Source organism: Pseudomonas sp. LW8 (genome assembly GCF_041956865.1).
Taxonomy (GTDB): domain Bacteria; phylum Pseudomonadota; class Gammaproteobacteria; order Pseudomonadales; family Pseudomonadaceae; genus Aquipseudomonas; species Aquipseudomonas siliginis.
Map to the genome: position 1 here is coordinate 2,051,100 of NZ_CP168138.1, position 56,825 is coordinate 2,107,924.

The 56,825-nt window shown below is 61.4% G+C and carries 52 protein-coding genes (2 of these 52 cut by a window edge); 14 read left to right on the plus strand and 38 right to left on the minus strand.

Annotated elements, in window-relative coordinates:
• Both AB9L16_RS09225 and AB9L16_RS09230 read right to left on the minus strand, forming a co-directional pair.
• Nucleotides 1-173, minus strand: partial view of a type II toxin-antitoxin system mRNA interferase toxin, RelE/StbE family gene (locus AB9L16_RS09225; protein ID WP_082228561.1) — the 5' portion only. It extends 97 nt beyond the left edge of the window; only the first 173 of its 270 coding nucleotides appear in the window; its start codon is at nt 171-173; the stop codon falls past the left edge of the window.
• Entirely contained in the window at nt 163-354 is a 192-nt protein-coding gene (locus tag AB9L16_RS09230; RefSeq protein ID WP_129999094.1) for an antitoxin, read from the minus strand. Before AB9L16_RS09230 ends, AB9L16_RS09225 begins: the two co-directional genes overlap by 11 nt.
• 308 nt (nt 355-662) lie before the next feature.
• Here AB9L16_RS09230 and AB9L16_RS09235 point away from each other — a divergent pair, with 308 nt between their 5' ends.
• A complete protein-coding gene (locus AB9L16_RS09235; protein WP_375123408.1) occupies nt 663-1,460 on the plus strand; it encodes a class I SAM-dependent methyltransferase in 798 nt (265 codons plus the stop codon).
• Between the two features lie 126 nt (nt 1,461-1,586).
• Here the strand turns inward: AB9L16_RS09235 and AB9L16_RS09240 are convergent, their stop codons facing one another.
• The 17 genes from AB9L16_RS09240 to AB9L16_RS09320 form a co-directional block, all read right to left on the minus strand.
• Complete coding sequence (locus tag AB9L16_RS09240) at nt 1,587-2,279, minus strand: GNAT family N-acetyltransferase (RefSeq protein WP_041478587.1); 693 nt, start codon at nt 2,277-2,279, stop codon at nt 1,587-1,589.
• 57 nt (nt 2,280-2,336) lie between these two features.
• Entirely contained in the window at nt 2,337-3,128 is a 792-nt protein-coding gene (locus AB9L16_RS09245; RefSeq protein WP_041478588.1) for a carbohydrate deacetylase, read from the minus strand.
• Nucleotides 3,100-4,287 carry a GNAT family N-acetyltransferase gene (locus tag AB9L16_RS09250; protein ID WP_375123409.1) on the minus strand — a complete coding sequence of 396 codons (1,188 nt, stop codon included), beginning with the start codon at nt 4,285-4,287 and terminating at the stop codon, nt 3,100-3,102. The genes AB9L16_RS09245 and AB9L16_RS09250 overlap by 29 nt, the downstream gene beginning before the upstream one ends.
• Before the next feature lie 4 nt (nt 4,288-4,291).
• Nucleotides 4,292-4,981 carry an N-acetyltransferase gene (locus AB9L16_RS09255; protein WP_150635728.1) on the minus strand — a complete coding sequence of 230 codons (690 nt, stop codon included), beginning with the start codon at nt 4,979-4,981 and terminating at the stop codon, nt 4,292-4,294.
• A 68-nt stretch (nt 4,982-5,049) separates the two neighbouring features.
• Nucleotides 5,050-6,969 carry a hypothetical protein gene (locus AB9L16_RS09260; protein ID WP_375123410.1) on the minus strand — a complete coding sequence of 640 codons (1,920 nt, stop codon included), beginning with the start codon at nt 6,967-6,969 and terminating at the stop codon, nt 5,050-5,052.
• The gene (locus AB9L16_RS09265) at nt 6,966-8,270 is read right to left on the minus strand and encodes an oligosaccharide flippase family protein (RefSeq protein ID WP_130899478.1); all 1,305 of its coding nucleotides are present in this window, start codon (nt 8,268-8,270) and stop codon (nt 6,966-6,968) included. Before AB9L16_RS09265 ends, AB9L16_RS09260 begins: the two co-directional genes overlap by 4 nt.
• Nucleotides 8,267-9,268, minus strand: a complete 1,002-nt coding sequence (locus AB9L16_RS09270) for a polysaccharide deacetylase family protein (protein ID WP_041478593.1) — start codon at nt 9,266-9,268, stop codon at nt 8,267-8,269. The genes AB9L16_RS09265 and AB9L16_RS09270 overlap by 4 nt, the downstream gene beginning before the upstream one ends.
• 13 nt (nt 9,269-9,281) lie before the next feature.
• Entirely contained in the window at nt 9,282-10,418 is a 1,137-nt protein-coding gene (locus tag AB9L16_RS09275; RefSeq protein WP_150635726.1) for a glycosyltransferase family 2 protein, read from the minus strand.
• Nucleotides 10,411-11,379, minus strand: a complete 969-nt coding sequence (locus AB9L16_RS09280) for a glycosyltransferase family 2 protein (RefSeq protein WP_095179532.1) — start codon at nt 11,377-11,379, stop codon at nt 10,411-10,413. Before AB9L16_RS09280 ends, AB9L16_RS09275 begins: the two co-directional genes overlap by 8 nt.
• Nucleotides 11,376-12,746, minus strand: a complete 1,371-nt coding sequence (locus tag AB9L16_RS09285; protein WP_095179533.1) for an O-antigen ligase — start codon at nt 12,744-12,746, stop codon at nt 11,376-11,378. The genes AB9L16_RS09280 and AB9L16_RS09285 overlap by 4 nt, the downstream gene beginning before the upstream one ends.
• Nucleotides 12,743-13,834, minus strand: coding sequence for a glycosyltransferase family 4 protein (locus AB9L16_RS09290; RefSeq protein WP_122751100.1), 1,092 nt, complete (start codon nt 13,832-13,834; stop codon nt 12,743-12,745). The genes AB9L16_RS09285 and AB9L16_RS09290 overlap by 4 nt, the downstream gene beginning before the upstream one ends.
• A complete protein-coding gene (locus AB9L16_RS09295) occupies nt 13,831-15,423 on the minus strand; it encodes a Wzz/FepE/Etk N-terminal domain-containing protein (protein WP_095179535.1) in 1,593 nt (530 codons plus the stop codon). Before AB9L16_RS09295 ends, AB9L16_RS09290 begins: the two co-directional genes overlap by 4 nt.
• A 16-nt stretch (nt 15,424-15,439) precedes the next feature.
• On the minus strand, nt 15,440-16,462 hold the full coding sequence (locus AB9L16_RS09300) for a polysaccharide biosynthesis/export family protein (protein ID WP_095179536.1): 1,023 nt from the start codon (nt 16,460-16,462) through the stop codon (nt 15,440-15,442).
• 21 nt (nt 16,463-16,483) lie between these two features.
• The gene (locus AB9L16_RS09305; protein WP_024012451.1) at nt 16,484-17,131 is read right to left on the minus strand and encodes a CpsD/CapB family tyrosine-protein kinase; all 648 of its coding nucleotides are present in this window, start codon (nt 17,129-17,131) and stop codon (nt 16,484-16,486) included.
• Nucleotides 17,131-17,877 carry a sugar transferase gene (locus AB9L16_RS09310; RefSeq protein ID WP_016774101.1) on the minus strand — a complete coding sequence of 249 codons (747 nt, stop codon included), beginning with the start codon at nt 17,875-17,877 and terminating at the stop codon, nt 17,131-17,133. Before AB9L16_RS09310 ends, AB9L16_RS09305 begins: the two co-directional genes overlap by 1 nt.
• 14 nt (nt 17,878-17,891) lie before the next feature.
• Nucleotides 17,892-18,926, minus strand: coding sequence for an NAD-dependent epimerase (locus tag AB9L16_RS09315; protein WP_375123411.1), 1,035 nt, complete (start codon nt 18,924-18,926; stop codon nt 17,892-17,894).
• Entirely contained in the window at nt 18,923-20,275 is a 1,353-nt protein-coding gene (locus tag AB9L16_RS09320) for a UDP-glucose/GDP-mannose dehydrogenase family protein (protein WP_056784540.1), read from the minus strand. Before AB9L16_RS09320 ends, AB9L16_RS09315 begins: the two co-directional genes overlap by 4 nt.
• 389 nt (nt 20,276-20,664) lie before the next feature.
• On the opposite strand from AB9L16_RS09320, the gene AB9L16_RS09325 reads away from it, so the two are divergent.
• Entirely contained in the window at nt 20,665-22,362 is a 1,698-nt protein-coding gene (locus AB9L16_RS09325) for a sulfatase-like hydrolase/transferase (protein ID WP_375123412.1), read from the plus strand.
• Nucleotides 22,363-22,502: 140 nt separating this feature from the next.
• On the opposite strand, the gene AB9L16_RS09330 is transcribed toward AB9L16_RS09325, so the two are convergent.
• Entirely contained in the window at nt 22,503-23,522 is a 1,020-nt protein-coding gene (locus AB9L16_RS09330; protein WP_375123413.1) for a helix-turn-helix domain-containing protein, read from the minus strand.
• A complete protein-coding gene (locus AB9L16_RS09335; RefSeq protein ID WP_375123414.1) occupies nt 23,519-24,463 on the minus strand; it encodes a LysR family transcriptional regulator in 945 nt (314 codons plus the stop codon). Before AB9L16_RS09335 ends, AB9L16_RS09330 begins: the two co-directional genes overlap by 4 nt.
• Before the next feature lie 96 nt (nt 24,464-24,559).
• Between AB9L16_RS09335 and AB9L16_RS09340 the strand changes: the two genes are divergently transcribed.
• Nucleotides 24,560-25,411, plus strand: coding sequence for a helix-turn-helix domain-containing protein (locus AB9L16_RS09340; RefSeq protein WP_375123415.1), 852 nt, complete (start codon nt 24,560-24,562; stop codon nt 25,409-25,411).
• 219 nt (nt 25,412-25,630) lie between these two features.
• On the opposite strand, the gene AB9L16_RS09345 is transcribed toward AB9L16_RS09340, so the two are convergent.
• Nucleotides 25,631-27,604 (minus strand): alkyl/aryl-sulfatase, encoded by a 1,974-nt coding sequence (locus AB9L16_RS09345; protein WP_375123416.1) that lies wholly within the window; start codon nt 27,602-27,604, stop codon nt 25,631-25,633.
• 139 nt (nt 27,605-27,743) lie between these two features.
• On the opposite strand from AB9L16_RS09345, the gene AB9L16_RS09350 reads away from it, so the two are divergent.
• From AB9L16_RS09350 to AB9L16_RS09375, 6 genes are all read left to right on the plus strand, one after another.
• Nucleotides 27,744-28,397 carry an ABC transporter ATP-binding protein gene (locus tag AB9L16_RS09350; RefSeq protein ID WP_016774109.1) on the plus strand — a complete coding sequence of 218 codons (654 nt, stop codon included), beginning with the start codon at nt 27,744-27,746 and terminating at the stop codon, nt 28,395-28,397.
• Nucleotides 28,397-30,865 carry an FtsX-like permease family protein gene (locus AB9L16_RS09355; protein ID WP_375123417.1) on the plus strand — a complete coding sequence of 823 codons (2,469 nt, stop codon included), beginning with the start codon at nt 28,397-28,399 and terminating at the stop codon, nt 30,863-30,865. The genes AB9L16_RS09350 and AB9L16_RS09355 overlap by 1 nt, the downstream gene beginning before the upstream one ends.
• Nucleotides 30,855-31,922, plus strand: coding sequence for a lipocalin-like domain-containing protein (locus tag AB9L16_RS09360; RefSeq protein ID WP_375123418.1), 1,068 nt, complete (start codon nt 30,855-30,857; stop codon nt 31,920-31,922). Before AB9L16_RS09355 ends, AB9L16_RS09360 begins: the two co-directional genes overlap by 11 nt.
• Before the next feature lie 137 nt (nt 31,923-32,059).
• Nucleotides 32,060-32,302, plus strand: a complete 243-nt coding sequence (locus AB9L16_RS09365; RefSeq protein ID WP_305382640.1) for a hypothetical protein — start codon at nt 32,060-32,062, stop codon at nt 32,300-32,302.
• Nucleotides 32,303-32,313: 11 nt separating this feature from the next.
• Nucleotides 32,314-32,514, plus strand: a complete 201-nt coding sequence (locus tag AB9L16_RS09370) for a hypothetical protein (RefSeq protein WP_056784567.1) — start codon at nt 32,314-32,316, stop codon at nt 32,512-32,514.
• Between the two features lie 86 nt (nt 32,515-32,600).
• The gene (locus AB9L16_RS09375; RefSeq protein ID WP_041478611.1) at nt 32,601-33,185 is read left to right on the plus strand and encodes a hypothetical protein; all 585 of its coding nucleotides are present in this window, start codon (nt 32,601-32,603) and stop codon (nt 33,183-33,185) included.
• A 323-nt stretch (nt 33,186-33,508) separates the two neighbouring features.
• On the opposite strand, the gene AB9L16_RS09380 is transcribed toward AB9L16_RS09375, so the two are convergent.
• The 7 genes from AB9L16_RS09380 to AB9L16_RS09410 all read right to left on the minus strand — a co-directional run bounded on the left by AB9L16_RS09380 (nt 33,509) and on the right by AB9L16_RS09410 (nt 42,388).
• On the minus strand, nt 33,509-34,336 hold the full coding sequence (locus AB9L16_RS09380) for a glycosyltransferase (protein WP_353187888.1): 828 nt from the start codon (nt 34,334-34,336) through the stop codon (nt 33,509-33,511).
• Between the two features lie 308 nt (nt 34,337-34,644).
• On the minus strand, nt 34,645-36,033 hold the full coding sequence (locus AB9L16_RS09385; protein ID WP_375123419.1) for a VOC family protein: 1,389 nt from the start codon (nt 36,031-36,033) through the stop codon (nt 34,645-34,647).
• Between the two features lie 88 nt (nt 36,034-36,121).
• Nucleotides 36,122-37,342 (minus strand): glycolate oxidase subunit GlcF, encoded by a 1,221-nt coding sequence (gene glcF, locus AB9L16_RS09390; protein WP_375123420.1) that lies wholly within the window; start codon nt 37,340-37,342, stop codon nt 36,122-36,124.
• Between the two features lie 2 nt (nt 37,343-37,344).
• Entirely contained in the window at nt 37,345-38,394 is a 1,050-nt protein-coding gene (gene glcE, locus AB9L16_RS09395; RefSeq protein WP_252869183.1) for a glycolate oxidase subunit GlcE, read from the minus strand.
• Entirely contained in the window at nt 38,394-39,893 is a 1,500-nt protein-coding gene (gene glcD / locus AB9L16_RS09400; RefSeq protein WP_252879848.1) for a glycolate oxidase subunit GlcD, read from the minus strand. Before glcD ends, glcE begins: the two co-directional genes overlap by 1 nt.
• 92 nt (nt 39,894-39,985) lie before the next feature.
• The gene (locus tag AB9L16_RS09405; RefSeq protein ID WP_016774118.1) at nt 39,986-40,912 is read right to left on the minus strand and encodes an alpha/beta fold hydrolase; all 927 of its coding nucleotides are present in this window, start codon (nt 40,910-40,912) and stop codon (nt 39,986-39,988) included.
• A 21-nt stretch (nt 40,913-40,933) separates the two neighbouring features.
• The gene (locus tag AB9L16_RS09410) at nt 40,934-42,388 is read right to left on the minus strand and encodes a flavin-containing monooxygenase (RefSeq protein ID WP_375123421.1); all 1,455 of its coding nucleotides are present in this window, start codon (nt 42,386-42,388) and stop codon (nt 40,934-40,936) included.
• Between the two features lie 188 nt (nt 42,389-42,576).
• On the opposite strand from AB9L16_RS09410, the gene AB9L16_RS09415 reads away from it, so the two are divergent.
• The 3 genes from AB9L16_RS09415 to AB9L16_RS09425 all read left to right on the plus strand — a co-directional run bounded on the left by AB9L16_RS09415 (nt 42,577) and on the right by AB9L16_RS09425 (nt 45,774).
• Nucleotides 42,577-43,650, plus strand: coding sequence for a diguanylate cyclase (locus AB9L16_RS09415; protein ID WP_150635710.1), 1,074 nt, complete (start codon nt 42,577-42,579; stop codon nt 43,648-43,650).
• A gap of 208 nt (nt 43,651-43,858) precedes the next feature.
• A complete protein-coding gene (locus AB9L16_RS09420; protein WP_056784596.1) occupies nt 43,859-45,094 on the plus strand; it encodes a M20/M25/M40 family metallo-hydrolase in 1,236 nt (411 codons plus the stop codon).
• Nucleotides 45,095-45,495: 401 nt separating this feature from the next.
• Entirely contained in the window at nt 45,496-45,774 is a 279-nt protein-coding gene (locus tag AB9L16_RS09425) for a hypothetical protein (RefSeq protein WP_095179553.1), read from the plus strand.
• Nucleotides 45,775-45,903: 129 nt separating this feature from the next.
• Here AB9L16_RS09425 and AB9L16_RS09430 read toward each other — a convergent pair whose 3' ends face one another.
• The 8 genes from AB9L16_RS09430 to AB9L16_RS09465 all read right to left on the minus strand — a co-directional run bounded on the left by AB9L16_RS09430 (nt 45,904) and on the right by AB9L16_RS09465 (nt 54,116).
• Nucleotides 45,904-46,773, minus strand: a complete 870-nt coding sequence (locus AB9L16_RS09430; protein ID WP_016774123.1) for an oxaloacetate decarboxylase — start codon at nt 46,771-46,773, stop codon at nt 45,904-45,906.
• A gap of 154 nt (nt 46,774-46,927) precedes the next feature.
• Nucleotides 46,928-47,962: an arginine N-succinyltransferase gene (astA, locus tag AB9L16_RS09435; RefSeq protein ID WP_150742760.1), complete on the minus strand. Its 1,035-nt coding sequence runs from the start codon at nt 47,960-47,962 to the stop codon at nt 46,928-46,930.
• 49 nt (nt 47,963-48,011) lie between these two features.
• Nucleotides 48,012-49,028: an arginine N-succinyltransferase gene (locus AB9L16_RS09440; RefSeq protein WP_375123422.1), complete on the minus strand. Its 1,017-nt coding sequence runs from the start codon at nt 49,026-49,028 to the stop codon at nt 48,012-48,014.
• Nucleotides 49,029-49,146: 118 nt separating this feature from the next.
• On the minus strand, nt 49,147-50,496 hold the full coding sequence (locus AB9L16_RS09445; RefSeq protein ID WP_076567476.1) for an APC family permease: 1,350 nt from the start codon (nt 50,494-50,496) through the stop codon (nt 49,147-49,149).
• Nucleotides 50,497-50,550: 54 nt separating this feature from the next.
• Nucleotides 50,551-51,303 carry an N-formylglutamate amidohydrolase gene (locus AB9L16_RS09450; RefSeq protein ID WP_252887676.1) on the minus strand — a complete coding sequence of 251 codons (753 nt, stop codon included), beginning with the start codon at nt 51,301-51,303 and terminating at the stop codon, nt 50,551-50,553.
• The gene (locus tag AB9L16_RS09455; RefSeq protein ID WP_375123423.1) at nt 51,287-52,618 is read right to left on the minus strand and encodes a glutamine synthetase; all 1,332 of its coding nucleotides are present in this window, start codon (nt 52,616-52,618) and stop codon (nt 51,287-51,289) included. Before AB9L16_RS09455 ends, AB9L16_RS09450 begins: the two co-directional genes overlap by 17 nt.
• Nucleotides 52,615-53,259, minus strand: a complete 645-nt coding sequence (locus tag AB9L16_RS09460; protein WP_056784610.1) for an isochorismatase family cysteine hydrolase — start codon at nt 53,257-53,259, stop codon at nt 52,615-52,617. Before AB9L16_RS09460 ends, AB9L16_RS09455 begins: the two co-directional genes overlap by 4 nt.
• Nucleotides 53,260-53,261: 2 nt before the next feature.
• Nucleotides 53,262-54,116, minus strand: coding sequence for a MurR/RpiR family transcriptional regulator (locus tag AB9L16_RS09465; RefSeq protein ID WP_095179557.1), 855 nt, complete (start codon nt 54,114-54,116; stop codon nt 53,262-53,264).
• A gap of 318 nt (nt 54,117-54,434) precedes the next feature.
• Between AB9L16_RS09465 and AB9L16_RS09470 the strand changes: the two genes are divergently transcribed.
• Both AB9L16_RS09470 and cobF read left to right on the plus strand, forming a co-directional pair.
• Entirely contained in the window at nt 54,435-55,004 is a 570-nt protein-coding gene (locus tag AB9L16_RS09470) for a histidine phosphatase family protein (RefSeq protein ID WP_375123761.1), read from the plus strand.
• Nucleotides 55,004-55,759: a precorrin-6A synthase (deacetylating) gene (gene cobF, locus AB9L16_RS09475; protein WP_375123424.1), complete on the plus strand. Its 756-nt coding sequence runs from the start codon at nt 55,004-55,006 to the stop codon at nt 55,757-55,759. The genes AB9L16_RS09470 and cobF overlap by 1 nt, the downstream gene beginning before the upstream one ends.
• 219 nt (nt 55,760-55,978) lie before the next feature.
• Here the strand turns inward: cobF and AB9L16_RS09480 are convergent, their stop codons facing one another.
• A protein-coding gene (locus tag AB9L16_RS09480) for an acetyl-CoA C-acetyltransferase (RefSeq protein ID WP_375123425.1) crosses the window boundary here: on the minus strand, nt 55,979-56,825 show its 3' portion. The gene runs 335 nt beyond the window's last position; only the last 847 of its 1,182 coding nucleotides appear in the window; the start codon falls outside the window, past its right edge — the gene reads right to left on this strand; it ends in the stop codon at nt 55,979-55,981.

The window sequence follows — 56,825 nt, forward strand, 5'->3', positions numbered from 1 at the left end:
CGGGTGCCGGGAGATCGACCTTTACGGTAGAGATGGGGATGAACGGAGAGTGAGGTTGTGGATTCTTCGATGGATTTCGAGAGACTCACTGCGGCTGCAAAGTTTCTCTCGCCAATGTATCTGAGGATGTTCGAAAGATCGGCCTTGGCTTCGGGCCGCCACTCAATCTGCATCGGCCTTTTTTCGCATGGATTCGATCAAGGCATGCATGTCCGCCATCACGTCCTCATGGGGGAGACTCGGATGGGGATCATCTCTGGACGCCTGCACCTTGGCTCGCAACCAGCGATCATGACTGGCAGCCTGCTCGTTGTTTTTAAACCCTGAATCGTCGGGAAAGATTTTGCCGTCCATAGTGCCTCCGGGATCAATGCCTGGCAGTCTATTCGGTACAGGGATTGCTGTCGTCGTTGTCTGGATGAACTGCATCTTGGTCGAGCTCCATGAGTACTTGTAGTTCGACAAATCCTAGACTGAGCGCTTCCGACGGCCAACCGACGGAAGATGTAGGAAAACGGTTGGGGTTTCCCGAGTTCCTTCCTTTTTCTGTAGGACTCGCTGAAGAGGACTGCGCAGTGTGATTACAACATTGGAACAACCGCCACCCCGCGTCTGTTCTACACTCACGCCGCTCAATCACGAGCTTCACCCGGAGTAGCGCCATGGAAGTGCCCAACCCCAAAACCGCCATCGAAAGCAATCGACAGGCGTGGAACGATTCCGCTCGCCATCATCAGGATTCACCGGACTGGCAGGCATTGCTCAGCGATGTCGCGCAGGCGGAGTTTTGCTGCCTCGATGACACCTTGCGCGGCTTGCTGGAAGTCGACGGCAAAGACGTGATTCAACTGGGCTGCAATAACGGTCGGGAGAGCCTGTCGCTGTTTGCGCTGGGTGCGCGCAGTGTCGTCGGCGTCGATCAATCGGCAGCGTTTCTTGAGCAGGCCCGCGAGCTCAACAGCCGCTCGCCGCATACTGCCGAATTCGTCGAGAGCGATATCCACCATCTGCCCGCATCGCTGCATAACCGCTTCGACGTCGCCCTGATCACCATCGGGGTACTCAACTGGATGCCTGACATCGGCGAATTCTTCCGCCATGTCGCGCAGGTGCTGAAGCCGGGCGGCAAACTGGTGATCTACGAAACCCATCCGTTTCTGGAAATGGTTGATCCGCAGGCTGAAGATCCCTACCGCCTCGCCAGCTCGTATTTCCGTGCCGAGCCGTTTGTGCAGCAAGAGCCGATCGTTTACGTAGGTAAAGTCGAGCAGCCGGCGGCAAAGTCGTACTGGTTCGTGCATACGCTGGGCGCGATCTTCAGCGGCGCCATTGGCGCGGGGCTGAGCATTATGGATTTTCAGGAATATGCGCATTCGAACCGGGAAGAGGTGTATGACTGCTACCTGAACCAGCAGGCGCAGCTGCCGATGTGCTTTAGCCTGGTGGCAAGCAAGGCCTGAGATCCTTTATTGCGACGGCTGGCCTCATCGCGAGCAGGCTCGCTCCCACAGGGAAACGCATTCCAGTGTGGGAGCGAGCCTGCTCGCGATGGCGGCCTTGTGACCGCCACATTTCACAAGGCCGGATCAAGCCTGGGCCGCGGCACTTACCACCGGCCGGCCCGGTTTGCGCAGCGGATCCAGGCGTGAGCCTTCATAGCGGGTTTCGCGGAAGAATTTCCAGCGGCCGAACAGGCAGTAAACGTGGGTCACCCGGCCCTGTTCCTGATAACCCATGCGGATATGCAGTTTAAGCGCCGGGATGTTGTGGGTTTCGCAAACGTCGACCACCTTGGTGCAACCCTGCGCCGCCATCGCTTGCCACAGTGCAACCTGCACGTCCACCGACAGGCTGCTGCCGAAGTAGGCGCGGATCATTTCGCCGCCGAATTCGAAGAACTCGCCGGGTTTGACCGGGAAGGTGCAGCCGTAATAGTGGCGGTCGTGGTAGTCGCGAATGCTGCCCCAGATAAAGCCCACGGCGTGGCCATCGGCGTCCAGGTACATGTGCCCGGTGTGGCCCTCGGCAGCCAGTTCGGCCATGGTGCCGACACGGTCGCCGAAGTGTTTGCTGAACGCCACGGCGTTCTCCGGGGTGATGTCGACTTTGCGCAGGCCTTCATACGGGCGCAGTTTGTGTGGCGGCACCGGGCTGACCAGGTCGCGCTCCATCCACAGCAGTTCCCAGTGGAAGAACACGTAGCGTTTCCACAACGTGCCGACGGTGCGGCCCAAGCCTTTCTGTCTGATGCGATCTTGCACTTTGGTGATGATGCTCATGATGCCCCTCCAGGGTCTTGGCCCGGATGTTGTGGTGAGTGTCGTTACAGCGGTGATTCATTCGAGCGCCGTAGCGCCCTGCGTTTCTTCTCGATTGAGGTCGGCATACGAGACTCGCGCGACGCCTCTCAAACCCTGTTCGATTACCTCGCTCAACGACTCGCCGGAGTCGAGATAGGCATCGCCGAAATCGACGCCGAGGCGGGTCGGGTGGGCGACGATTTCCAGCACGCCGTCGCTGGGGACGCTGGCATTGCGCAGGTCCACCGGTGTACAGACGTAATCGGCGGTGACCCGCGCCAGACTCTGCAAACGGCCATTGAGCAAACCCTTGAATAGGCGCTTGGGCAGCGTGAGGTTGTGCCCGAGGTTGCGCGCCAGCCGAATCGGTACGCCTTGCTCGGCGGCAAACTTCGCGACGACTTCGCCGATCGGCCAGATGTTGTGTACGTGCTGGTGGGAGTCGATATGGCTCGGGCGCATGCCGTGATCGACGCAGCGTTGCCACTGCGCCTGTAACTCGGCGCGCACCGCGTCACGGTCTGCGCGACTCAGCCACAGGCTGTGGCGGGGCAGGTTGAGGTCGAACACGCCGTTGCCATCGCAGAAGGTCCGCCGCCCCAAGATCGCTTGGCTCAGCGGGCGTCCATAGGTCAGGTTGAAGTGCAGACCGATCCGACCTTGCAGCGTCGGATGGCGGGCCATGGTGCAGGCGGCTTCAAACGCCGGCATGTTGGCCATGGCCGTGGCCGAGCTGATCAGGCCGGCCTGGAAGGCAGCGAAGATCACTGCGTTTTCGTTGGCGCTGAGACCGAAGTCATCAGCGTTGACTATGACTTGGCGAGGCATGGCCGCCCTCCGGAGTGATTGCGACAGGTTGCACCAGTGCTGCAGATTTTTTGTTGGCGCGCCTGGTACGCCACTGCTGCACGGCGGGCTTGCAGCGATACCAGATGCGCAGCGCCAGACCCAATGCCAGCCCACTTGGGCGCCACGAATAGAAACTCCAGCGCCAGTGTTCCAATTGCCCGGTCATGCGTTCGTACAGTTGATGGCTGGAGTTTTCCAGGCTGACCCGCGAGGCATCAATCCAGCGCCAGTGCTCGTCCAGGCCCCAGCGAATCCATTCCTCCAGCAACACCCGGCCACTGCCGAGATCGGCGTACTGCGGCAGGAAGGCGAGGTTGTAATCGTAGAGCCGGCCCTGTTCGAGCAGGCCGAGGCGATAGCTGATGCAGCGGCCGTTCAGCTCGAGCATCACCACGCGTACCATGCCTTGGCCGGCGAGGGCGGTGAAGGCGCGTTCGATCCATTGGCGACTGCGCGGTGTGGCGAAAATCCCGACGCCTTCATCGCCTTTCCAGCTCACCGCCTCGACTTCGCTGATGGTCTGCAACAAGGCAGCCATGCTCAGCGCATCCGGGGTAATCCGGCGGATCTGCGCACCGCACGCGGCAATCCGTTTGCGTGCCCGGCGCAGTTTGTAGCGCGGGTCGCCGGAGACTTCCTGATGGTCGGCTTCGCTGATCAGATGCACTGGCACCCGGCAGCTCAGGCGTCGCTCGGCCGTAGAACTGCGCGCCATCCATGCGGTGACGGCACTTTCTTCACCCGCAGGCTCCGACAACTCATTGAGTTGCAGCAGCGCATGGGGCAGGCGCTGGCGAATCAACAGCAGCGCCTCGTGCATGTCCGCGCCGCCGAGCAACGACAGCAGGGCCAGACGATCAGCCAGCGGATAACCCAAGTGATGCAAGACCCGAAACGGCACGCCGGCGAAGCGCTCGCGGCTGGCTACCAGCGGCAGGCACAGGCGTAGTTCTGCGGCTTCCCAACCGAGCAGAATGTGCAGGCGCTGATCCTCACCCAGAGCCTGTTCCGCCGCACATAACCAGCCGAGATTGTTGAACGGCGTATGGTCGGTCACGCCCAGGCGCAGCGTTTCATACGCGGTTGCCGGGAAGTCGGCGGCGCACAGGGACGTGCACCATTCGAATCGCATCACCATAGGTTCAGGCCGCCGTTGCGTTGACAGGTGGACGGGAAGTTTTACCCAGCGCCGCCAGGCGCGAACCGCTGTAGCGGGTTTCGCGATAGAAGCGCCAGCGGCCGAACAGCGTGTAGATATTCATGATCCGCCGTTGTTCGGTATAGCTCATGCGCAGATGCAGCTTGAGTGCCGGGATGTTGGTCGACTCACAGACATCGACCACTTTTCGGCAGCCCTGGGCGGCCATGGCTTCCCACAGGCGCAATTGCAGGTCCACCGACAGCTCTGTCCCCCAGTAGGCCCGGGCCAGTTCGCCGCCGAACTCGAAGAACTCGCCGGGCTTCACCGGGAATCGGCAGCCGTAGTAGTGCCGATCGAAATAACTGCGCGGCGTGCCCCAGATAAACGCCACGGCATCGCCTTGCTCGTCGACATGCATGTGCCCGGTGTGGCCCTCTTTGGCCAGCTCGGCCATCGTGCCGACACGGTCGCCAAAGTAACGCGCGAAAGCGCTGGCGTTGTCCGCGGTGATCCTGACCACGCGCAGCGGCGGATAGGGTTTGAGCCTGTGCGGCGGCACCGGGCTGACCAGGTCGCGCTCCATCCACAGCAGTTGCTGATGGGAAAAAATGTACAGTTTGCGGATCTTGCCCAAGGTCGCTCGCAGGCCTTTACGACGAATATGTCCGCTGAGTTTTTGCAAAACATCCATGGTCTCTTCTCCTGATGAAGGTGCCATGCGCGGCATCAAGACCGCGCGGCAGAGCATCGAAGGGCGGCTCATGAAGCGCTCCAGCTCAGGGCAAACAGGGTTTGCCCCGGCAGTTCGAAACGCACGCGCCCGTTGTCGCAGGCAAACGGTGCGTCGCGGCTGCGATTGTCGGCGCCGAAGTAACGCAGGGCGCCATGGTTGAGCGGGCATCGGGCGCCGCTCAGATCGACGCGTTGCAGGCGCGTACCTTTGTTCACTCCGAGCAACGTGCGCTGCTCGTCGCCGGCCATCGCCAGCACATCCACCTCAAAGGCATCGTTGTCCAGTTGCAGCACCTGGTGCAGCCAGTGGCGGGCGATGAATTGCTGGGCCAGGCCGACCGGTTTCAGCTCGAAGCGATCCTCGCCCAATATGCGCAACATGCCCTTTGGGTATTGCGGTTCATCGGCGGCCTGAAACCAGTTGAGCATGCTCAGCAAGCCGTCCTGCGAAGCGTTGATCACCACTGAGGCCCACCACAGCGAGGTGTAGTGGGTTTCCTGATCGTAGGGGCTAAGGCTGGAGCCGCTGGACAGGTTGGTCTGATCGAGCAGCAAGGCCTTGCGCGGCTGACCATTGGCGTCGCGGCCGACCAGTTCGGCGGCACGGCGAACGCTGTCGCGGTAGACGCGGGTGGCGAGCAGATCGCGAATCATCCATTCATGCCAGGCCAGTGCATCGACCTGATCGGCTGACTCGCTGAGCAGGCGCCGTGCCCAATCGATTCCGCGCTTGTCCGCCGCATTATCGGCGAACGGGCCGTTGACCAGTCGCGAACTGGCCGGCATGGCGATGCGCACACCGGCGCGGGCATTCGCCGGGTCGCTGCGCACCTGACGGGCCATGCTGGCGAAAATCGCCTGATATTGCCCATAGCTGGAGTAGTTGAGATTGGGCTCGTCGGCAAAACCGATGTAGTGCATGCCATTGCCGCCCAGTGCGCGGGTGGTGGCCAGCCAGGCATCGAGGCCGCTGTTGCTCTGCACGTCGGCGCGCAGATCGGCCTGGCGCTGACTGCCGGCCAGCAGGGTGATGTCGTTGCGAATGCCGAAGCGCTGCTGATAGACCCGGCGGAATGCGTCTTCGAATTGCGGGTTCTGCGCCGTGACGTCGACGAAACTGTAATAGCTCGCCGCCGTCGGCTTCAGCGCATCGAGCAGCGCGTGGCTGGCTGCGGGCGGCATCACATAGGGCAGGGCGATACCGAGATCCGGCGTGCGCCCGAGGACTTTGTCGTGCAGCACCAGCCGGACATCTCCGACCTCTTCGCGCAGCGGTTGCAGTTGCTGCGGATTCTGCGCAAACAGATTAGCCGTGCCATCAAGCCAGAACGCCGCTTTGCCGCTGCCCTGCAGTTGCAGGCGCCAGACCTGCTCGCGGGGGCTGACTGGCAACGCGACCTGATCGAACTGCCAATAGGCGCGATAGGGCTTTAGTGCGAGAGTCAGCGCCTGGTGGTCGCCGATCCGCTGCGCCTGTAGCGCGGTGACGCCGCCGTGAAACTTGCCGGCGAGCACTGCATGCTCACCGGCCGCGACTTTGAAATACAGCACGTCGCCATTTTTGCTTTCGGCACTGAAGTGCACTTTGGCCGGGGCAAACAGGGCAACGGTGCGTTCATCGTGTTCGATGCGGTAGTGGCGGAAGCTGTAGCCGGGAATTTCCAGTCGATAACTCGCCGCGCCGGGCAGCAGCGGCCAGGTCTGGCTGCCACGGGTTTCGCTGGCCTTGATCAAGCGTTCGCCGAGCAATTTGCCGCGACCGTCGAGCAGGTACAGTTGCTCTTCGTTGGCATCCGCTTGCCACGCCGGGGTCCAGCGCACGGTCACGCTGTCAGGCTGATCGGTTTGCAGAAACAGACTGCCGTCACGAATTTCGCCCCAGCGCATCGACGCCGCCAAAGCGTCCAGCGACAGGCCGAGACCGAACAGCAGGTACCAGCCTTTCATGCGGGCTTCCTCTGCAGCATCGACCACATCGGCAGCACGTCGCGGGGCAGGATGATCAGGGTTTGCCAGAACGGCACAGCGCTCAAACGGCAATACAGCACGAGCATGGCCACGGTCACCGCCAGATAGGCGATCGATGATGCGGCGGCGGCGCCGACGATGCCGTAGGCCGGAATCAGCACCAGGTTCAGCGCCAGATTGAGCAGCGCGCCCAGGCCCATCAACAACGACACCGAGCCGGGGCGATTCTTGCCCAGCAAGTCCAGGCGCAGAATGCTCGCGTAGCACAGACCCAACAGCCCCGGCAGCAACGCCAGCAGCGCCGGGTACGCCGGTTGGTAGGCAGCGCCAAACAGGGTGACGATCAACCACTCGCCGATCACGGCCATGCTCAAACAGGCGCCGAGCATCACCGTCGCGGTCAGGCGCAGCGCCAGCGGAGTGACCTTGTCCATGCCTTCATCCTGTTGCAGCAGGCGTTTCATCAGGGGCGTAGTCACCGCTTCGGGGACGATCAACAGCAATTCGGCAGCAGCGCTGGCCATGGCGTAATGGCCCAGCGCGGTGCTACCGAGCAGGGCGCCGATAAACAGGTAATCGGAGCGCAAAATCACTTGCTGGAACAGCAGATCGGGATGGCTGCGCGCGCTGTAGCGCAGCAGCTCCTTCTGGCTGGCGCGATCCCATTGCAGCTGCAATGGCTGCGCCCGCTTCAGCCAGACCCAACCGGCGAGCACCACCAGACTGATACCGGCCAGCCAACTGATCAGCGCTGCCTCCAACGCCGCGCTCTGCCACATCCAGAACAGCGCGACGAACAGCAACAGCGGCGCCAGCGATTCGATCAGGCGCAAGACGTTGAACGCGACCACGCCACCCGAGGCGTTGTGCAGGGTCAGCAGGCCGCTTTTCAACACGGTCAACGGCACCGCCAGCAGCAACAGCCAGGCGAGCAGGCCCAGTTGCGTGGTCACGTCCAGTTGCGTGCCGAATTCGCGCACCAGCGCCACCACCAGCAAAGTCAGCAAACCGGCCAGCAAACAACCGAACACCAGCACCTGGCTGAGCAGCAAACCCATCGGCCGCTGCTTGGCCGCCTGATAACCGACCGCCGAATTCAAACCGCCGCTGGTGGCCGCGCTGATCAGGTCAGGCAGGGTGCTGAGCAGGGCGAACAGGCCGCGTTCGCTGGGGCCGAGAATCCGCGCGAGCAAGACGTTGCGCAGCAAACGCAAGGCGATCATCGCCAGCTTGGTGCCCATGCTCAACGCGAGGTGCTTGAGGTAGTTGCCTCGGCTCATGGCCGCGCTCCCCGGTAGATCCGCCAAGACAGCAATTGCGGATGGCGCGCGGTGCGCTGGCTGACGCCGAAACGCGGCAGGTTCAGCGGATCGCCGTCGCCGCGATAGATCCCGGTGCCGGTGCCCAGCGCAAACGGGTAATCGTGGTCCGCGACCTGCTGGCGAACGCGATCATCGTTGTCGCCGTTGGGGTAGCAATAGACCGGTAGAGGTCGGTTGCAGCCGTTGTTCAATGCGTCGCGGCTGCGGCGGATTTCTTCGCTCAGGCGCGCATCATCGAGACCGGTGAGGATTGCGTGGCTGGCGCCGTGCGGGCCGAACCGCACCAGACCGGAGGCTTCCATTGCCCGCACCTGATGCCAGTCCAGTGCCTGTGGCAGCGAGTCCTTCGGGCATTCGTCGGTGAGTTCTTCCAGCTCCTGCGGAGCCAGGCTTTTCAGCCCTTGCAGGTAATGCAGCAGCGCCAGGCTGCGGCGCTCGACATCGATGTCATCAAGCAGCACCGGCAGCGGATGTTTGCGCGCATGCAGGCATTCGATCAGGTGCATGCGTGCTTTATCGCCATGGCTGCCCCATAGGGTTTCGCCAAGGCTTTCCCACCAGAAACGCTGGCGGCTGCCGATGAAATCGGTGGAGAGAAAAATGCTCGCCGGCACCTGGTGTTTCTGCAGCAACGGGAAGGCGTTGACGGCGTTGTCACGCCAGCCATCGTCAAAGGTCAGCGCCACCCGTGGGCGCTCGCTGCGCAGGGCGTTGGGCTGGAGAATTTCCATCAGCGGCACGCAGTCGAAATGCTTGCGCAGCCACACCAGCAAATGCTCGAACGCTTTCGGTCCGACGCACAGTTCATTGCGGTGCGGCAGGTCGGCGGCGCGGTCATTCGACAGCACGCGGTGCAGCATCAGAATCACCCCCGCGCCCTGCAACTGCTGACGGCCCACCGGCGAGTTGAGATAGAGCCAGCCACTGGTGCTTTTTATCAGTTGTTTGATCGCCATGGCTTCGGTCCTCTTAACGGTTCTGTTCCGGATTCCACTGGGCATACCGCTGACCGCGCAGGAACTGCCACAGGCCGAGACTCATCCCGGCGAGGGTGACCAGCAGAAACGCGGCGAGGCGGAACGGTTTCGGCAAGCGGTGTTGCGCATCCAGCAGCCCGGCAATTGCCACGCTGTAGCCGAACAGTTGCGCGATCAGGCTCAGGCGATAGAAAGCGTGCTCGTCCCACAGCCAGCAATTGCTCAGCAGCAATGGCAGCAGGAGTACCGGCGCCAGGCGGCGGATCAATTTGTGGCTGATCAACGCCAGGGAATACAGGCCATGCTTGAGCGGGTTGAGCAGCTCGCGGCGCTGGGCCAGGCTTTGCAGGCCGCCGACGGTGACGCGCTGACGGCGGCGAAACTGTTTGTCCGCCTCGTCGACGCCATGGTCGATCACTTGCGCTTCGGGCACGTAGACGATGCGCTTGCCGGCTACCGGCGCGCAGGTGCTGATAAAAAAGTCGTCATTGACCTCGGCCGGTACGTTCTGGAACAACTCGCGGCGCAGGGCGAGCAGGGCGCCGTCGGCCGAGACCATGCAACCGGTGCGGTTCTCGACCCGGCGCAACCAGCCTTCGTAATGCCGATAGAGGCTGTCGCCGACACTCAGACCGCCACCGGTGACCGGGATCACCATGTGCCCGGCGCAAGCGCCGACCTGTGGATCGCTCAGCGGCGCGAGCAAGTGACCGAGGGTGTCGCGTGACCATTGGTTGTCGGCATCGGTGAACACCAGAATGTCGCCGCTGCTCAGGGCCGCGCCGGCATTCAGCGTGGCGGCTTTGCCCTGACGCGGCAGGTCAAGCACGGTGATGCGCGGATCAATCACTTTGTGCGCGCAGGCCACGGTGTCATCGGTAGAGCCGTCGCTGGCGAGAATGATCTGCAGCGTTGCCGGTTGATAATCCTGGGCCAGCAGCGTGCGCAACTTGTGCTCGATATGCCGCGCCTCGTTGTGCGCGGCGATGACGATGCTGACGTTCAGCGGCGGCGCCGGCGTGTGTCGCCACGCTGGAAACAGCGGCGCGAGGATCGTCAGCAACAGCGGGTAGCCGACGTAGGCGTAGACGGGCAGCAACAGGCACATCCAGAAAATGAACTCAGCCACGGGCAGGCCTCCTTGCGTTCCATTGACACAGACTCAAAATGAACGCCGCGCCGGCCAGGTGCAGGCGCAGCCAGTGCAGGCCCCACAGTTGCAGGAGCAGAATCGGATCGCGGTGCTTGATGCTCTGGCGAACGCTCAGGACCAGACCGGGGATCACGGTCAGGGTGACCATCACCGCCGCGTGATGGGGAAAGCCGTCTAGCAGTGCGGAAATCGCCAGGAAATCGAGGATCCACACCAACAACGACAATATTGGAAAGCGCAGCAGGCGCAGGCTCATGCCATGGGTGCGCAGCAGTTGCAGATGGCTGCCCTGACGCCACATTTCCTTGCCCATCCATTCGCGCCAGTTCATCTCGTAACCCCAGTGCAGCGCGACCTTGTCATTGACCGACAGCAGACGCGCGCCCTGTTCGTGCAGGCGCAGGGTGAATTCCTTGTCTTCGCCAGTGCGCAGGGCCTCGTTGAAACCGCCGACCTTGTCGAACCATTCGCGACGCATCAGCAGGTTGGAACTGGGCAGCCAATCGACACTGTGGCTGACGCGGTGCGACGGCTGCGAAGTGCGCCGCTGCCAGGCCGTGGCGAACCATGGCGCCTCGGCCGGCGTATGCAGATCCAGGCCGAACACATCGGCTTGGCCACTGGCTTGGATGTCGAACAAGGGCTGCAACCAGGTTTCAGGCATTTCCACGTCGGCGTCGATGAAGGCCAGCCATTCCCCGCTGGCGATCGCCGTGCCGCGATTACGCAGCGCGCCGATCAACAGCCCCGGCAAGCTCAGCACGGTTGCGCCGAACTGCCGGGCAATCTGCGGACCCTGATCGGTCGAGCCGTTGTCGACCACGATTAGCTCGCACTCGACGTTGGCCGCGTGTGCGGCTTTCTGCGCGGCGAGCAGGGTACGGCCAATGTGCCGCGCCTCGTTGTACATCGGGATGACGATGCTGATCCGCTTCATGCCTGCGTCTCCGGGGTCAGTGGCGCCTGCTCGGCCTTGATGCGCAGGACGCTGGTCAGCGCCAGCATGATCCACACGTATTTCTGGTTCGGCGCGCTGAGGAACATCAGGAACAGGGTCAGCGACAGAAAGCTCACCCCCATGTGGGTCATCATGTCCGCCCGATGTCCATCACCGCGCAGCATCCACGCCGCCCGCGCGCGAATCAGGTTGTACAGACCGAGCCCGAGCATGCCGACGAAGAACAGCCCGGCGGGCACGCCCAGTTCGCTGAAGATTTCCAGATAGGTGTTGTGGGCGCGCCGGTACAGATCGCCGATCTTGCGGTTGGCGGAAAACGCCTTGGCGTAACCGGTGGTCGCGTAATGCAACGGGAAGGTCCCGGGACCGGAGCCGAGCACCGGATGTTCGCGGATCATCTGGCCGCCGACGACGATGTAGGAAGCACGGCGGCCGAGGGATTCGTCCTGCGCCTTGGAGCCGGCGCTGAGGATGCTCAATGACTGGATCCGCGCCATGTAACCGGCCGGCATGGCGTAGATCGCCAGCGGAATCACGATGGCCGCACCGAGCATGACGAAACCCAGATGCCGTGGGCGGATGTGGGTCAGTTGCGCGCGGTAGTGCCAAATGCCGATGAGCAGGCTCAACGCCAATACCACCAGACCTGAGCGCGATTCGGTCTTGGTCATGCCGCCCAGCAACAGCAGGCAGCAGGTGCCCCAGAACAAGCGGTGCAGCAGGTTCGGGCTGCGGATCACCAGCAGCAGACCCAGAGGAATGGCGAAGGCGATGAGCATAGCGAAGGCGTTGGGGTCTTCGAGCAGGCCGGCGGCGCGGCCCTGATCCTGAAACTTCGCCGAGAACATCGCCATGGCGCAGGTCGCGGTGACGGCGAGGGTCACCAGCCGGGCGAACAGGTCGAGGTTCAGTTCGCGGCCGATCAACAAGGTAATGACAAACAGCACCAGACCAACGCTGAGTTCGCGCAGATGCCCCAGCGACATGCCCATGTCATCGGTATTGAGCAGGCTGAGAAAATACAGAACCATGAAGCCGATCAGGCAGTGCCACAGGTTGCTGCGCAGGCGTTGCGACGGAATCTGGTGCAGCGCCAGTTGCAGCATCACGATTACCGCCAGGGAGGCGCCGAGCAACTTGCTTCCCGACACTGAACTGTCCTTGAAGAACCCTTCGAACGGCACCAGCGCGGCAATGCCGAGCAGGCCCCATGTCGGCTTGCGGTACAGGACGGTGAAACCGACCAGGCCAATCACCGCCCCCGGCGCCAGATACGGCCAGGGACTGGCCAGCAAACCGAGGCTGACCAGGGCGAACAGACTGACGATCGAGAGCGGGAAAATCATGCGCGTGTCTCCCGTGCCGTTTGGATGTACAGCTGCGACCAGCGTTCGGCCAAAGCCTTGAGGTCGTAGCGCTCCTGTTGGGTGCGTCTGGCGTTGTCGCGCAACTGCGCGGCCAGCTTCGGTTCGGCCAGCAGTGTGTCGAGCTGGCGGGCGAGGGCGGCGGTATCCGTCGGCGCCGCGAGCAGGCCGTTGTGACGGTCCTGCAGGACATCGGGAATACCGCCGACCGCGAACGCCACCACCGGCACGCCGGCCTGCATCGCTTCGAGCAGAATCATTGGCGTGCCCTCGGTGCGCGAGCTGATCACCAACGCATCGAGTTGCTGCCACCAGCCTTGCATCGCCGTCTGGTAGCCCGGCAGGCGAATCCGCTGCTGCAACCCGGCAGCATCGATGCGCGCCTGCAAGGCCTCGCGTTCCGGTCCGTCACCGAGCATCACCGCGTCCAGTTGCGGATGCTGGTGACACAGTGCGATCAGCGCATCGAGGAACAGGTCCGGGCCTTTCTCGCTGCTCAATCGACCGACGTAACCGGCCAGCCAGCGTTGCCGCTCTGCCAGCGACGGCATCGCTGGCGCCGCTGGTAAACCGTTGGGAATCACCTGCAACTTCTCCGTCCGGACGTTGGCCTGACGGTGCAGCACGGCGATACTTTCCGCCACGCAGACCACCCGTTTTACCGACGCCGTGCGGCACAGTTGCAGGCTTAGCCAGGTGTAGAACTTCTGCTTGCGACTGCGCGGCGTGAACCCGTGCTGGGTGATCACTAGCGGCAGGCGCAACAGCGTGGCGCCGACCCAGCCGAACAGCAGTCCTTTGAAATTGTGGGTGTTGAGCAACGGTTTGTCGCCACGGCGCTGACGCAAGTGCCGCAACAGCTCGCCCGGCCCTGAACAAGCGCGAGCGTCCACCCCAGCCTCGCGAAAGCGCGAGATCAGCTCAGGCGGTGCGTCGAGGAACAGCACCTGGTGCTGCCCCGGCGTGGCCAGGCAATGATCCAGCAACATCCGCTCGGCCCCGTAGAAGCCGCCGCTGCTGAGCAAATGAATGATCGGCAGGGCGACGATTGGGGTGGACACCGCGTTCAATTGCGCACCCAGTGAACCAGGCTCGGCATGGTCCAGTTCTTGTGCGGATTGCCCGGCTGCGACGTTTCTTCGTTGAGCACCAACAGCACCGGCAGGCCCAGCTCATGGCTGATTTGCGCCGGATGCTTGAAGCGGTGATCGAAGAACTCACGCACGTAGACGAACGCGATTGCCAGCAGCAGACCGGTGAACAGCCCGAACGGGATGATCAGCAGCGGTTTCGGGAACGCTGCCTCGGTCGGTTCGAACGGCGGGCTGAGCACCCGGGCGTTGGACAGGTCATCGTTGAGCGAGCGCGTGGTGCTGCTTTCGGCAAAACGCTGGGCATAGGTGGAGAACGCTGCGTGCAGCGCATCGATCTCAGTGTCCATCTGGCGCAGTTTGCTCTGGGTCTGCTGCAGGTCGCGGATGCGGTTCTTGAACTCGGCGATGCGCGCGGTTTTCTGCTCGATCACCTGCTTGACCACGGCCAGATCGGCGGTGCGTTCCTGGATGCGGTTGCTCACCACTTTGAGAAACTGCTGACGGGTGCGGGCGATCTGCTCGCGGGTCAACAGCATCGGTTCGCTGCCGGGCTGGAACACCGCCAGATCGTTCATGTAACGGCTGACCTGGCTGGTCAGTTGCTCGCCCATCTGTTTGATTTCCCGGTCCTCGAACGCCACGTTGTCGACGGTGGTGGTGAAGGTGTAGGGGAAGGTGTAGTCGTTGAGCTTGCTACTGCTGGCGGCGGCGAGCGCGGTTTTCAGATATTCGAGCCAGCGTTGGCTTTGCAGCAGGCGGTCCTGATACAGGTTCAGCGCCTGTTCTTCAGTGTTGATGGCGTTGAGGCGGAAGGTGATTTCCTCCTTCGGATCCGCTGCGCCGACATTTTCCAGCAGTGCTTGACGATTACCTTCCAGGCCATCGAGACGCACTTGATACTGGTGCTTTTTGGTCTCGTAGAACGACTGCGGCAAGTCGATCGATTGCAGGGCCTGACGGCTGACCAGATAGTTCTGCAGCAGGGCGCTGACAAACGTCGTGCCTTGCTGCGGATCCGGGAAGCTGTAGGTGATCGAGATCACGTTGGAACCGGGCAGGGTTTCGATTTTCAGGCTGTCGACGGCTTGCTGGGTCAGGGCGTCGAGGGTGGTGTCACGTACCGGATCGGTTTCCATGCCGAGCCCGTCGCGAAGCGGATTGATCACGTACTCGCGCAGCGGCGTCGAGACGTAGCGCTTGAATGGTTCGCCGAGCAACTTGGCGAACACCCCGGGTGGCGGGCTGTATTCGCCGTTGTCGCGCAGTTCGCTGATGGTCTGACGGATCAGCGCTGGCGAGCGGAGGATGTTGCTCTCGGTTTCCATGTCCGCCAGCGACGGCGGAATGAACGTGGCGTTGTCCACCGTGAGCGACGTGGTGGCGTCGCCCTGAGAGAGTTTTTTCGACTGCACGATGACCTGCGCGGTGATATCGAAGCTCTGTTTGAGCAGCAACGGCAGGAGCAGGGCGATGACTGCAAAGGTCAGGAAGACGCGCTTCACCAGCTGCTTGTTGGCGAAGAAAATCCTGAAGAACTCATGCAGGTAGTTTTCCTTTGGGTTCATGTCGGTCACCTGTGAGTTAGTTGTCACTGTCTTTGTTGTCGACGCGGTAGCCGAAGCTGAAACCGACGCCCTGGAACAGCACCACATCAGCCAGTTGGCGGGCGAGTTCGCCGGCGCTAGCCAGTTTGGTTTTTGGCACGTAGAGCATGTCGTCCGGTTGCAGGTAGGCGATTTGCGGGGCGTCGCCGGACAGCGCTTTTTCGACGTCGTAGCGCACGGCTTTCACCTGATTGCCGTTGCGCCGCATGATCACCACCGAATCCAGCCGCGCCTTGACGTTGGTACCGCGCGCCAGGGTCAGCGCCTCGAGCACCGACACCGGCCGGCGGATCGGATACGAGCCCGGTTGTGCGACCTCGCCGAGCACGTAGATCTCGTTGCCTGCGGTGGACTTGAGCAGCACGTCCACGGTCATGCGGCCCGGCAGTTGCGCGTACTTTTTGTTGAGGAACGATTCCAGTTGATTGACGGTCATGCCTTGCAGCGGCACGGCGCCGATTTCCGGAAAACTCGCGTAGCCGTCAGTGCCGACGGTGATCTCGCGGCTCATGCCGGTGGCCGGGTGATTGAGGGCGCTTTTCAGGTTCTGCTCGTTGCTCAGTGGGCTGATGATCTGCACGGTGAGCTGGTTGCGGTTGGGCTGGAACAGCTGTTTGCGCTGATACACGCGCTGGATTTCCTGACGCGCTTCTTCGCTGGTCAGCCCGGCGATCTTCACCGAGGTGTTGGCGCCCGGCAGTTCGATGGTGCCGTCGGGCAGCACCAGTTGATTGCCGTTGAGCTGGCTGGCGGCGGTGAAATTCAGGCCGATCTGGTCGCCCGATTGCACGCGGTAGGCGTCCGAACCGCTGGTGCTGATATGGAAGATCACGTCCAGCACATCCTGCGGGCGCAGGGTCTGCTCGATCTTCGGCATATCGGTCGCCTGGGCGTTGGCCGGGGAGGCGGTGAGAATATTCACCGGCATGTTCTGGGTGTCGGAAGTGCTGGAGCAGCCCGCAAGCGGCAGCAACAGCAGGACAAGCATTCTGGCGTTCATGGCGTCATCCTTTGCGTTCGCTTACAGGTTTTTGTAAAGCCATTTGGGCATGTAGTACTTGCGCCGGTTGAACACGCTGCCGACCACTTTCGCCCCGGCCTGAGTCAGGCGTTGCACAGCGGCCTGGGCGACTTCCCAGCGGGTGTCTTCGGCGCGCACGACAAACACCACGCCGTCGACCTGAGTACTGATGACCAGGGTGTCGGCGGCGGAATACACCGCGTCGCCGTCGATCACCACAAAGCGGTACTGGCTGCCCAACTGGTCGAGCAACGGGCTCAGGCGCTCGGCGGTCAGGTGTTCCAGCGTGCGGATCGGCCGGCCGTTGGGCAGCACATGGAAGGGCAGGCTCGAGACCTGCACCACGCAGTCCTGCAACAGCGGCGGGTTGCCCGGGTTGAACAGCAGGTCGCGCAGGCCGCGCTCCTTGCCGAGGTTCATCTGCTGGGTGAGGTTGTTCGCCGACTGGCTGGCGTCGACCAGCAGCACCTGGCCGCTGCTCATCTGCGCCAGCTGACTGGCCAGTGCCAGAGCGCTGGTGGTGGTGCCGGCGCCGGGGTTGGCGGCGGTCAGGAACAGAATGCGCAGATCGAGATCCAGCACGGTCGAAGTCAGATTCGATTCGCTGGGGCTGGCGATGCTCAGGCTTTTATTGGTTGAACCGTCCATTAGCTTGCTCCGTGGCCGCTGAATACTTTGAAGGGGGTTTTCAACAGAATCTTCAGATCAAGCAGAAGGCTCTGCTCGGCGATGTAGCTGAGGTCCAACTCAACGCGCTGGTCGAAGTCGATGTTGCTGCGTCCGGAGATCTGCCACAGACCGGTCATGCCGGGGTAGATCGCCAGACGCGCGAGGTGATTGTCCTTGTAGCGGTAGGCGTTGAACGAGGTCGGACGAGGGCCGACCAGGCGCATGTCGCCGGTCACTACGTTGATCAGATTGGGCAGCTCGTCGAGGCTGGTGCGCCGCAGAAAACTGCCGATGCCGGTGACGCGCGGGTCCTTGTCGATCTTGAAGTCGATGGCGTCAGCCCCGTGTTTGTTCAGGTGGCGCAGCGACTCTTTGAGTTCTTCGGCGTTGCTGACCATGGTGCGGAACTTGAACATGCCGAACTTGCGCCCGCGATAACCGGTGCGTTTCTGCACGAACAGCACCGGCCCCGGGCTGGTGAGCTTGATGGCCAGGGCCAGGCCCAGCAGCACTGGCGAGATCAGCACGAGAATCGTCAGCGCGCCGAGGCAGGCGACCACCCGGTTGGTCCGCGACAGCTGCCATGGGCGGCCGCCATCGCGGCCGCTGAGCCAGCCGCGACCCTGGCGGTGGATCGCTGCGTCGAGGCGCATGCGATGTTCCGGGTCGACGCGCTTGTCAGGGCGCATCTGTGCAATCGACACACTTCTTTCATGTCCAGTCATGGCGTCCTCCGCATTCAATCAGCCGCAAGCGGCGCACGGGCAATGGGGTAGTAGTCGCGGAACCAGGCGATGAAGCGGCCCAGTCCTTCATCCAGTTCTATCCGGGGCTGGAATCCGGTGGCCTGGGCCAGATCGCTGGCCTCGGCGCAGGTGTTGAGCACGTCGCCCGGTTGCAGCGGCAGCAGCTCGACAATGGCTTGCCGATCGAGATGTTTTTCCATCAGCGCGAGGTAGGTTTTCAGTGCAACCGGCTGCTGCCCGCCAATGTTGAACAGACGCCACGGCGCCATGCTGCTGGCCGGGTCGGGCTGCTCGCGATCCCACTGCGGATTGGCTTGCGGTGGCTGATCGATGAGGCGTGCGATGCTTTCGATGATGTCGTCGATGTAGGTGAAATCGCGCTGGTGCTCGCCGTAATTGAACAGCTTCAGCGGCTCGCCTTCGCTGATCGCCCGGGCGAACTGGATCGGCGACATGTCCGGCCGACCCCAAGGCCCGTACACAGTGAAAAAGCGCAGGCCGGTGCAGGGAATGCCGAACAGATGGCTGTAGCTGTGCGCCATCAGTTCATTGGCTTTCTTGGTCGCGGCGTACAGCGACAGCGGATGGTTGACGCCATCCTTGACCGAGTAAGGCGTGTGTTGATTGGCGCCGTACACCGAACTCGACGAGGCGTAGATCAGGTGTTCGACCGGGTGGTGGCGGCAGCTCTCGAGAATGTTCAGGAAACCGTTGAGGTTGCTGTCCAGATACGCCCGTGGATTGTCCAGCGAATAACGCACCCCGGCCTGCGCAGCCAGATGGATCACCACTTGTGGCTGCTCGCGGGCAAACAGCGCATCGATCGCCGAAGCGTGGGCCAGATCCACCGTGGCCAGCGGAAAATCGCCGACCTGCTCGCGCACCCACTGCACGCGGTCGTGCTTGAGCTGCGGGTCGTAGTAGTGATTGAAATTGTCCAGGCCGACCACCGAATGCCCGTCGCGCAGCAAGCGCAGGACGCAATGGGCACCAATGAAACCGGCGGCACCGGTCACCAGAGTTTTCATGGCCGCAGCCCTTCGGGGGCGATGTGGCGCAGGCCTATGCCGCTGTAATGCAGGCCGGCGGCGGCTACTTGTTCCGGGTTGTAGAGATTGCGCCCATCGATGATTACCTTCGAACGCAGCTTCTCGGCGAGCAGCTCGAAATCGACCACGCGGAAGTTTTTCCACTCGGTGCAGATCACCAGCGCGTCGGCGTCTTCAAGGGTGTCGTCGCGGGTCGCGCACAGGTGCAGGTCGTTGCGGTAGCCGTAGATGCGCCGGCACTCGGACATGGCTTCCGGATCATAAGCCTGCACGCTGGCGCCTTCGGCCCACAACGCGTCCATCAGGTAACGGCTGGGGGCTTCGCGCATGTCGTCGGTGTTCGGTTTGAACGCCAGGCCCCAGACGGCGATGGATTTGCCGGCCAGGCCTTGCGGAAACTGCGCGCGCAATTTGCTGAACAGGATGTGCCGTTGGCTGTCATTGACGTCGGTGACGCTGCGCAGCAGTTTCAGCGGCATGCCGTTGTGTTCGGCGGTGTGCAGCAAGGCCCGCAGATCCTTGGGAAAGCACGAGCCACCGAAGCCGCAGCCCGGATAGATGAAGTGATAGCCGATGCGCGGGTCGGAGCCGATGCCTTTGCGCACCGCTTCGATGTCGGCGCCGAGCAGCTCGGTGAGATTGGCCAGTTCGTTCATGAAACTGATGCGGGTGGCGAGCATCGCGTTGGCCGCGTATTTGGTCAGCTCGGCGCTGCGGTTGTCCATGAACATCAGTTTTTCGTGGTTGCGGCAGAACGGCGCGTACAGCTCGCTCATCTGCTCGCGGGCAGCGTCGTCGCGGGTGCCGATGATGATCCGGTCCGGGCGCATGCAGTCGGCGAGGGCACTGCCTTCCTTGAGAAATTCCGGGTTGGAAACCACACGCACCTGCAGCTCGGTTTTTCCGCGCTGCAGCAATTCGCTGGTGGCCGTGGCCAGAACCTGATCGGCAGTCCCGACCGGCACTGTGGATTTGATGATCAGCGTGCGATCGGCCTCCATCAGGCCGGCGATCTGCCGGGCGACGTTGAGTACATGGCTGAGGTCGGCTGAGCCGTCTTCGTCCGCCGGGGTGCCGACGGCGATGAAAATCAGCTCGGCGTGAGTCACCGCATCACTGGCCTGGGTGCTGAACAACAAGCGCCCGGCCTTGATGTTTTCTTCAAGTGTTGCGGACAGGCCTGGTTCACTGATGGGCGGTACCGCTTGTTGCAGTTGTTTGATCTTGTTCGGATCAATATCAATGCATAAAACCCGATGACCGACATCGGCAAGTGCAGCGGCTTGTATAAGTCCGACATAGCCAGTGCCAAATACGCTCACGTCCATCTGCGCACCTCAATAAAACCAGAAAAGTTAACTACGGAATGAGATTGTTAAAGGGGTATAGCGCAGGGTTTGAAAAGCGTGTCAGCAAAATGACATGTTGCACGGGTATAACACTTGAGGCGTTTTTGGCGATTGGCCATCAAGTCATTGCTGCGATTGAATTTGTTCTTTCTTTGCAGATTTGTTCAGATTCAATTTAACCGACAGACGGTCTAAGTCCCCGAAATTAAAGGCTTTCATCCCCCCGGGTGTGTCAGATTTGAGTCACCGTTTTTTTGACGCTTTACCCGGCTATCAGTCATTTCTTGCGCTTTGATGGCCGGGTGCTAGTGTCAGGTTCTGACCGACAAAGCTTTGACAACCTCCCATTTCGGACGGCCGGTATCGCCATGTTCAAATACGCCAAGGAACTGCTTTTAGTTGCCTACTTATTGCTCTTTTCCGACTACTATCTGGACCGGTTAAATGCTATCGGGTGGGGTTTTAATGTACTTGTTTTTGGCGCGATGTTTTTGGCGCTTACTTTCGCGTTATATCTAACTGCCTATATACGTCAGGCTCTTGTTCGACATGCGTTCGCATTAACGCTGTTTGTTGCGGCGGTTTTTTTCGATGTCTATACCCGGGTCACGGCGGATTACCTGAGGTACAGCGATTTTGTCTCGCTGGTGTACTCCGGCGGCTTCATTCAGGAAGCGGCCTATCAGTACCGCGACGCGATCCTGCGCGCGCTGCTCAGTGGCTTGCTGCTGTTGTTCGGCATCGGGCTCAAGCCGCGTCATGCGCTGTTCATACCCAACACGTTGCGGGTCGCGGCGCCCCTCGTCGGCGTATTGATGCTCAGCGGATTGTTGTTTCTACGAGCGGGTGAGGGCGCACGTGGTCTGCCGATCATGTACACGCCGCTGGCCTACCTCAACCTGTTTGCTTACGAAGCGTTGCATGACACCGTCGGCCCGCGTGAATCGGTGACGCTTGCGCGCGCCACGCCTGCCGTCGGCCACGATATCGTGCTGATCATCGACGAAAGCATTTCCGGCAATTACCTCGACATCAACGCGCCGTTCGGCGTGCACAGCAACCTCAAGCAAGCGCCGGCCGGGGTCGATGTCTTCAACTTCGGTTATGCCGCGTCCATTGCCAACTGCAGCGCCGACACCAACGTCACCTTGCGCTACGGCGGCACCCGCGCCGATTACAGGCGCATCAACAGCACGTTGCCGTCGATCTGGCAGTACGCGAAGAAGGCCGGGCTCGGCACGGTCTACATCGACGCCCAACGCACGGCCGGCAACCTGCAGAACCTGATGACCGCCGCCGAGAAAAACGACATCGACAGTTTCGTGCAATTCGACCAGACCAGCGTGCGCGACCGCGATATGGCGGCAGCGGCGAAGCTGATTGAACTGCTCAACGACAATCGGCCCGAGCTGATCGTGATCAATAAGGTCGGCGCGCATTTTCCGGTGCATGACAAATACCCGGACGCGTTCATGGCCTACCGGCCGACGCTGCCGCGCGGGCAGTTCACCGAAGTCGCCGACACTGGCGAACGCCCCGGTTTCAATGGCCAGCCGGATGACTGGGTGCTGTATCGCAACGCCTACAAGAACACGCTGTTGTGGAACGTCGGCGAGTTCTTCGCCCGGGTGTTTGCCCAGGCCAATCTGGACAATGCGCTGCTGATCTACACCTCCGATCATGGCCAGGATCTGCATGAGCGCGGCAACCCGGGCTTGAATACCCACTGCGGCGGCGACCCGGTGGAAGAGGAGGGGCTGGTGCCGCTGGTGGTGATTCAGGGCCGTGGATTGCAGACGCCGGACTGGGCGGCGAATCTGCCAGCAAACAAGGACCGCTCCAGCCACTACAACATCTTCCCGACACTGTTGCAGGTGATGGGCTACGACTTGGGCGCAATCGAAGCGGTGTATGGCAAACCGCTGAGCGTGCCGACGGCGGATGAGTTCACTTTCAACTACCGCTTCAATGCGCGCTTGGGGGCCAAGCCTGAGTGGAAGCATATCGATCTGGGCAGCATCGTTACGCCTGAGCGGGCACCGGCGAGTGTGGCTGCGGGGCAATGAGTTTTGAGTTGCTCGGGCGGGCCTCTTCGCTGGCAAGCCAGCTCCCACAGGGTTCGAGGTTGTTCACAAATCCTGTGTCAGCACTGGCCTCTGTGGGAGCTGGCTTGCCAGCGATGGGGCCAGCACTGACACCAGCCAATTCAAAGCTTCAGCCACCGCGCCCGATACTCCCCAGGCGCGCACCCCAGCCAGCGCGCGAAAGCCCGGTTGAATCCCTGCACATCGCTGTAACCCAAGCGATCCGCCACGTCGACCAGCTCCAGCGCCCCGGATTGCAGCAGGTCCTCGGCACGATAGCGGCGATGCTCATCAAGCAGTTCGCTGAAAGTCCAGCCCAACGCCTTCAAACGCCTTGCCGCCGTGCGCTCAAGCAAATGCTGTGTAACACAGAACTGCTGCCAATCCGCTGTCGCCAGATCTTCGATCAGATAATCGCTGAGCTGTCCGAGCAAGGTCGATTCACTGAGACGTCGGGTCTGTTCCAGCAGATCGACAAGCGTTGTTTCCAATGCCGGATTGCCCGGTGTCAACGGCATTACGAACAGCTGCGGATCCAGATGAATCGCCGCGCATGATTGCTCTGCGCTCACCGGCGCGCGCAATGCCGATTGATGCTGCTCGCGGCTTGCCGATGCCAGTGCCACACCTAGCACCGGATCACGATTCACGCCGCTGGCGAGCAATTTGCGTCGTACCAGGCTGCACAGGCTGACAAGGATGTAATCGGTCAGCGCCGCCGGAGCACCAAGACTGCCGTCGTCGACCAGACGCAGTGTTACGCCGTCATCTTCACGCAGGATTTGCACACGGAAATGTCCGTTGAAAAACGCAAAGTACTCGGCGAAAAACGCACAGGCACGTTCCAGCGACACGGCGACATCGAACAGATAGGTCAGCCCGTTGGTGGCCGTCGAAACGAAACGTTCACCCGCCGCCAGACCGATCAGTGGATCCCCGCTCTGTTCCACGGCAAACGCCCAGAAGCGCCGCGACATCAGCAGCGGCATGCGCGTGAACGGCGTGCGCAGATCGAACAGGCTGCGGCGCAGCTGCGCTTCGATGGCGTCTTGGGTAACGCCGCGCGCGAGCAATTCTTCAATGGCCGGCAGCAGGGTCGGCGCGTAAAAAGCGTTGACGGGTTGCGGATCGATTTTGCTCATGTTGTGCGCGCGTCTCCCGTAGCTCCGTTAGCCGCCAGCAAACGCTGATCGACGCTGAGGATCGCCTCGATCATCGCCCGCGCTGCTGGCGTCAGGGTAAAACCGGCGCGGCTGACGATGCCGTAACCCAATTGCAGCGCCGCCTCGTCATGGGGGACGTCGACAAAGTCGAGCAGCTCGATCAGGCCTCGATCAAGTTGTTCACGCAAGGCCTCAAGCGTGGCGAGCCCCACCGCGTCTGAACGCAGCACTACGCGCTGGATCGCGTCAAATTGTGCGCACTCGACGCTCGGGGTGAAGTCCTGCTCACCGAGGATATCGGCGAGTACCTTGCGGATCATCGGAGGAATGCGCGTGCCGACGATCGGGTAATCGAGCAGGGCGCGCAATCGCAGGTCTCGTTGCGCGAGGAGCGGATGGCCGGCGCGACAGAAAAACCGTCCCGGCCGCGTGCGCAGCAGGTACACCTGATACTGCGGATCGCTGACAAAGTGCCGCGCATCGGCGACGAAAAACTCGATCTGCTGCTCGCGCAACCACAGCGTCAATTGCTGCCAGTCGCCCTGATGAAACCGCGTGCGAATCGCCGGATGCGCATCAATGAAGTCGGCCAGCGCTTCCGGCACCAGCACTTGCGCCGGATACGGACCGCAACCGAATTGCAGTTCGCCGCCGGTGAGGCCGTTGTATTGCGTCAATTCGTTGTGCAGCGCCTGACTGCCAGCGAGCAGGCGCCGCGCATGTTGCAGCACCAGTTGGCCTTGCCCGGTCAGGCGAAACTCACGGCTGCTGCGCTCGACCAGCTCGCAGTCAAGGTCACGCTCCAGAGTCTGGATGCTGCGGCTGAACGCCGGTTGGCTGAGGTTGATCGCCTCGGCGGCGCGACCGAAGTTGCGGTAATCAGCGAGGGCGACCAAGTGGCGAAGCTGGCGAAGATCCATCATGCGTCTCCTGCATTTTGCGAATACTTTTAATGCATTGGATCGATAGCACGTCCGCTGGCATAAGTACACGCCTGTTCTTCGATGGCCGCCTTCATGTCTCAGCCTCTGTTCGCCTCCAGCGCGTTCACCCGCACGATTCTCGCGCATGCTCGCCAGTCCGGGCTGTGCCCGCAACGCTTGATGACGCGCGTCGGGATCTGCCCGTCTGTGCTTGCCAGACAGCATCAATTGATCGCCGCACAAGCGGTTGAACGGTTGTGGCGTGAGTGTGAATGGGCCGGGGTAGCGCCGACGTTTGGCTGCGAACTGTCCGACGGGATGGCGACCGATTGCCTGCAAGGACTGAATATTCTGCTCGACTCGGCCGCGACCCTGCGGGCCAGTCTGAAGTGCTTCATTGACTGCTTGCCAAGGGTGATCAATTACGTTGCGGTGGAGTTGGTCGAGGCAGGCGACGTGGCTCGTTTGCGCCTGCGTTCGCAGCAGGGGCAGCTCCATCATTTCGCTCTGGATGCGGCGGCGATAACGCTGGTGCGCAACATTGCCCGTCGACTCGGCGGGGCGCCTGGAGATTTGTTTGTGAGTGTCAGCCTGCGCCCGGCGCAAATGGCCGGTGGCTGGCTGCGTGGAGTGGGTATCGCGGTGGAGCAGGGCGAGCATCTGTGCCTGACCTTGCCGCGCTCCAGGCTCGATCAGGCTTTGCTGGGCGCCAACCCGTTTCTGCACCAGAGCATGCTGCGCCACTGGCACGCTGCAACTTGCGCGCCTGCGCGTGAGGACAATCTGACGATGGCGCGGCACTGGCTGACGGCGGGCGATCAACCGATCGAGCGGATCGCTGAGCGGCTGGGTTATCGCCAGCCGAGCAACTTTATCCGCGCGTTTCGCAAACAGTTCGGGATTACGCCGAAGCAGTTCCGGTTGAATCCGGGGCAGGTTTGTTGAAAGCAGGATTGAGGTGATTGATCGTTATTGAGGGTGCCAGCAAGATTTACCCCCTCACCCCAGCCCTCTCCCCCAAGGGGGCGAAGGGGAAAGGGAGCCGATCTTCATGGCGTTCGGAATCTGAGTCCTACTCGGTATCCCACCTCGCCGTATCTCGTACATCCAACACGGTCAGTCTCCTCTCCCTTTGGGAGAGGGCTAGGGTGAGGGGCTTTTGACTTACGGCGTGACGATATTGAACTGCGGCCCGAACGTATCCAGGCTGCCCATCAATAATCCGAATTTCTGACCATTGCCCTGCAACTTCACCAGTCCTTTTTGCATCGCCGTCGGGAAGTCCAATTGCTTCAGGCTGATCTTCTCCAGCGTATCGCGGCTCAGGCTGACGCTCGCATCCGCCGCCGGATTCAAGCCGGCGCGGTGAGTCAGCACGCCGTTGCGCAGGGTCAGGGTGAAATCCTTTTGCACATCGTCGAACGTCCAGTTCAGCGTCAGGTCATGGGCCACGGCTTTGTCGCTGTCCAGGCGTACCGCGAGGTAATCGAAGAACATTTCCGGACTCATCGCCCGGACCATGTCCACCGATACGGTATTGGCAGACTGCGGTGGTACGCCGTTGCGCAGTTCCATCGCACCGGTCAGGTACATGTTGCGCCAGGTGGCGTTCTCGCTTTGATAGCCCAACTGTTCCAGCGTCTCGGCTTGAGCGTTGCGGGCATCCGCATTGTCCGGATCGGCGAACAGCAACTGGTTGCCCAACTGCGCGGCCCATCGGTAGTCAGCGCTGGCCATCGCACTGCGCATTTTCTCCAGCACCGACGCGGCACCGCCCATGGCCTCGACCGAGCGTTTAGCCGCATCGACCGGGGGCAGCGGATTGAGATTGGCCGGGTTGCCGTCGTAGAAACCCATGTAGCGCTGATACACCGCGCGCGTATTGAAACTCAGCGAGCCGTAATAGCCACGGGTGTACCACTTCTGATCGAGCGAGCCGGGCAGTTTCTTGATTGCTTCGGCAATTTCCAGCGGCGTCAGGCCCTGGTTGAGCAAGTGCAGGGTGCGGTCGTTGATGAACGCGTACATGTCGCGCTGATCGGCGAGCAAAGTACGAATGCGCTCACCACCCCAAGTCGGCCAGTTGTGTTGGGCGAACAGCACGTCGGCCTTGTCGCCGTAGCGGGCCAGGCTGTCATCGAGGTATTGCGACCAGGCTTTGGCGTCACGCACCTGCGCACCGCGCGGGGTGAGGATGTTGTGCATCATCTGCGTGGCGTTTTCGGCCATGCACAAGGCTTTCAGCTGCGGTAGATAAAGGTTCATTTCCGCGGGCGCTTCGGTGCCTGGGGTCAGCTGGAATTCGACTTGCAGGCCAGCGATGGTGCGGGTTTCCAACGGCTCGGCAATCAGATCGGTAGGCGCGATCAGTGTGACCGTGCCACCGCTGGGCGCGCTCTTGCCGAGGCCAGCGTCGACCTGGCCTTTTTCACTGCGCGGCAACAGGCTGCCGAACTGGTACTGCGCGCGGCGGCTCATGGCATTGCCGGCCATGACGTTCTCGCTCATCACGTGTTCCATGAATCCCGCTGGCGCATACACCTTGACCTTGCCGGACTTGACATCGGCCTCGTCGATCACCCCGCGCACGCCGCCGAAATGATCGACATGAGTGTGGCTGTAGATCACTGCGACGACCGGTTTGCGCGGGCGATGGGCGTAGTACAGATCCAGCGCCGTCCTGGCGGTTTCGGCCATGGTCAGCGGATCGATGATGATCAGCCCGTCGTCACCTTCGATGATGGTCATGTTGGCGAGGTCGAGACCGCGTACCTGATACAGCTTGGGGCTGACCTCGAACAGACCGGCGTGGGCATTGAGTTGGGCCAGCCGCCACAGGCTCGGATTGACCGATTCCGGCGTCTTGTCTTTGGCGAGGAAATCATAGGCATTGACGTTCCAGATGACTTTGCCGGCGGCATCCTTGATCTGGCCCTTGAACGGTGCGATCAAGCCTTTGCTGACGGATTCGAAATCGGTGCGGTCGCTGAAAGGCAGGGTTTGCAGGACGGCAGCGTTGCTTGCAGCGGTTTGCATGCTCGGCGCCACCGGACCGTCAGCAGCGAGCAACGGCTGGCTCAGGCAAGTGGTGATCAGGCAGGTCAGCAGGCCACGCGGGCTCAGGATGAAACGGGGCATGGGTGTCTCCGGTTTTATTATCGTTATGGCCGAACAGCCAGCAGCTTAAGGCGCGGCGCTGGGTTGACGATGATCATCAGCGGACAAAAACCATTCAGGGCCGCTATCCTAGGCCCAGGTTCACTGATCGGGTTTGCCCATGCTTGAGGTTCGCGACGTTTTCAAAAGCTATGCCACGCCACAGGGATTGTTGCCGGTGCTGCAAGGCGTCGACCTGACGCTGGAGGCCGGTGGCAGCCTGGCGCTGATGGGCGAATCGGGCAGTGGCAAAAGCACGCTGCTGCATCTGGTGGCGGGGCTGGACAAGGTCGACAGCGGCAGCATCCGCAGCGGTGAACATCGTCTGGAAGCCATGAGCGAAGCGCAACTGGCCAACTGGCGACGTACGGAAATCGGTCTGGTGTTTCAGCAGTTCAACCTGATCGGCAGTCTGCGCGTGGAAGACAATCTGGCCTTTCAGGCGCGCCTGGCCGGGCGCCATGAGCCGCGCTGGCAAGCGCATCTGGTGCAGCGTCTGGGTCTGGGCGATCTGCTCTCGCGGTATCCCGAGCAACTCTCCGGCGGTCAGCAGCAACGAGTCGCTTTGGGCCGGGCATTGGCTTCGCAGCCGAAATTGCTGTTGGCCGATGAACCCACCGGCAGCCTCGATGAAGCGACCAGCGATGAAGTGCTGCGGCTGTTGCTGGAATTGCTCGATGACACGCCGACGACCCTGCTGATGGTCACCCACAGTCAGCGCGTCGCGGCGCGATTGGCCCAGCGTGTGGTGTTGTCGAACGGGCGGGTCGCCTGATGATCTGGCGGCAAACCCTGCGCGCGCTGCTCAGCCACTGGCGGCGCCATCCCGTGCAGTTTTTCAGCGTGCTGACCGGGTTGTGGCTGGCCACCAGTCTGCTCACTGGCGTCGAGGCGCTGAACAGTCAGGCACGTGACAGCTACGCGCGGGCCAGCCAGATGATCGGCGGCGAACCACAGGCCAGCCTGAGCACGCCGAATGGGGCGCTGTTTCCACAGCGCTGGTTTATCGAATTGCGCCGTCAGGGCTGGCCAGTGTCACCGGTGTTGCAGGGCCGGCTGACGCTCAAGGGCCAGGAAGATCAACGCATTCAAGTGATGGGGATCGAGCCGGTGTCGCTGCCGTCGGATTCGGCAGTAGCCGGGCAGGCGATGCCGATCGAGCGCATCGTCGAGTTTTTCAGCCCGCCGGGCAGCACCTGGATTTCCCCGGACACGATGCAAATGCTCGGCTTACGCGAAGGTGATACACCGCAAACCGTAAACGGCCAAACCCTGCCGCCACTGCTCGCGCAGAAGGACATGGCGCCGGGCCTGTTACTGGTCGACATCGGCGTAGCGCAACGCCTGCTCGAACAACCCGAGCAATTGTCGCGACTGCTGCTACCCAAGGACTTTCATCAAGAATTACCGGCCAGTTTCAATGATCGCTTGCAGCTCAAGAGTAGCGGCGAAGAAAACAACCTCGCGCGGCTGACCGAGAGCTTTCACCTCAATCTCGATGCCCTTGGATTTCTGTCGTTTCTGGTCGGCCTGTTCATCGTCCACGCCGCCATCGGCCTCGCTCTGGAACAGCGCCGAGGTTTGCTGCGCACCTTGCGCGCCTGTGGCGTCAGTGCACGAATGCTGATCGCATGTCTGGTGGTTGAACTGGGTGTGCTGGCGCTGATCGGCGGATTATTCGGTGTGATCAGCGGCTATTGGCTGGCCAGCGTGCTGCTGCCGGACGTCGCCGCCAGCCTGCGCGGTTTATATGGCGCGGAAGTGGCGGGGCAGTTGCGCCTGAGTCCCTGGTGGTGGTTCAGCGGCATAGGGCTGAGCCTGCTCGGCGCGTTGCTGGCCGGGGCCAACAGTCTGCTGCGGGCGGCGCGCCTGCCGTTGCTGGCGGTGGCCGATCCGCAGGCGTGGCATCAACAGTATTCGCGCTGGTTGCGCCGACAGGGTTGGCTGGCGACAGCGCTGCTGACAATTGCGCTGGCGGCGCTGATCTGGGGCGACACCCTGAGCAGCGGTTTCGTGCTCATGGCCGGGCTGTTGCTCGGTGCCGCGCTGGCCTTGCCGGTGTTGCTCAGCGCGTTGTTGAACCCGTTGCTCGGGCGCAGTCGTTCGGTGCTCGGCCAGTGGTTTCTCGCCGACTGCCGCCAGCAACTGCCAGCCCTGAGTCTGGCGCTGATGGCGCTGCTGTTGGCGCTCGCCGCCAACATCGGCGCCGGCAGCATGACCGCCGGTTTTCGCCAGACCTTCAACGACTGGCTCGAACAACGCCTGAGCGCCGAGCTGTACATCAACCCGGCCAATCCGGCGCAGGCTCGCGAGATGCAAAGTTGGCTCAGGCAGCAGCCCAACGTGACCGCTGTGCTGCCCAACTGGCAGGTTTCGGTGACGCTGCAAGGCTGGCCGGCCGATGTCTACGGCATCATCGACCACTCCTACTATCGCCAGCATTGGCCGTTGCTCGACAGCAGTGGCAGCGATCCGTGGGGCAAACTGGCCACGGACGATGCGGTGATGCTCAGCGAACAACTGGCGCGACGCCTGAAAGTGAAGCCGGGCGAGCATCTGAACATTCCCACGCCGAACGGCACATGGTCGCCGCGCATCGTCGGCATCTACGCCGACTACGGCAATCCGAAGGGGCACGTGCTGATCAGCAGTGAGCACCTGCTGCGCGGCTGGCCGCAACTCACGCCGAACCGCTTCAATCTGCGTATCGACCCAGCGCAGATTCCGGCGCTGCTCAACGCCTTGCAGGCGCGTTTTGCGCTGGATGACAACCGCATCGTCGATCAGGCGCGGCTCAAGGGCTGGTCGGTGCAAGTCTTTGAACGCACATTTGCTGCGACAGCAGCTTTGAACAGCCTGACCCTGGCCGTGGCGGGTGTGGCGCTGTTCATCAGTCTGCTCACTCAGAGCCAGAGTCGCCTCAGTCAGCTCGCACCGCTGTGGGCGCTGGGCGTTACACGCAAACAATTGATGCTGCTCAACCTCGGTCAGACCTGGCTGCTTGCCGTATTGACGTTGCTGTTGGCGCTGCCGTTGGGCATCGCCCTGGCGTGGTGCCTCGATGCGGTGATCAACGTGCAGGCGTTCGGCTGGCGACTGCCGCTGCGGGTGTTCCCGTTGCAGTTGTTGCAACTGATGGGCCTGGCCTTGCTCGCGACTTTACTGGCTTCGGCATGGCCGCTGTATTCGCTGTACCGCACACAACCGGCGGACTTGCTGAGGACATTTGCCCATGAGGACTAAATGGCTCGTGCTGATGATTGCGCTGCTGCTCGCTGGCTGCGATCAGCCTGCACCCGAGGAAAAGGGCTTTGCCGGCATGGGCGATCAGGCGCAATCCTTCACCCCGGTGGTGCCCGGTCGGATATTCAGCTTTCCGGCCGATCATGGCGCGCATGATGGTTTTCGCATTGAGTGGTGGTACGTCACCGCCAACCTCAAGGATCAGCAGGGCAATGATTTCGGCGTGCAATGGACGCTGTTTCGCAGCGCCCTGAAACCCGTCGCCGAGCAGGCCGGTTGGGGCAACCAAACGATCTGGCTGGGCCATGCGGCAGTCACTTCGCGCTCGGTGCATCATGCCGCCGAGCGCTACGCCCGGGGCGGAGTAGGCCAGGCCGGCGTGCGCTTGGCGCCGTTCGAGGCGTGGATCGATGACTGGATGTTTGCCAGTCAGGCGCAGGATCCGTTGAGCGATATGCAACTCAGTGCTCGTGACAAGAATTTCGCTTATCAACTGCGCCTTACCTCCAGCCGACCGCTGGTGCTGCAGGGCGACAACGGTTTCAGCCAAAAATCCGAAGAAGGCCAGGCGTCGTATTACTACAGCCAGCCATTTTTCCAGGCCAGCGGCACGCTGCAGATCGACGGCCAGGCCTACACCGTTAGCGGCCCGGCGTGGCTCGATCGCGAGTGGAGCAGTCAGCCACTCACCGCCAATCAAACTGGCTGGGACTGGTTCTCGCTGCATCTGGACAGCGGCGAACACGTGATGCTTTATCGCATGCGGCAGAAGACCGGCGCGCCTTATCTGACCGGCACCTGGATCGCCGCTGACGGGCAGATTCAGACGTTGCGCAGCGAGCAGATCAGCCTTGTGCCGCAGGACACGGCAAAGGTTGCCGATCGACCGATGCCGGTGAAATGGTCGATCCGCATTCCTGACAAGAAACTCGATATCAGCGTTGACGCGATCAACCGCAATGCGTGGATGGATTTGCGTATCCCGTACTGGGAAGGGCCGGTGAAGATTGATGGCAGCCATCCTGGCCAAGGCTATCTGGAAATGACCGGGTATTAACGGCGGCACCGCTTTCTTCCCTGTGGGAGCGAGCCTGCTCGCGAAAGCGTCAGCGCTGTGACCGCTGAGTTAACTGACTGGAACTCTCGCCAGCGCTCTCCGCTCTACCCAGAAACCCGCCATTTTCGGACTCACCCATGAGCGACGACCTGCAACCCCCAGACCTCGACACCTGGCAGCGCCTGTTCGACGATCAAGCCTACTGGCAGAACTCCCCTGACGCTCACTACCTCCATCTGCAGCGCATCGCCGATGACCTGCTCGGCCAAGGCGCGATCGATCTTGAGCAATGGCAGTTGATGCGCGCCAAAGCCGACGATCTGCACAAGCAGTCACCCGAGGTCAACGTCGCCCGCGAACTCGAAGATCCCGAAGCCTGAGGACTCCTGCCATGAATACCACCAGCAACCAGAACGACAACCCCGACGAACCACGCCCGGCCGGTGAAACCGAGCGCGACAATGATGCCCTGCGCCCGACCGATCCCAAGCAGCGGCAGGACAGCGGCAAAGGCACGCCGAGTGGCGAATCCACTGCGCAAGAGACCGCCAAGCCACATACCCGTGGGCCACAAACCCAAGTCAAGCCCTGAACAGCGTCTATGCTCACTGGCACGCCTGCTGCAGAAGTCGTTTCGGTGGCGGGCGTCGCCATTTCATCACAGGGAAAGTAATGCATATGAAGCTCGACGCTCTGGCCAAGGCCATCACTCTCGCAACGCTGCTTTCTGCTGCCAGTTTCGGCGCTTTAGCTGCCGATATTCCGTTATCTGCCGTCGTTGAGGCCGATTCCGTTACCACCAAAGTGCTCGCCGTCGACCCGGCCAATCACCAGGTCGTGCTGGAAGGCCCCGAGGGACGTCAGGTCCACGTTCAGCTCAGCGACAAAGCGAAAAATCTCGCCAATCTCAAGGTGGGGGACCTGGTGAAGATCGAAGTGCAGCGGTCTGTCGCGGCTTATCTCGACACCGATGTAGATAAAGGTCTGCCGGGCACCACCGAACGTACCGGCGAACTGCGCAAGGCCCCGGGCAGCGATAACCCGGGCGGCGAGGCCTATCGTCAGGTTCAGGTGCAGCTGAAAATCAGCAAAATCGATTTGAAGACCAATCAGGTCACCCTCCAAGATCCGTCCGGACAATCGAAGACGCTCGATGTGAAGAAGCCGGAGATTCAGGCCAAGTTGAAAGATCTGAAAGTAGGGCAAAGCGTTATTGTCACTTACACCGATATCCTGAAAGTGACCAGTCAGCACGATAGTTGAGTATTAACTCTACAAGTTTATTGCTCTTGTATAACTTTATGTATGAGAGCAATCATATAAAGTTTTTTGTAAGACAATTCCCGGGATAAATCGGTAAAACACAGTTTTTAAATTTTCAGTGCAAAAATTTCATGTTTGCCCATGACGACAGGTCCACTTGTTTGAATTAAAATCCTCGGCGTTCGCCCAGTGTCAGGGCTCTTTACCGGTGCAAGGATTGCCAGGCCGTAACACTGGGCGAACTCCACTACTGACGAAAGTTGTATACAGAATCTGCAAACAAAAAGGGCGACTTTGCAGTCGCCCTTTTTTATTGTTTTCGATCAAGTCGAAGCTTGCATACCGGTTTTGCCATGCTGCCCCTGCAAGCGCTTGAGTGTCTGCTGGTACATTTTTGTACGGCGATGATCCTTGCCATATGTGCCTGCCGCCGCGACGGTGCCGGCCTGGATGTGATCAAGGTAGCGGAAGATCTTCCGCGGCGAGAGAAACCTGACGCCATAGCCCAACCCGACCATTCGATCCTGAAGCGTGTAACCAGGCACCTCCTCATCCATGCAGAAGTGCAGCCCGAGCGACTTCATCAAACGCGCATTCCACAGCGTACAGAAACTTTTCAGATGCGTTTCTTTATACGGGCGTGGTGGTTTCGAACGCAGGCCGAAATGAACTTTTAGCCGACGAACATGATGTTTGCAGAACCGCGAAGTTAACCGCCAGGTATCACGCAGTAACCCACGATCAAGTTGCTCAACACAACCGACCGCCGCCATGTCCGCACTTTTCGTGCATTCGCGCATCATCATCGCGAACACTTCCATGTCGTAGACAAAGGTATCGGTGTGCAGCAGAAACAAATAATCGGTCTCAACTTTCGCCAAGGCCAGATCCAGCGCCTTGCCATGGGCAATATGCCCCATTTCCTTACCGGGCGACGGCCGCTCGATCAGATTGATCCAGTCCAGCGAACGCAAATAATCGAGGCTGGCATCCGTCGAATCGTTATCCACCACCCACACTGGAATGCCCTGCGCCTGAACATGCTCGCGCAACAGCTCCAGACACATGCGGGTGATGTCCGGAGTTTTGTAATTGACCAGAACAAGACTGAAGTTGGGATGCGGCTGGGTAGGCAGATCGAAGGCTTTCATGTCGGAGGGACTCATCACGGCTCAAGACGACAGGTTGATGAGCCGGGATGCTAGCGGGGGAAGCTTAGGTGAAGCTTAATTTGCCGATCTGATTGGTTTGTGAAAACAAGCGGGATAATTCAGATCCGACATTGTTTTCCAATAGATGCAGCGACCATTTGGTTTTGTCGCTTGTCCTGAACGGCGGTCCATCCGCAAAACCTGTGGGAGCGAGCCTGCTCGCGAAGGCGTCTTTCCAGTCACATCATCGGCGACTGTTACACCGCTATCGCGAGCAGGCTCACTCCTACAGTAGAGCGGTGCAAAATTCAGGTGAGTTTGATCCGCAGCACTTCGGCACATTCCTCAATCGACCGCCGTTGCGTCTCGGCGTACAACCCCAACTCATCAATGGTCGAACGCCCCAGCGCCTGTTCGAAAGCATGTCGATTGGAGTGTTCGGCGTAATGCGCCTGTGCGGCATCCCCCAGGTTCGACTGAAAAATCCCCGCCGCGCTCACCGGCAGGAAATCTTCGTACACCAGTGGCTCCGCTTTCACGTAGCCATCGCGCAATAAATCCTCCAGGGACGATTCGCCAAGTCCGTGCGCCGCGAGGCCCTTTTCCGTAGCGAAAAAACGAAAGTACGCCAGCCCCTGTTCGCGCATGCCCTCGATGCTGTCAGGAAATTCCGCAAAGTGCTGAGTCATCAGCGCGTCGTAGCGTGCGGCATTGGCTTCGTTAGGGAAGTCGCCCAATTCATCGCGAGCGGCATTCAACAAGCGGTCATACAACGCGCGACCCTTCGGCGTGAGGGCGGCGCCGCGTTGTTCGATTTCGCCGAAGCGCGCGCTGTGGCTGCCACGGGTTTCGGGCTGATCGGTGAAGGCGATCGGCTCGTCCAGCGCTTTGAAGCTGGTCTGGCGCAGCAGGATCGGGCAATTGCGGCGTGGTGGACCTTCGATCACCGCTTTGGGTGTGATGCCATGGGCAGGCATCTGCTCCTGAACGGTGTCGATGTCCAGCGTGCGCGGGGTCAGGTGATTGATATGCGGGCCTTTGAACGCAACGACATCGGCGACCAAGCGGTGCTGAGCGCTGAGTTTCTGGTACTGCGCGGCACTGACGGTGGCGCTGTGGTGCCAGCGAAAAGTCTCCAGGGCCTGTCGGACGAATTCTGCGGCTTCGTCGTCATTCAGTCCGCCTGCCGTTTCCGCCTGTTCAATCAGGCGCAACGCCTCTTCAGTAAAAATCGAACGACGGGCCAGTACCGACTCGGCAAACGAACGCAATTCGGCGTCTTCAATCAGCTCCAGGCGCAGCAACGAGGTAAACACGCGAAACGGGCTGACCTGCAGCGCTTCTTCATGCACCGCGCGAAACGCCGTTGAATGCACCGGCACACCGGCCGGGGTCAGGTCGTAATAACCCACCGGTTGCATGCCCATCACCGCGAACAAGCGGGCGAGGGTGGCCAGTTCGGTCGCGGTGCCTACCCGGATGGCGCCGTGGCGTTCCATGTCCAGGCGTTCGATTTCGCCGGTGCGCTTGAGCTGTCCGGCAATATCAGGCTGACGTGCCAGCACTTCGCGGTTGGTTTTTTCCACCAGTTCCATCAGCGCACCGTACAGCGGCACCTCTTCGCGGTACATGTCGGACATCGCTCGGGAGAAGCGTTGGCGGATCAGGTCGGGGCTGACGAACGGCTGCACGGTCATGAAAAAAATTCCTGCCACGGTGACGAAATGGATGCCGGAAAAGATCGCAGCCTTCGCCCACGCGGGCAAACGAAGAATCCTACGAACTTCATTCTGCCAACGACTGATCCACCAGCTCGATCCAGTGTCTGACCGGCGTGCGCCCGGCGCTCGCCAGATGGCTCTGACAGCCCACATTGGAAGTGACGATCAACTCCGGTCGGCCGCTTTCCAGGGCGTTGAGGCGCTGATCGCGCAGTTGCCGCGCCAGCACCGGTTGGGTCAGCGAGTAAGTGCCCGCCGAGCCGCAGCACAAATGGCCATCCGGCACTGGTGTGAGGTTGAAGCCGAGTCGGGTCAGCACGGCTTCCACGGCGCCGCCGAGTTTCAGTGCGTGCTGCAAAGTGCACGGGCAATGCACGGCGATGCGTCGTTCGCTGGCGGCGCACACTTGCTCCAGCGGTTCTTCGGCGATGATTTGCACCAGATCCCGAGTCATTTCGCTGATCCGCCGTGCTTTCGAGGCGTAGATCGGGTCGTCCGCAAGCAAATGCCCATAATCCTTGATGAACGCGCCACAACCGCTGGCCGTTTGCACGATGGCTTCGGCGCCATTCTGCAAGTGCGGCCACCAAGCGTCGATGTTCTGTCGAGCGCGGTCGAGACCTTTGGCCTGGGCGTCGAGGTGATAGTCGAGCGCGCCGCAGCAACCCGCCTCGCTCACCGGAGTGACGCTGATGCCCAGACGATCGAGCACCCGCGCGGTCGCGTCATTGGTGTTCGGCGACAGGCCCGGTTGCACGCAGCCTTCGAGCAACAACACCCGGCGCGGATGCCGAGGAGCGGGGCGCGACCCCATAACACCCAAGTGTTGCGGCAGTTTGCTTTCCAGCAGGCGCGGCAGCAACGGTCCAAAGGTCGCGCCCATGCGCAGCAAGCCTTTGAACAAACCGGGATTGGGCGCCAACGCACGCAAGCCTTCGCGCAGCAAGCGCTGAGCGGCCGGGCGCGGCACCGCGCTGTCGACTACTGCGCGGCCAATGTCGAGCAGGTTGTGATAATCGACGCCGGACGGGCAGGTGGTTTCGCAGTTGCGACACGACAGGCAGCGATCCAGATGCAGCTGCGTCTGCTCGGTGGCCGGTGCGCCTTCCAGCACTTGCTTGATCAGATAAATGCGCCCGCGCGGGCCATCGAGTTCATCGCCGAGCAATTGATAGGTCGGGCACGTCGCGTTGCAGAAGCCGCAATGCACGCAGGTGCGCAGGATCTTTTCCGCTTCGCCAGCGCGGGGCAATTGCCGCGATTGCTCGCTGAGGGTGGTTTGCATGGCTAAACCTCCGCGTACATTCGCCCGGGGTTGAACAGCCCTTGCGGGTCGAGTTGTGCCTTGAGTTGCCGGTGGTAGCGCAGCAGGGTTGGCGCCAAGGGTTGAAACGGCGAATCGGTGGCGCCATGGGTAAAGCACGTTGCATGGCCGCCCAAGGAATGGGCGAGTGCGTGAATCTCAGAGCTTTCGGATTTCACCCAGCGTTGCGCGCCGGCCCAGTCGATCAGTTGCTCGCCGGGCAGCTCGAGCGGGCCGAGATTGTTCGGCAATGACAGGCGCCACAGCGGCAAACCTTCGTCGAAAAAACTCAGGCGCTGTTCGTTGAGGTCGCGCCAGAAAACCGAGTCCAGCGGCTCGCCGCCGAGGCGTTGATGCGCCGCCGTTACCGAACCTTCGCCGCCTTCCAGACGCAGATACAGGCTCTGGCCATCGTGACATGCCGCGCTGATCGGCAGCGGTTGCTGGCCCCATTCGGCAAGTTTGCTCAAGGCCCGAGCGCAGTCGATATCGAGGCGAATGCTCAGGCACTGGCGCGGTTTCGGCAGGACTTTCAGCGACACTTCGGTGAGCACGCCGAGGCAACCGAAACTGCCGGCCATCAGTCGCGACAGGTCATAACCGGCGACGTTTTTCATCACTTCGCCACCGAAGCGCAGATGCTGACCGAGGCCGGTGATCACCCGCGTGCCGAGAACGAAGTCGCGTACCGAGCCGGACCACGGCCGGCGAGGTCCGGACAGTCCCGTGGCGACCATGCCGCCGACCGTGGCGCTGTCGGCGAAGGATGGCGGTTCGCAGGGCAACATTTGCCCGGCGTCATCCAGCGCCGCAAGCAGCGCGGACAATGGCGTGCCGGCACGTGCGGTGACCACCAGTTCGGTCGGATCGTATTGAACGATGCCGCGATGAGCACGGGTGTCGAGCACTTCGCCGGCCACCTCGCGACCGAGAAAGGCCTTGCTGTTGCCGCCCTGAATCTTCAGCGGCGTGGCATTGGCCCGCGCGGCGTTGACCTGATCGAGCAGGGCGTTGGCGGCGTCGAAATCAGCCATCAGAATCGCTCCAGCTCGGGGAAGGGCAGTTGCCCGGCGTGAATGTGCATCGCGCCGAATTCGGCGCAGCGGTGCAGGGTCGGAATGTTCTTGCCGGGATTGAGCAAGCCCTGCGGATCGAACGCGGCTTTCACTGCATGAAACAGCAGTAACTCGTCGCTGTTGAACTGCGCGCACATCTGATTGATTTTTTCGCGGCCGACGCCGTGCTCGCCAGTGATGCTGCCGCCGACCTTCACGCACAGTTCGAGGATCTTGCCGCCCAATGCCTCGGCGCGATGCAGCTCCCCCGGCTGGTTGGCGTCGAACAGAATCAGCGGATGCATGTTGCCGTCGCCGGCATGGAACACGTTGGCCACGCGCAAGCCATATTCCTCGCCGAGGCTGGCGATACCTTGCAGCACAGCGGGCAATTCGCGGCGCGGGATGGTGCCGTCCATGCAGTAATAATCCGGCGACAACCGGCCGATCGCCGGAAACGCATTTTTGCGCCCGGCCCAGAAACGCACGCGCTCGGCCTCGTCCTGGGCCTGGCGCACTTCAGTGGCGCCGGCTGCTGTCATGACTTCGCGCACCCGCTGGCAATCGTCGTGCACGTCGGCTTCGACACCGTCGAGTTCGCACAGCAGAATCGCCTCGGCGTCGACCGGGTAACCGGCGTGGATAAAATCTTCGGCGGCGCGAATGGCCAGGTTGTCCATCATTTCCAGGCCTCCGGGAATGATCCCGGCAGCGATGATTTCGGCAACCGCTCGGCCGGCCTTCTCGACTGAATCGAAACTGCCGAGCAGGACCTTGGCGACTTGCGGTTTGGGCAGCAGCTTCACCGTGACTTCGGTGATGATCCCCAGCAGGCCTTCGGAGCCGGTGAACAAGGCGAGCAGGTCAAAACCGGCTGAATCAAGCGCCTCGGAACCCAGCGTCAGACGTTCGCCCTCGATGGTCAGCACTTCGATTTTCAGCACGTTGTGCACGGTCAGGCCGTACTTGAGGCAATGCACGCCGCCAGCGTTTTCCGCGACGTTGCCGCCGATCGAACAGGCGATCTGCGATGACGGATCCGGCGCGTAATAAAGGCCGAATGGGGCCGCCGCCTGGGAGATAGCAAGATTGCGCACCCCCGGCTGAACCCGCGCGATACGTGCAGCGGGGTCGATGTGCAGGATGTTGTTGAACCGCGCCATCACCAGCAGCAGGCCCTTTTCCAGTGGCAGCGCGCCGCCGGACAAGCCCGTACCGGCACCCCGCGCGACGACAGGCACGTTGCTTTGGTGGCAGAGTTTCAGCAGGGTTTGCACTTGTTCGAGTCGACGGGGCAGGGCGACCAGCATCGGCGTGGTGCGGTAGGCGGAGAGACCGTCGCATTCGTAGGGTTTGAGTTCATCTTCGCGCCAGAGGATGTCCAGGTCCGGCAGGGCTTGTTGCAGAGCCTTGAGCAATTCGCCCTTGTTCACCTCGGGCAACGGACCGTCGAGGCGTTCGTCGTAAAGGATGTTCATGGGAACGCCAACCTTCTGTCTCCGCTGATCGTTCCCACGCAGAGCATGGGAACGATCAGGTGCGCAACCTGGGGCATTGCGAGTATCCATCTTCATCGCTGTCGTTCCAGAAACTCCCCGTACAGCCGCGCGGTATTTCCCGGCTGTTCGACCATCGGCATGTGCCCGACGTGATCCCACACATCCACTTCGAGATTGGCGATGCCTTTGCTCCACACCGGCACGCTGCTGACGTCGATCAGGCGATCCTTGCGCCCCCACAGCAACAGCGCCGGGCATTTGATCTCGGCCAGTTTCGGCTCCATCGGCGGGCTGGCGCGGAAGTCGCGGAAGATTTCTTCGAGCTCGTCACGTTGTTGCTCGTAGCGCTGGGCGACGGCGTCCAGCACCAGCTTCGGCACCCACGGCGGCGACTCCATGGTCATCGCGTAGAAGCGCTGAAATTCTTCGCGGGAGTTGATCAGGAACGGATTGTGCCCGCGCGCCAGATGGCGCTCCATGTCGCTCGGCTCCGGTGCGGTGACGCCGGCCGGGTCGATCAAGGCCAGCGAAGCGATTCGCTCCGGATAGGTCGCCGCCAGCCACGCGGCGATATAGCCGCCCATGGAATTGCCGATGACATGGACTTTCTCCACGCCGCAGACATCGAGCAGTTGAATCATGCGTTTGGCCTGAACCGCGATGTCATAACCGCCGCCAGCCTTGAAGCCAGTCTCACCGTGGCCGGCCAGATCCGGAATGATCACCCGATACTGACGGACGAAATGCCGGGCGCAGCGCAGCCAGAGGTTTTTATCGGCGCTGAAGCCGTGCAGCATCAGGATCGCGCTGGACGCCTCGTACGGCCCGCCTTGCCAGGTCGACACGGTCATCTCGGCGATCGGCACTTCGATCTTGTGCAATTTGTACAACCTGGCCTCGCTGGCCATGGCCAGGTTGTACAACCAATGGCCGACCGCCGGGTAACTCAACCAGCTCCAGGCCACGAAAACCGCGAGTGCGACAAACAGCAAAAGCATCGACGTCTTCCTTATACGTGTTCAGGACAAAATATGGTCGGCCGGTTTCAGCGCCCGGGTCAGCAGGTGATAGCTGAAACTGAAGCCGGGAAACATCGCGATCACATGACCGCTCTTGCTCTGGTACCAACTGTGGCAACCACCGGATTTCCACACCGTGCGCTGCATTTCCCGGTGGATCATTGCAGTGTAGGTACGTTCTGCGTCACGGCGCACTTCGATGCTGCGCAGGCCCTTGGCTCGTACGGTGCGGATGCAGTCGAGGATGTAGTTCATCTGCGATTCGATGATGAACAGCGCCGAAGTGTGGCCAATGCCGGTGTTCGGCCCGGTGACGATAAACAGGTTGGGGAAATCCGGCAGGCTGGTGCCGAGGTAGGCGCGCGGGTATTCGGCCCAGACATCTCTGAGTTGCACCGCGTTTTTGCCGCTGACCGGGTAGGAAATCACCCCGTCGGTGGCGTCGTAACCGGTGGACCAGACGATCAGATCAACATCGAGATGCTCGCCGTCCACGGTGTTGATCCCGCTTTCGTCGATCGAAGCGATGCCGTGCTCGCGACTGTGCAACGTGACGTTGGCGCGGCTCAGCGCCGGGTAGTACGTGCTGGACACCAAAACGCGTTTGCAGCCGATGGTGAAGTCCGGAGTGAGTTTTTGCCGCAGCAGCGGGTCCGGAACCTGGCGCTTGAGAAAACGCAGCGCATGTTGTTGGACCAGATGAATCGCCGGTCTCGAGTATTTGAAGGCGATCACCCGGGTTTCGAATTGCCAGTAGATCAGCCAGCGCAGCAGCTTGTACGCCGGCTTCAGACCGAGCAGCCAGCGCTGGAAACGGCCGAATTTGCGATCGGCACGCGGCAGCACCCAATGCGGCGTGCGCTGGAATACATGCAGGTGTTCGACTTGTGGCGCAATCGCCGGGATCACCTGCGCGGCGCTGGCACCACTGCCGACGATCGCCACGCGTTTACCGCGATAGTCGTAGCTGTGATCCCAATTGTTTGTGTGAAAAGTCTTGCCTTGAAAGCGATCCATCCCGGCAAAGTGCGGGATGACCGGCTGACTCAATGGCCCGGAAGCGTTGATCAAAAACTGCGTGTGAAAGATGCCTTTGGCGCGGGTGTGCACCGTCCAGTGTTTTTCCGCCTCGTCCCACTCGACGCGCTCGACATCCGCCCCCAGCTCCACGCGCTCGCGCAAACCGAACTGCTCGATCAGCTGTTCGGTGTAGCGACGCAGTTCCGCCTGTTCGGCGAACATCTGCGACCAGCGGTAGGGCGCGAATGACAGCGAATACAGCGGCGACGGTACGTCCACCGCTGCGCCGGGGTAGGTGTTCTGGCACCAGGTGCCGCCGAAAAAATCGCGTCGCTCGAGAATGCGAAAGTCGTCGATTCCGGCCTTGAGCAGGTTGACCGCCGCGCACTGGCCGCCGAAACCGCTGCCGATGATCAACACAGCGTAGGTATGCATGTGCCCCCTTTTTATAGTTGTTTTTCCATTTCCCCTCTTTCATTTATAGCCAACTCTGGGCCGCGCGTGCGGCGCTGATAGCGCTCTATTCAGGCCGCTGGCCGGTGATGGCTATTTAGCGGCGCCCTGATAGACTCCGGACACATCCTTGTCGGGATGTAACCATGCATCGCGCGGTCGAGGCCCTTATGGGAAATACGCGAGGAAAGGGACTTTCACTGGCCAGGAGGCTGTACAGGTCGCGGGTGTTCGGGCTGCTGCTCGGGCTGATGTGTGTCAGCGTGGCGATGCACGCGCTCGATCCGCCGCTGTGGGTGTGGGGCCTGATGCTGTTCAACGGCCTGGTCTGGCCGCATCTGGCCTTTCAATGGGCGCGAAGCTCGAGCGTGCCGTTTCGCGCCGAACACCGCAATTTGCTGATTGATGCATTCATGGGCGGCTTCTGGGTCGCCGCCATGCAGTTCAATCCCTTGCCCAGCGCTACCACGATTTCGATGATGGCGATGAACAACGTCGCCATCGGTGGCGGGCGTTTTTTGCTGGCGGGCACGGCGGCACAGCTATTCGGTATGGGCGTGGGGCTGGTGGTGTTTGCTCCGGCGTTCATTCCACCGACATCGCCGCTGCAGCTGTACGCCTGTTTGCCGTTGCTGTTGCTGTATCCGCTGGCGCTGGGCTGGATCTGCTTTCGCCAGGCCTCGACCCTCGGTCGGCACAAGCGCGAGCTATTGGCGTTGAGTCGCACCGACAGCCTCACCGGCCTGCTCAATCACGGCGCGTGGAAGGATCAGCTGAACCTCGCGTTCCAGCGCTGCAAACGCCAGCAGCAGGGCGCGGCGATTGCGCTGATCGACATCGACCACTTCAAAGCGATCAATGACACCTATGGGCATGTCGCTGGCGATATCGTCCTGCGCCAGTTGAGCAAACTGCTCAAACAGAATCTTCGCGCCACGGATGTGGCGGGGCGCTATGGCGGGGACGAGTTCTGCGTGATTTTGCCGGAGCTGCCACTGTTCAACGCGGCTCAGGCGATGGAAGCCTTGCGCGAGCGTTTTGCGGTGATGGGCTACGAGCAGAACCCGGCGTTGAAGGTCAGTCTGAGCATTGGCCTGGCCGCGTACGACCCGAGCCATGCCGACGCCACGCGTTGGCTGGATGAGGCCGATCAGGCGTTGTACGAAGCCAAGGCCAGTGGGCGCAATCGGGTGATCTGCAACAGCGACAACAAGCCGAGGCAGGCGCTGCTGGATTCGGTCTGACGGGCGAGCTGATACCTGTGGGAGCGAGCCTGCTCGCGAAAGCGCTGGGTCAGGCGGTATCAATATCGTTTGCCACGACGCCTTCGCGAGCAGGCTCGCTCCCACCGGGGTATGTGTTGTCGGTTAGATCAGTGTCGCATTCGCTATAGAGCCTCGCGCCGATGTCGGTTACGGTTGAATCCCTCCGACACGAAACAAGGACTGCTTCATGACGTTCTCCTTTCCCCGCTCTCTGCTGGCCGCCAGCCTCGGTCTGTCCCTCGCATTCTCGGCCGCAAACGCCGCCGAACCGCACAAACAAGTGCTCGCCGATGCCGAGCAGTATCAGCCCGAAGCCCTGAAAATGTTGGAGCGACTGGTCAATATCGACTCCGGCTCAGGTTATGAGCCGGGCCTGAAACAGGTCAGCGACATTGCCATCGATGAACTGAAAAAACTCGGCGCCACCATCGAACTGGTGCCCAACACCCCGGAAAAATCCAACCACGTGCTGGCCACGCTCAAAGGCACCGGGAAAGCGAAGATTCTCCTGATGGCGCACATGGACACTGTGTTCAAGGAAGGCTCCGCCGCCGAGCGGCCTTTCCACATCAAGGACGGCCGCGCCTACGGGCCGGGTGTAATGGACGACAAGGGCGGCATCGTCGCCGGCATCTACGCATTGAAAGTGCTGAAGAACCTCGACTTCAAGGATTACGCGCAGATCACCTTCCTGCTGGATGCCAGCGAAGAAACCGGCTCGGACGTCGCCACCGACCTGATCAAGAAAACCGCCAAACAGCACGACGTCACCCTCAACCTCGAACCGGGGCGCCCGGCCGATGGCCTGGTGGTGTGGCGCAAGGGCAGTGCGACGGCGCTGGTCGAAGTCAAAGGCAAGGCCGCCCACGCCGGCGTCGCGCCAGAGTTGGGACGGAACGCGGCGATGGAAGCGGCGCATCAGATTCTGCAACTGGGCAAGCTCGGTGACGAGGCGAAGAAGACCACCATCAACTTTACCGTGCTCAAGGCCGGTGATCGCACCAACGTGATTCCTGATCAGGCCACGGCCAAAGCGGATGTGCGTGCGGCAGTGCCGGAGGAATTTGATCGCATCGAGAAGGATCTGGCGCGGGTCTCGCAGGACAAGTTGATTGCCGATACCGAAGTGAAAACGTCCTTGCAGCGCGGTTTGCCGCCGATGCCACAAACGGCCGAGTCGGATCGCCTGATGGCCATGGCCCAGGGAATTTACGGCGAGATTGGCCGCAAGCTGACCGAGGAGGGCAGTGGTGGCGCGGCGGATGCCAGTCTGTCCGCAGGCGTAGGGACGCCGACGCTGGATGGCTTCGGCATTGTCGGCGGCAATATTCACACGCCTGAGGAATATGCCGAGGTGGCGAGCGTGGCGCCGCGGATTTATTTGTTGTCGCGGATGATAATGGAGTTGGCGAAGCCGCGGTGATGGGGTTTGCGGTGTGACGAGGCCGGGCGGGGTGCCAGAGAAATCGGCCCCTCACCCTAACCCTCTCCCGGAGGGAGAGGGGACTGACCGCGTTGTTTGTGGTCCATGTGGCAACCGCCAGATCAAGTTGAATTCAAATTCGCATTCAACGCGATCTCTCACGTCGGCGTAGATCCAGAGCATCCCCCAATCAGTCCCCTCTCCCTCTGGGAGAGGGCTAGGGTGAGGGGCTTTTGTGGGAAAAGTGGCAGTCGAGGACGGCGCACAAAAAATACCGAAAAGTCCGACAGAAGCTCTCGTTGCGGCCGTCGGGCGCGGCTCTTATAGTCTCGGTTCGCAGATAACCCTGCGACGATCTTGGCCGGTCGAATACAGAACCTGACCTTTCTGGAGTGAACTCTATGACCGACCAGGTAATGCCGCGCTACCTCCCCATCGACACCTACGACGCCGAATCCCCGGTGCTCTTCATCAATACCCACACTGAACTCAGCGACATGGCCGCCTGTGCGATGCACCGGTTTTTGGTCGTGCGCGATCTGGCCGACACTTTCGCCAGCCTCAACCTCAAGGGCATCTCCGATTGTGATCTGACGCGGGTGACCAGCGCGGTTCATCTGCTGATGCGCGAGGGCTGCGCGATTCTGAATGTGATTCAGGCGCGGGCGGCGCAGCGGTAGGAGGGGTATAAGACGCCGGTTTAGCGGTGCCGCAATAGACGCTTTCGCGAGCAGGCTCGCTCCCACAGGGGACCGCATTTCAACTGTGGGAGCGAGCCTGCTCGCGAAGGGGCCGGTGCAGCGTGTGCATCACTCCTTGACGCTCATGTACTCCTTGGCCCAGAGAATGTATTCCTCCGGCTGGGTATAGGTGTGGGTCAACTCGGTCGCGCTCAAATCGGAGGCCTGGGTGAAGATCTGCCGCTGTTCGCGCAGGCTGTCGTAGGTTGCTTTGATCGCGGCGAAGTAGGCGCCATGGCCGTCGATGGTCACGCGCACGCCCAGTTCGGCCAGGCGTTTGTCGTCGCGCAGGGCTGGGTTGCCGTAGGTGACCAGCATCAGCGGCACGGTCAGATGCTCGGCGATCTGTTCCAGCTGATCGAAGTCCTGCACGCCGACCATGCAGATACCGTCAGCGCCCGCCGCCTGATATTGGCGGGTGCGGCTGATGATTTCCTGATTCGGCAGAATGCCGGCGTTGGTGCGGGCGATGATGGCCATCTCGGTGTCGACCCGGGCTTCCAGCGCCGCGCGGATCTTGCCGACGCCTTCGGCCACGGTGATCAGGTCGGTGGATTTGCGCCCGAATTGCGCGGGCAGCAGGGTGTCTTCGATGGTCAGTGCAGCGACGCCAGCGCGTTCCAGTTCGACGATGGTGCGCATCACGTTAAGAGCGTTACCGTAGCCGTGGTCGGCGTCGGCGATCACTGGCAATTGGGCGACGCGGCCAATGCGCGTGGCCTGTTCGGCGAATTCGCTGAGGGTGATCAGGGCGAAGTCCGGCGCGCCAAGCACCTGCAGGGAGGCCACGGAACCGCCGAGGATACCCACTTCAAAACCCAGGTCAGCGGCGATGCGGGCGGACATCGGGTCGAACACCGAAGCCGTGTGGTAGCAGGTGTCGGAGGCCAGCAGCTGACGGAAGTTACGGCGCAAATCTTGATGGGAAAGCCTGGTCATACGAGTTCCACCAATACATAAGGAATGGAAGGGCTTGAGCAAAGGTGTCAACGCCGAAGAGTGAAAAGGCTATCACGCGAATGGGTCAAGAATCATGACGAATTTGCGCGGCAGGACTGGCGGCTGAAAGGTTTAATCTCCCGTGCTGGAAATATCAGGCCGCCACGGCATGTTGCTGTTGATGGGGCAGGAGCACTGCGCGCACTGAATTGCCCGGCTGAAGTTGCAGGCGTTTGGCGGTGAGACGATCGACAACCAGGCTGTTGCCCACCAGTCGACCGGGGGCCACGGTGATACGGCAGTTTTCCAGCCGGCGGTTGTGAATCAGCCATAGCGGCGCCTGCTCGTCCGGGGTGCCGAGGCTCAGGGTCAGTTCGAGGCTGTCGCGCACCGTGCGGATGCTGCGGATCGGCGCTTCGATGACCGGGCCACCGTCGAAAATGTCGATATAGCCTTTGTGCGTGAAACCTTCGGCTTGAAGAATCTTCAACGCCGGCTGGGTGTTCGGATGAGTCTGGCCGATCGCGGCCTGCGCCTGTTCGGTGAGCAGGCAGGTGTACAGCGGCTGGCGCGGCATCAGTTCGGCGATAAAGGCTTTGTTGCCCAGGCCGGACAAGTGATCGGCGTGGGTGAAATCCATCTGGAAAAAGTGTCGGCCGAGGCTGTCCCAGAACGGTGAGCAACCGTTTTCATCGGCACTGCCGCGCAGCTCGGCGATCATCTTCTCGCCAAACAGGTGCGGAAACTCGGCGACGAACAGCAGGCGCCCCAGCGACAACAGTCGACCATTGCTGCCGCTGCGCTGGTCATGGCGCAGGAACAGCGAGCACAGCTCCGATTGGCCGGTCAGTTCGTTGTTGAGGAACAACGTTGGGATCTGCCGCTGAATGCCCAGGTCCGGTGCCGAACTGACGGTCACCCCGAGCCGGTAGTTGTACCAGGGCTCGCGCAGGCCAACGGCGCCGGCCATCGCGCTGACACCGACCACGCGCTGCTCATCATCCTCGAGGACAAACAGGTAATCGGCATCGGCGCGCTCCACCTGTTCGGCGAATGCGCGCTGTGCCCAACGCACTCGATGTGCGAGGCGGTCTTCGTTGGCCGGAAGGGTGGTGAAACCTGGCCCTGCCTGTTCGACGAGGGTCATCAAGGCTGGCAGGTCGCTGACTTTTACCGGACGGACAATCATGCTCCAACTCCTTTGGCGTACCGATTCAGGCGCGGATGGCTAACGCGGCTCACAGAGCGACCAGCCGTATCGAGCTGCCTTCGCTGACTTTCAGTGCCGCGCAGATGGCGGGTGTCAGGGGTAGCGGTTGATCAGGGTGATAGTCGAGTTCGGTGACAATCGCGCGGTAGTCATGCAGGGCGTCGTTGCTGAGCAGATAACGGCCGTGTGCGGCGGTTGATGCTTGTTGTCGGACGATGGCCGTTTGGCTGCCAGCGATCGAACGAATGTTTGCGGTGCGCGCATACAGCGTCGGACCGGCGTCGAACAAGTCGATGTAGCTGTTGGTTTCGAAGCCTTCACGGGCGAGGATGTCGAACGCTTCCTGGCCGTCCGGGTGCACGCGGCCGATGCATTCCTGCGCTGCTGGCGGCAGCATCGGCACGTAGATCGGGTATTGCGGCATCAGTTCGGCGAGGAACGTGCGGCTCTGCAATCCGCACAGACGCTCGGCTTCCGCGTACGGCAGGTCGAAAAAGTGCTTGCCCAGCGCATCCCAGAACGGCGAGTGACCATGCTCGTCGCTGTAGCCGACGATCTCGGTGATCACCGCCTCGGAGAACCGCTGTGCATGCGCAGCAATGAACAGCAGGCGCGCTCGCGACAGCAGTTCAGAAAACGGCGTGCGCACCAACGCGGTGTCAATGTGGAAACCGCGCAGCAAGGTATGCCCGCTGAGGTCATGGCACAGCGACAACGCCGGCACGCCGTGCTCGATGTTCAATTCCCGCGATGCACTGGTGAAATGGCGGTTGCGCAGGCTGTAGAACGGCTCCTTGAAGCCTGCGGTGGCAAGGATTTCCGAGCAGCCGACCAATTGCTGGCGTTCGAGATCTTCCAGTACAAAGAAATAGTTTTCCGGCCCCTGGGCTGTGGCGGCGCTGTCGAAAGACGCGCACGACGCGGCGATTTTTTCGCGCAGGTGTTCGCTGTCATCCGGCAGCGAAGTCACCCCGATCAGGCTCTCGCGGGCCAGGCGCTGTAGCTGGGGCAGATCATTCTGCTCGACTGGGCGTAAGACCAGCATGGATGTACTCCTGTATCAAAAGGTTCGGCCGATTCGCCGAACCTGACTATCACTGTCGGTGTCCACGCGTTGAATCGGCGGTCGCCTGATTTGTTGTCAGACGCCGCTCTTTTTCTTGTCAGCCTTTGCTCGGATCGGGCAGCGCTGTGCTGGCGCCGAGCTTGTTGAGGAAGAACAGGTACACCAGGCCCAGGGCAATCCAGATCAGGCCGAGTTTCTGCGCATCGACGCCCATGTTGTACATGATGGCGGCGACGATGATGAAGCCGATCACCGGGCAGAGCAGATGGCGCACAAACTGTCCCGACTTCTGCCGACGCCAGTAGTGGTTGATCACCGTCAGGTGCAGGAGCATGAAACCGCTGAGGGCGCCGAAGTTGATCAGCGAGGTGAGGATGTCGACCGCGTCGATGAACAGGTAGCAGATCAGCAGCGACAACACCGCCACCAGATAAATGCTCAGGTACGGCGTGTTGTGTTTCGGGTGGACCTTGGCCAGCACCTTCGGCAGCTTGCCGTCGCGGGCCATGCCGAACAGCAGACGCGAGACGGCGGCCTGCGAGGTGATCGCTACAGCAACGCCCCAGGCCAGCGCCGTGGCGACGGCGGTCAGGGTCGCCAGCCAGCTGCCAGCGGCGATTTCGGCAATTTCATAAAACGCGGTGTCGGCGGATTTGAAGCCCATGCCCGCCGCCAGATCGGTGGCAATCCACGTCTGTACGACGAAAATCGTGCCCATCACCGCCAGGGTGATCAGCGCTGCCTTGCCGACGCTGCGGCCCGGATCTTCCTTGATTTCTTCGGCGAGGGTGGAGATCGCGTCGAAGCCGAGGAACGACAGCACGGCGATCGACACCGCTTGCATCAGCAGAGCGAAGTTGAAGGTTTCCGGGTGATACAGCGGCGCCAGCGTCAGCTCACCGTTACCGCCACCGTTGTGCAGGGCGTTCCAGGCGTAGAACAGGAAGATCCCCAGCACCACCAGTTGTGCCAGCAGGAACAGCATGTTCATCCGCGCGGTGAAGGTGATGCCGCGCAGGTTGACGAATGTTGCGCTGACCAGAAACGCCAGGATGAAGCCGACCTTGGGAATGTCCGGGTACAAATGGTTGAGCGCCATCGCCGAATACAGGTACAGCAGCGGCGGAATCAGCAGGTAATCGAGCAGCATCAGCCAGCCAGCGATGAAGCCGACGTGTTGATTAAGGCCGCGTTGCGCGTAGGAATATACAGAGCCGGCAACCGGAAAGGCCTTGGCCATGCTGCCGTAACTCAGGGCGGTGAACAGCATCGCCACCATGCCGATGATGTACGCCAGCGGCACCATCCCCGGTGCTTCGGCGTTGACGTAGCCATACACACCGAACGGGGCGATGGGGATCATGAAGATCATCCCGTACACCACCAGATCGGTCAGCGTCAGGCTACGTTTCAACTCTTGCTTGTAGCCGAATTCTTCAATTTCCATGAAGCGCAACTCCTTGTCAGCCATCGGTCGGTTTATGTTTTATCGGTCCATCGTTTACAGCAAAGGTGCGAGGTAACCTGCCCAGCGCGAGACCGCTTCGGGGCTGCGCAGCAGATCATTGCGCACCTCGATCAGCACCGCCTCAAGGCCCCGGGCATCGCCGTGCACCGGCACGGTCATGTCGCCCAAGGGATCAATTCTGTACGGCTGGTTGCCCGCCACCTTCAGCGGATGCACTTGCAGCCCGTCGAGCAAACGCAGGGCATAGTCCCGGGCCTGGCCGAACAACACGCCGACTTCCAGTGGTCGCGGCTGGCCGTAATACACCGGGGTAAAACTGTGAATGCCGACCACACGCACCGGCCGGCCTTTGGCAATGCGTTCATCGATCAGCGTCTGCAAGCGCGCATGAAACGGCTTGAACAGGGTCTGCCGGCGGTATTCGCGGGTCGCCTCATCCAGCTCGCGGTTGCCGGGTATCGGGTAGATCTCGCTCTGCAGCGGGATGCTGTCCGGAGCATGGCGCGGGCGGTTGAGGTCGATCAGCAGCCGTGAATAATTGGCGCTGAGCAACGTAGCGCCAAGCTGTTCCGACAACTGTTCGGCCAGTTGCAGCGCGCCGATGTCCCAGGCGATATGTTCGCGCGCGGCCGCCTCGTCCAGGCCCAGATTGTTCAGGGCGTCGGGGATGTATCGACTGGCGTGTTCGCACACGAGGATCAACGGATTCGTCGAGTCCTCGCGGCTCAGGGTGTAGACCGGGCGGGTATACAACCCCAGCTCAGCGGATTCAGTACAGGCGTGCATAGTGCTCACACAGGTCAGCGGGCGAGAGCTGTTCCGTCAGCGCCAGTTCCTCGGTTTTCAGGGCGTAATACGTGTCGAGCAACGGCTTGGGCAGCCATTCATTGAACGCTGCACTGTCGCGCAGGCAATCCAGCGCCTGGGCCAGCGAGGCGGGCAGGGCGACGATGCCCCGGGCCTTGCGTTGCTCGTCGTTGAGTGAATCGGGAATTTCATCGGTGATCGCGTTCAGCGCCAGACGTTGTTCGATGCCCAGCCGCCCGGCAATCAGCAGTGCGGCCATGGCCAGATGCGGCGAGGCGGTGGCGTCCATGGCGCGGAACTCCAGGTTGAACTGCTGCGCGGCGGACTTGCCGGCCAAGGTCACGGTCGGGCAGATGCGAAGCGCCGCTTCACGGTTCTGCTGCCCCAGACACGCATACGACGCGCTCCAGTGGTGCGGCTGCAAACGCTGGTATGACAGCGGCGTCGGCGCGGTGAACGCGCACAGCGCCGGTAGAAAATGCAGGACTCCGGCAGCCCAATGCTGGCCGATGCTCGACAGGCCGTTGCTGGTGCCGGCGTCGTACAACATCGGCTGGCCGGCCAGGTCGAGCAGGCTGATGTGCAGGTGCACACCGTTGCACACCGCTTCGGCGGCAGTCTTCGGCGCAAAACTCAGGTCGAGGCCCATTTGCCGGGCGATTTCCCGGGTGATTTCGCGCACGTTGACCGCACGATCCGCCGCCGCTACGCCAAGAGTCGGGCGGCAGGTGATTTCGTATTGGTGCTTGCCGTATTCCGGCAGAAACATTTCCGGCTCGACGCCGCCGGCGCGCAGGGCACTGAGCAGCCAGCCGCCGAATTCGGCGCCCTGGCGCTGCGCTTCGAGAGAGAACGCCGCGTGTTCGGCAATGCCTGCGTGCAGGTTGAATTCATGTTCGAAGGCGGCGTTGACCTGCAACCCCAACTCATCGTGATAGCGCTCGATTTCATCGCGCAGCAATGTGCGTGGGCAGGCGCCCCAGGCCTGGCCGTCGGTCTCGCGAATATCGGCGTGGATGAAATCCAGCACCGGTGCATTGGCGTCCGGGCCGCTGCCGACAGTGACGCGGCTGCTCAGATCCGGAATCAGCCGCAGATCGCCGTACGCGCCCCACGGACTGCTCGAAGCGATGATGTCCTGCGGCGTCAACGCGCTGTTGGCGGGGACCCAGCCGCATCCCGCTGCCTGGTAATGCTCCAGCTCATCGGTAGGAAACGAGCGGCCCCGGGTGATGCCGATCAGGTCAGTTGTCACCAGCGTGGTCATCGGTAAAGGCGTCAGGCGCGGGCTCATGGCTGCATCTCCCGCAGACGACCGAGCACGGTGTCGGTGTCGGTGATCCAGCAGTAACCCTTGATCGCGTTGAGGCAGGCGTGATGGCGTTCAGCTGTGTAAGTGGCGCAGGCATCCTCCACCAGCGTGACCAGATAACCACGGTCGGCGGCATCGCGCACGGCCATGTCCACGCATTGGTCGGTGACGATGCCGGCGATGATCAGATGGCGGGTTTGCAGATTGCGCAGCACGTAATCGATGTTGGTCGAGTTGAACACCCCGGAGGAGGTCTTCGGCAGCACGATTTCGTTTTCGGTCGGGGTCAGTTCAGCGATGACCTGAGCCTGCACGCTGCCCTTGGGCAAGTGCATGTCAGACAGTTTGTGATCCAGCGAGCGGTCGCGACCGTCGGCGGTCAGGCTTTCGATAATCGTGTGCAGCACGTTCTGCTGCGCCTGACGAAAGGCGCCGAGCAGGCGCTGTTGGTTGGGTACCACCTGGCTGCGCGTGCGCTGGAGAAAATACTCGGCATCCGCGCCGCTCAGGTGCGGGTCGAATTGCGGTTCGAGCCAGGCGCGCTGCATGTCCACCAGCAACAAAGCGGTGTGGTCGGTCGCAAACGGCAGGTCCCGTGGCGAGCGGTGGGGAAGGCTGAACATCCTTATTTGTCCTCCAGCAGGTGAGTCGCAAAATCGTTGCGCAGGGCATCGATGCCTTCCAGGCGATCGGCCGGGTCCGGCACGCGCAAGGTCAGGCAGGCAATCAACGCCTCGACCTGCGCCAGCGCCGGCACCATGGTGTCGAACGGCGACGCCGATTCCACCGGCGCGCTGATGATCAGGTCCGCCAATTCGCGCAGCGGCGAGGCGTAGACATCGGTGAACAGCACCACCCGCGCGTTGTTGTTCTTCGCCGCCTGCGCAACGCGCAAAGCCTGGGTCTGGTAGCGCCGGTAGTCGAACACCAGCACCACGTCCTGACGTTGCAGGTCGAACAAGCGGTCAGGCAGCAGCGCGTTATCTTCCAAGGCGAAACAGCCGGGACGCAGCAGACGCAAATGGTTGAGCAGGTAATTGGCCAGCAGAATGCTGAAGCGGCCACCAAAACAGTAGACCTGATGGCGGCTGTCGAGCAGCCATTCCACGAGGATGCGCACGTCCTCAGGCTGGGTCAGGGCTTGGGTGTCGACCAGCAAACGCTGGCTGTCCGCCAGGTAATGCGCCCAGGCATCGTCCTTGTTCTGCTGCGAGCGCGGCTGCAACAGCGTGCGCGGTGAACGCAGGCGATGGTCCATGTCGCTGAGCAGGGCTTCCTGGAATTCGGCATAACCGCCGAAACCGAGCTTTTTCACCAGACGCACGATGGTCGGATCGCTGACACCGGCATGTTCGGCCAGTCGCGCCATAGGCCCGAGACCGTTACGTGGATACTGGTCAAGCAGGGCGCGAACGACTTTGCGCTCCGACGGCGTCAGGTCCAGGCCGGGGTCGGTGATCAGGTCTCTGAGAGGGGGCATCCGGGCTCCTGCTGGATGGGGGTGTCGAATTCGTTTCACAATCCGTTAAACGAGTATTTATGTAATGGGTGCTACATGTCTAGCGAATTTTTGTACAGGTTTTTCGAGCACCAAAAGTGTGCAGAGTGCCCGTGTAGCAAGGCTTACGCGGAAGTTGCATCGTTTTGTAGTCCTTTGCCTTCGCTAGTGTCAGACATTGCCCGTGGCGCGCGCGTGGCTAGAGGCCGGGCTACGCTGAGGAGCACGGTTTTACGGCACAATGGGCCGCAAATCTCTTGGTGACCGTTATTTTTATATATTTCGAGCGAGTACATGCTTGTGCCAAGTAGCCGTTTGACACTGATTTGCCATGCGCGAACCGTCGCACAGAAACTGGCGCGTTTTCCTACGGACGAGCCTGTTGAAGAGTTGCATTTAGCTTCTGACGCGTGGAGGGCGCGATTCGCCCCGCCATGGCGACTGATTTGCGCGCCTGAGCTGCGTACCCGGCAAACGGCAGCGTGGTTTGGCGTCGATGCGCAGATTGATCAAGCCCTGCGCGATTGCGATTGGGGACGCTGGCACGGCCAGTCGATCAAGGATTTGCAGGCCAACCACGCCGACGCGTTGTCAACCTGGCTGGCCGATCCTGAAGCCGCACCCCACGGCGGCGAATCGGTCAGGCAACTGACGCAGCGGGTCTCAATGTGGCTGGACTCCATCGCCGAAACCCCAGGACATGTAGTGGCAGTCACGCATCCGTTCGTCATGCGCGCGGCGCTGATGCAGGTGCTGCAGGGCGCAGCGTTCAATGCGATCGACGTCGAGCCACTGGCGATGATCGACTTGCGCTTCAATGGCATCTGGCGGCTACGCTTGCCGGGCATGGCCCTTGAAGAGGAACACTGATGAAACAGCTGCTGGTCATCGGCATTGGTGCCGGCAATCCGGACTACATCACGATGCAGGCGGTGAAAGCGCTGAATCGGGTCGATGTGTTCTTTTTGCTGGATAAAGGCCAGAGCAAGCAGACGCTGATCGATCTGCGCCGCGAGATCTGCGAGCGCTACATCACCGACCACGCACATCGCTTTGTCGAAGCCAGCAGTCCGGAGCGCGAGCGCGGCGATGTCGACTACACGGCGAGCGTCGATGCACTGAACCTCGCCAAGCAGCAGACCTTCGAACGGCTGATCAATGAAGAATTGTCCGACGGCCAGTGCGGCGGATTCCTGATATGGGGCGATCCGGCGTTATACGACAGCACATTGCGGATTCTTCAGGCGATTCAGGCAACAGGCCGCTGTGAATTCGACTATGAAGTCATCCCCGGGATTACCAGTGTTCAAGCCTTGGCTGCGCAGCACAAAATACCTTTGAACACGATTGGTCGCTCAGTAGAAATCACCACAGGCCGGCGATTGGCGGCGGGGCAGGTGGGTGAAGCGGACAGTCTGGTGGTGATGCTTGATGCCGAGGATTCCTACCAGCGGGTGGCGGATCGGCAGACCGAGATTTTCTGGGGCGCTTACCTGGGCACGCCGGACGAGATACTGCTCAGCGGCCGGCTGGCGGAAGTGGCCGATGAGATCGAACGGGTGCGCAAGGCGGCGCGAGCGGAGCATGGCTGGATCATGGATACCTATCTGTTGCGCAAGCCTTGAGTGGTTGGCGCCTGAACAAGCGCTTTCGCGAGCAGGCTCGCTCCCACAGGGAAATGCGTTGCAGAATGTGGGAGCGAGCCTGCTCGCGAAGGGGCCAGAACATTCACCACCGATTGTAGACAGGCAAAAAGAAACCCGGTGCAACGCAAATCGCACCGGGTTTTTTGTTGCCAGCCAACAGCGGATGTCGTGGATCCGCCGTCAACCTTGAACTCCGTATCAGCCGCGTTCCAGCGCCAAAGCCACGCCCTGACCGCCGCCGATGCACAAGGTCGCCAGACCTTTTTTCGCATCGCGCTTGAGCATTTCGTGCAGCAATGTCACCAGCACGCGGCAACCTGATGCGCCGATCGGGTGACCGAGGGCGATGGCGCCACCGTTGACGTTGACCTTGTCCAGATCCCATTGCAGGTCTTTGGCCACGGCCAGCGATTGCGCAGCGAACGCTTCGTTGGCTTCGATCAGGTCGAGCTGATCGATGCTCCAGCCGGCCTTGTCCAGGCAGCGGCGGGTGGCCGATACCGGGCCGATACCCATGATCGCCGGATCGACGCCAGCGTTGGCGTAGGCGGCAATCCTGGCCAGAACCGGCAGGCCCAGCGACTTGGCTTTCTCGGCACTCATCAGAATCACGGCGGCGGCACCGTCGTTCAGCGACGAGGCGTTGCCTGCGGTGACGCTGCCGTCCTTTTTGAACGCCGGACGCAGTTTCGCCAGAGATTGTGCGGTGGTATCGCCGCGTGGCTGCTCGTCGACCTTGAACGCGACCGGATCGCCTTTGCGCTGCGGGATCAGGATCGGCGTGATTTCATCAACGAAGCGCCCGACCTCGATCGCAGCGGCAGCTTTCTGCTGGGAAGCGGCAGCGAAGGCGTCCTGCTGTTCGCGGCTGATCTGGTATTTGTCGACCAGATTCTCGGCAGTGATGCCCATGTGGTAATCGTTGAACGCATCCCACAGGCCATCGCTGATCATGGTGTCGACGATTTGCGCGTGGCCCATGCGCAGACCGGTGCGCGCACCCGGCATGATGTAGTTGGACAGGCTCATGTTTTCCTGACCGCCG

Bases quoted from the DNA above. Each gene is read 5' to 3' on its own strand.
- AB9L16_RS09230 (WP_129999094.1), bottom strand. From the start codon at position 354: ATGGACGGCAAAATCTTTCCCGACGATTCAGGGTTTAAAAACAACGAG.
- AB9L16_RS09235 (WP_375123408.1), top strand. From the start codon at position 663: ATGGAAGTGCCCAACCCCAAAACCGCCATCGAAAGCAATCGACAGGCG.
- AB9L16_RS09240 (WP_041478587.1), bottom strand. From the start codon at position 2,279: ATGAGCATCATCACCAAAGTGCAAGATCGCATCAGACAGAAAGGCTTG.
- AB9L16_RS09245 (WP_041478588.1), bottom strand. From the start codon at position 3,128: ATGCCTCGCCAAGTCATAGTCAACGCTGATGACTTCGGTCTCAGCGCC.
- AB9L16_RS09250 (WP_375123409.1), bottom strand. From the start codon at position 4,287: ATGGTGATGCGATTCGAATGGTGCACGTCCCTGTGCGCCGCCGACTTC.
- AB9L16_RS09255 (WP_150635728.1), bottom strand. From the start codon at position 4,981: ATGGATGTTTTGCAAAAACTCAGCGGACATATTCGTCGTAAAGGCCTG.
- AB9L16_RS09260 (WP_375123410.1), bottom strand. From the start codon at position 6,969: ATGAAAGGCTGGTACCTGCTGTTCGGTCTCGGCCTGTCGCTGGACGCT.
- AB9L16_RS09265 (WP_130899478.1), bottom strand. From the start codon at position 8,270: ATGAGCCGAGGCAACTACCTCAAGCACCTCGCGTTGAGCATGGGCACC.
- AB9L16_RS09270 (WP_041478593.1), bottom strand. From the start codon at position 9,268: ATGGCGATCAAACAACTGATAAAAAGCACCAGTGGCTGGCTCTATCTC.
- AB9L16_RS09280 (WP_095179532.1), bottom strand. From the start codon at position 11,379: ATGAAGCGGATCAGCATCGTCATCCCGATGTACAACGAGGCGCGGCAC.
- AB9L16_RS09285 (WP_095179533.1), bottom strand. From the start codon at position 12,746: ATGATTTTCCCGCTCTCGATCGTCAGTCTGTTCGCCCTGGTCAGCCTC.
- AB9L16_RS09295 (WP_095179535.1), bottom strand. From the start codon at position 15,423: ATGAACCCAAAGGAAAACTACCTGCATGAGTTCTTCAGGATTTTCTTC.
- AB9L16_RS09300 (WP_095179536.1), bottom strand. From the start codon at position 16,462: ATGAACGCCAGAATGCTTGTCCTGCTGTTGCTGCCGCTTGCGGGCTGC.
- AB9L16_RS09305 (WP_024012451.1), bottom strand. From the start codon at position 17,131: ATGGACGGTTCAACCAATAAAAGCCTGAGCATCGCCAGCCCCAGCGAA.
- AB9L16_RS09310 (WP_016774101.1), bottom strand. From the start codon at position 17,877: ATGACTGGACATGAAAGAAGTGTGTCGATTGCACAGATGCGCCCTGAC.
- AB9L16_RS09315 (WP_375123411.1), bottom strand. From the start codon at position 18,926: ATGAAAACTCTGGTGACCGGTGCCGCCGGTTTCATTGGTGCCCATTGC.
- AB9L16_RS09320 (WP_056784540.1), bottom strand. From the start codon at position 20,275: ATGGACGTGAGCGTATTTGGCACTGGCTATGTCGGACTTATACAAGCC.
- AB9L16_RS09325 (WP_375123412.1), top strand. From the start codon at position 20,665: ATGTTCAAATACGCCAAGGAACTGCTTTTAGTTGCCTACTTATTGCTC.
- AB9L16_RS09330 (WP_375123413.1), bottom strand. From the start codon at position 23,522: ATGAGCAAAATCGATCCGCAACCCGTCAACGCTTTTTACGCGCCGACC.
- AB9L16_RS09335 (WP_375123414.1), bottom strand. From the start codon at position 24,463: ATGGATCTTCGCCAGCTTCGCCACTTGGTCGCCCTCGCTGATTACCGC.
- AB9L16_RS09340 (WP_375123415.1), top strand. From the start codon at position 24,560: ATGTCTCAGCCTCTGTTCGCCTCCAGCGCGTTCACCCGCACGATTCTC.
- AB9L16_RS09345 (WP_375123416.1), bottom strand. From the start codon at position 27,604: ATGCCCCGTTTCATCCTGAGCCCGCGTGGCCTGCTGACCTGCCTGATC.
- AB9L16_RS09350 (WP_016774109.1), top strand. From the start codon at position 27,744: ATGCTTGAGGTTCGCGACGTTTTCAAAAGCTATGCCACGCCACAGGGA.
- AB9L16_RS09355 (WP_375123417.1), top strand. From the start codon at position 28,397: ATGATCTGGCGGCAAACCCTGCGCGCGCTGCTCAGCCACTGGCGGCGC.
- AB9L16_RS09360 (WP_375123418.1), top strand. From the start codon at position 30,855: ATGAGGACTAAATGGCTCGTGCTGATGATTGCGCTGCTGCTCGCTGGC.
- AB9L16_RS09365 (WP_305382640.1), top strand. From the start codon at position 32,060: ATGAGCGACGACCTGCAACCCCCAGACCTCGACACCTGGCAGCGCCTG.
- AB9L16_RS09370 (WP_056784567.1), top strand. From the start codon at position 32,314: ATGAATACCACCAGCAACCAGAACGACAACCCCGACGAACCACGCCCG.
- AB9L16_RS09375 (WP_041478611.1), top strand. From the start codon at position 32,601: ATGAAGCTCGACGCTCTGGCCAAGGCCATCACTCTCGCAACGCTGCTT.
- AB9L16_RS09380 (WP_353187888.1), bottom strand. From the start codon at position 34,336: ATGAAAGCCTTCGATCTGCCTACCCAGCCGCATCCCAACTTCAGTCTT.
- AB9L16_RS09385 (WP_375123419.1), bottom strand. From the start codon at position 36,033: ATGACCGTGCAGCCGTTCGTCAGCCCCGACCTGATCCGCCAACGCTTC.
- glcF (WP_375123420.1), bottom strand. From the start codon at position 37,342: ATGCAAACCACCCTCAGCGAGCAATCGCGGCAATTGCCCCGCGCTGGC.
- glcE (WP_252869183.1), bottom strand. From the start codon at position 38,394: ATGGCTGATTTCGACGCCGCCAACGCCCTGCTCGATCAGGTCAACGCC.
- glcD (WP_252879848.1), bottom strand. From the start codon at position 39,893: ATGAACATCCTTTACGACGAACGCCTCGACGGTCCGTTGCCCGAGGTG.
- AB9L16_RS09405 (WP_016774118.1), bottom strand. From the start codon at position 40,912: ATGCTTTTGCTGTTTGTCGCACTCGCGGTTTTCGTGGCCTGGAGCTGG.
- AB9L16_RS09410 (WP_375123421.1), bottom strand. From the start codon at position 42,388: ATGCATACCTACGCTGTGTTGATCATCGGCAGCGGTTTCGGCGGCCAG.
- AB9L16_RS09415 (WP_150635710.1), top strand. From the start codon at position 42,577: ATGGGAAATACGCGAGGAAAGGGACTTTCACTGGCCAGGAGGCTGTAC.
- AB9L16_RS09420 (WP_056784596.1), top strand. From the start codon at position 43,859: ATGACGTTCTCCTTTCCCCGCTCTCTGCTGGCCGCCAGCCTCGGTCTG.
- AB9L16_RS09425 (WP_095179553.1), top strand. From the start codon at position 45,496: ATGACCGACCAGGTAATGCCGCGCTACCTCCCCATCGACACCTACGAC.
- AB9L16_RS09430 (WP_016774123.1), bottom strand. From the start codon at position 46,773: ATGACCAGGCTTTCCCATCAAGATTTGCGCCGTAACTTCCGTCAGCTG.
- astA (WP_150742760.1), bottom strand. From the start codon at position 47,962: ATGATTGTCCGTCCGGTAAAAGTCAGCGACCTGCCAGCCTTGATGACC.
- AB9L16_RS09440 (WP_375123422.1), bottom strand. From the start codon at position 49,028: ATGCTGGTCTTACGCCCAGTCGAGCAGAATGATCTGCCCCAGCTACAG.
- AB9L16_RS09445 (WP_076567476.1), bottom strand. From the start codon at position 50,496: ATGGAAATTGAAGAATTCGGCTACAAGCAAGAGTTGAAACGTAGCCTG.
- AB9L16_RS09450 (WP_252887676.1), bottom strand. From the start codon at position 51,303: ATGCACGCCTGTACTGAATCCGCTGAGCTGGGGTTGTATACCCGCCCG.
- AB9L16_RS09455 (WP_375123423.1), bottom strand. From the start codon at position 52,618: ATGAGCCCGCGCCTGACGCCTTTACCGATGACCACGCTGGTGACAACT.
- AB9L16_RS09460 (WP_056784610.1), bottom strand. From the start codon at position 53,259: ATGTTCAGCCTTCCCCACCGCTCGCCACGGGACCTGCCGTTTGCGACC.
- AB9L16_RS09465 (WP_095179557.1), bottom strand. From the start codon at position 54,116: ATGCCCCCTCTCAGAGACCTGATCACCGACCCCGGCCTGGACCTGACG.
- cobF (WP_375123424.1), top strand. From the start codon at position 55,004: ATGAAACAGCTGCTGGTCATCGGCATTGGTGCCGGCAATCCGGACTAC.